The 57671-nt window shown below is 31.7% G+C and carries 54 protein-coding genes; 21 read left to right on the top strand and 33 right to left on the bottom strand.

Going from position 1 to position 57671, the window contains the following annotated elements; translation table 11 throughout:
• Positions 1 to 31 precede the first annotated feature (31 nt).
• From HXZ74_RS15305 to HXZ74_RS15290, 4 genes are read right to left on the bottom strand one after another with little or no spacing between them, the layout of a single operon-like run.
• Positions 32 to 1165, bottom strand: coding sequence for an efflux RND transporter periplasmic adaptor subunit (locus HXZ74_RS15305; protein ID WP_115001196.1), 1134 nt, complete (start codon positions 1163 to 1165; stop codon positions 32 to 34).
• 24 nt (positions 1166 to 1189) lie between these two features.
• Positions 1190 to 2446, bottom strand: a complete 1257-nt coding sequence (locus tag HXZ74_RS15300) for an ABC transporter permease (RefSeq protein WP_115001197.1) — start codon at positions 2444 to 2446, stop codon at positions 1190 to 1192.
• A complete protein-coding gene (locus HXZ74_RS15295) occupies positions 2446 to 3675 on the bottom strand; it encodes an ABC transporter permease (RefSeq protein WP_115001199.1) in 1230 nt (409 codons plus the stop codon). Before HXZ74_RS15295 ends, HXZ74_RS15300 begins: the two co-directional genes overlap by 1 nt.
• A gap of 57 nt (positions 3676 to 3732) precedes the next feature.
• Positions 3733 to 4422: an ABC transporter ATP-binding protein gene (locus tag HXZ74_RS15290; protein ID WP_135836687.1), complete on the bottom strand. Its 690-nt coding sequence runs from the start codon at positions 4420 to 4422 to the stop codon at positions 3733 to 3735.
• A gap of 173 nt (positions 4423 to 4595) precedes the next feature.
• Between HXZ74_RS15290 and HXZ74_RS15285 the strand changes: the two genes are divergently transcribed.
• From HXZ74_RS15285 to HXZ74_RS15275, 3 genes are read left to right on the top strand one after another with little or no spacing between them, the layout of a single operon-like run.
• Positions 4596 to 5096 (top strand): GbsR/MarR family transcriptional regulator, encoded by a 501-nt coding sequence (locus tag HXZ74_RS15285; RefSeq protein WP_038335692.1) that lies wholly within the window; start codon positions 4596 to 4598, stop codon positions 5094 to 5096.
• Positions 5097 to 5148: 52 nt separating this feature from the next.
• Positions 5149 to 5496 carry a hypothetical protein gene (locus tag HXZ74_RS15280; RefSeq protein ID WP_115001203.1) on the top strand — a complete coding sequence of 116 codons (348 nt, stop codon included), beginning with the start codon at positions 5149 to 5151 and terminating at the stop codon, positions 5494 to 5496.
• A 12-nt stretch (positions 5497 to 5508) separates the two neighbouring features.
• Complete coding sequence (locus HXZ74_RS15275; RefSeq protein WP_115001205.1) at positions 5509 to 5883, top strand: hypothetical protein; 375 nt, start codon at positions 5509 to 5511, stop codon at positions 5881 to 5883.
• A gap of 42 nt (positions 5884 to 5925) precedes the next feature.
• Here the strand turns inward: HXZ74_RS15275 and priA are convergent, their stop codons facing one another.
• The gene (gene priA, locus HXZ74_RS15270; RefSeq protein WP_286476204.1) at positions 5926 to 8385 is read right to left on the bottom strand and encodes a replication restart helicase PriA; all 2460 of its coding nucleotides are present in this window, start codon (positions 8383 to 8385) and stop codon (positions 5926 to 5928) included.
• A 375-nt stretch (positions 8386 to 8760) separates the two neighbouring features.
• On the opposite strand from priA, the gene HXZ74_RS15265 reads away from it, so the two are divergent.
• The 3 genes from HXZ74_RS15265 to HXZ74_RS15255 all read left to right on the top strand — a co-directional run bounded on the left by HXZ74_RS15265 (position 8761) and on the right by HXZ74_RS15255 (position 9845).
• Complete coding sequence (locus HXZ74_RS15265; RefSeq protein WP_286476202.1) at positions 8761 to 9075, top strand: hypothetical protein; 315 nt, start codon at positions 8761 to 8763, stop codon at positions 9073 to 9075.
• Between the two features lie 82 nt (positions 9076 to 9157).
• Positions 9158 to 9469, top strand: coding sequence for a cupin domain-containing protein (locus HXZ74_RS15260; protein ID WP_180906243.1), 312 nt, complete (start codon positions 9158 to 9160; stop codon positions 9467 to 9469).
• 67 nt (positions 9470 to 9536) lie between these two features.
• The gene (locus tag HXZ74_RS15255) at positions 9537 to 9845 is read left to right on the top strand and encodes a hypothetical protein (protein WP_038335687.1); all 309 of its coding nucleotides are present in this window, start codon (positions 9537 to 9539) and stop codon (positions 9843 to 9845) included.
• Positions 9846 to 9896: 51 nt separating this feature from the next.
• Here the strand turns inward: HXZ74_RS15255 and HXZ74_RS15250 are convergent, their stop codons facing one another.
• Both HXZ74_RS15250 and HXZ74_RS15245 read right to left on the bottom strand, forming a co-directional pair.
• Complete coding sequence (locus tag HXZ74_RS15250) at positions 9897 to 11069, bottom strand: proline dehydrogenase family protein (protein ID WP_115001213.1); 1173 nt, start codon at positions 11067 to 11069, stop codon at positions 9897 to 9899.
• 132 nt (positions 11070 to 11201) lie between these two features.
• Positions 11202 to 11450, bottom strand: coding sequence for a type B 50S ribosomal protein L31 (locus HXZ74_RS15245; RefSeq protein WP_180906240.1), 249 nt, complete (start codon positions 11448 to 11450; stop codon positions 11202 to 11204).
• A gap of 294 nt (positions 11451 to 11744) precedes the next feature.
• On the opposite strand from HXZ74_RS15245, the gene HXZ74_RS15240 reads away from it, so the two are divergent.
• Positions 11745 to 13133, top strand: coding sequence for a hypothetical protein (locus HXZ74_RS15240; protein ID WP_286476200.1), 1389 nt, complete (start codon positions 11745 to 11747; stop codon positions 13131 to 13133).
• A 53-nt stretch (positions 13134 to 13186) separates the two neighbouring features.
• Here HXZ74_RS15240 and HXZ74_RS15235 read toward each other — a convergent pair whose 3' ends face one another.
• The 4 genes from HXZ74_RS15235 to HXZ74_RS15220 form a co-directional block, all read right to left on the bottom strand.
• Positions 13187 to 13681 carry a hypothetical protein gene (locus tag HXZ74_RS15235; protein ID WP_280063005.1) on the bottom strand — a complete coding sequence of 165 codons (495 nt, stop codon included), beginning with the start codon at positions 13679 to 13681 and terminating at the stop codon, positions 13187 to 13189.
• Between the two features lie 56 nt (positions 13682 to 13737).
• Positions 13738 to 14196 (bottom strand): LexA family protein, encoded by a 459-nt coding sequence (locus HXZ74_RS15230; RefSeq protein WP_280063004.1) that lies wholly within the window; start codon positions 14194 to 14196, stop codon positions 13738 to 13740.
• A gap of 12 nt (positions 14197 to 14208) precedes the next feature.
• Positions 14209 to 15465 carry a Y-family DNA polymerase gene (locus HXZ74_RS15225; RefSeq protein ID WP_286476197.1) on the bottom strand — a complete coding sequence of 419 codons (1257 nt, stop codon included), beginning with the start codon at positions 15463 to 15465 and terminating at the stop codon, positions 14209 to 14211.
• Between the two features lie 95 nt (positions 15466 to 15560).
• The gene (locus tag HXZ74_RS15220; protein WP_038335681.1) at positions 15561 to 15989 is read right to left on the bottom strand and encodes a CC0125/CC1285 family lipoprotein; all 429 of its coding nucleotides are present in this window, start codon (positions 15987 to 15989) and stop codon (positions 15561 to 15563) included.
• Between the two features lie 270 nt (positions 15990 to 16259).
• Here HXZ74_RS15220 and HXZ74_RS15215 point away from each other — a divergent pair, with 270 nt between their 5' ends.
• Positions 16260 to 19550 (top strand): cytochrome c biogenesis protein, encoded by a 3291-nt coding sequence (locus HXZ74_RS15215; RefSeq protein ID WP_038335680.1) that lies wholly within the window; start codon positions 16260 to 16262, stop codon positions 19548 to 19550.
• Between the two features lie 229 nt (positions 19551 to 19779).
• Here the strand turns inward: HXZ74_RS15215 and HXZ74_RS15210 are convergent, their stop codons facing one another.
• Entirely contained in the window at positions 19780 to 21822 is a 2043-nt protein-coding gene (locus HXZ74_RS15210) for a M16 family metallopeptidase (protein ID WP_286476196.1), read from the bottom strand.
• Between the two features lie 14 nt (positions 21823 to 21836).
• Positions 21837 to 23159, bottom strand: a complete 1323-nt coding sequence (locus HXZ74_RS15205; protein ID WP_038335678.1) for a M16 family metallopeptidase — start codon at positions 23157 to 23159, stop codon at positions 21837 to 21839.
• A 221-nt stretch (positions 23160 to 23380) separates the two neighbouring features.
• Between HXZ74_RS15205 and HXZ74_RS15200 the strand changes: the two genes are divergently transcribed.
• The 4 genes from HXZ74_RS15200 to HXZ74_RS15185 all read left to right on the top strand — a co-directional run bounded on the left by HXZ74_RS15200 (position 23381) and on the right by HXZ74_RS15185 (position 26948).
• Positions 23381 to 24184, top strand: coding sequence for a sulfite exporter TauE/SafE family protein (locus HXZ74_RS15200; protein WP_038335677.1), 804 nt, complete (start codon positions 23381 to 23383; stop codon positions 24182 to 24184).
• An 8-nt stretch (positions 24185 to 24192) separates the two neighbouring features.
• Positions 24193 to 24780 carry a methyltransferase domain-containing protein gene (locus HXZ74_RS15195; RefSeq protein ID WP_038335675.1) on the top strand — a complete coding sequence of 196 codons (588 nt, stop codon included), beginning with the start codon at positions 24193 to 24195 and terminating at the stop codon, positions 24778 to 24780.
• Positions 24781 to 24917: 137 nt separating this feature from the next.
• Entirely contained in the window at positions 24918 to 26357 is a 1440-nt protein-coding gene (locus HXZ74_RS15190) for an MBL fold metallo-hydrolase (RefSeq protein ID WP_038335674.1), read from the top strand.
• Between the two features lie 78 nt (positions 26358 to 26435).
• Positions 26436 to 26948: a hypothetical protein gene (locus HXZ74_RS15185; RefSeq protein WP_286476194.1), complete on the top strand. Its 513-nt coding sequence runs from the start codon at positions 26436 to 26438 to the stop codon at positions 26946 to 26948.
• Positions 26949 to 26967: 19 nt separating this feature from the next.
• Here the strand turns inward: HXZ74_RS15185 and HXZ74_RS15180 are convergent, their stop codons facing one another.
• Positions 26968 to 28206: a glycosyltransferase gene (locus tag HXZ74_RS15180; protein WP_286476192.1), complete on the bottom strand. Its 1239-nt coding sequence runs from the start codon at positions 28204 to 28206 to the stop codon at positions 26968 to 26970.
• Positions 28207 to 28304: 98 nt separating this feature from the next.
• Here HXZ74_RS15180 and HXZ74_RS15175 point away from each other — a divergent pair, with 98 nt between their 5' ends.
• Together HXZ74_RS15175 and HXZ74_RS15170 are read left to right on the top strand one after the other, a co-directional pair.
• Positions 28305 to 28706: a hypothetical protein gene (locus tag HXZ74_RS15175; RefSeq protein ID WP_180906228.1), complete on the top strand. Its 402-nt coding sequence runs from the start codon at positions 28305 to 28307 to the stop codon at positions 28704 to 28706.
• Positions 28707 to 28776: 70 nt separating this feature from the next.
• Positions 28777 to 29358, top strand: coding sequence for a MiaE family protein (locus tag HXZ74_RS15170; RefSeq protein WP_115001228.1), 582 nt, complete (start codon positions 28777 to 28779; stop codon positions 29356 to 29358).
• 135 nt (positions 29359 to 29493) lie between these two features.
• Here the strand turns inward: HXZ74_RS15170 and HXZ74_RS15165 are convergent, their stop codons facing one another.
• Both HXZ74_RS15165 and HXZ74_RS15160 read right to left on the bottom strand, forming a co-directional pair.
• A complete protein-coding gene (locus tag HXZ74_RS15165; protein ID WP_280062994.1) occupies positions 29494 to 29784 on the bottom strand; it encodes a hypothetical protein in 291 nt (96 codons plus the stop codon).
• Between the two features lie 5 nt (positions 29785 to 29789).
• On the bottom strand, positions 29790 to 30434 hold the full coding sequence (locus tag HXZ74_RS15160) for an MgtC/SapB family protein (protein WP_280062993.1): 645 nt from the start codon (positions 30432 to 30434) through the stop codon (positions 29790 to 29792).
• Positions 30435 to 30599: 165 nt separating this feature from the next.
• On the opposite strand from HXZ74_RS15160, the gene HXZ74_RS15155 reads away from it, so the two are divergent.
• The 3 genes from HXZ74_RS15155 (at position 30600) to HXZ74_RS15145 (ending at position 32353) form a co-directional block, all read left to right on the top strand.
• Positions 30600 to 31262, top strand: a complete 663-nt coding sequence (locus HXZ74_RS15155) for a DUF2490 domain-containing protein (protein ID WP_286476190.1) — start codon at positions 30600 to 30602, stop codon at positions 31260 to 31262.
• Between the two features lie 223 nt (positions 31263 to 31485).
• On the top strand, positions 31486 to 31824 hold the full coding sequence (locus HXZ74_RS15150) for a 7(1) septoil knot domain-containing protein (RefSeq protein WP_286476188.1): 339 nt from the start codon (positions 31486 to 31488) through the stop codon (positions 31822 to 31824).
• 76 nt (positions 31825 to 31900) lie between these two features.
• Positions 31901 to 32353 carry a hypothetical protein gene (locus HXZ74_RS15145; protein WP_115001233.1) on the top strand — a complete coding sequence of 151 codons (453 nt, stop codon included), beginning with the start codon at positions 31901 to 31903 and terminating at the stop codon, positions 32351 to 32353.
• A gap of 55 nt (positions 32354 to 32408) precedes the next feature.
• On the opposite strand, the gene HXZ74_RS15140 is transcribed toward HXZ74_RS15145, so the two are convergent.
• The 7 genes from HXZ74_RS15140 to HXZ74_RS15110 form a co-directional block, all read right to left on the bottom strand.
• Positions 32409 to 34109 carry a ribonucleoside-diphosphate reductase subunit alpha gene (locus tag HXZ74_RS15140; protein WP_038335663.1) on the bottom strand — a complete coding sequence of 567 codons (1701 nt, stop codon included), beginning with the start codon at positions 34107 to 34109 and terminating at the stop codon, positions 32409 to 32411.
• 79 nt (positions 34110 to 34188) lie between these two features.
• A complete protein-coding gene (locus HXZ74_RS15135) occupies positions 34189 to 35148 on the bottom strand; it encodes a ribonucleotide-diphosphate reductase subunit beta (RefSeq protein WP_280048968.1) in 960 nt (319 codons plus the stop codon).
• 384 nt (positions 35149 to 35532) lie between these two features.
• A complete protein-coding gene (gene rny, locus HXZ74_RS15130; protein WP_407932367.1) occupies positions 35533 to 37095 on the bottom strand; it encodes a ribonuclease Y in 1563 nt (520 codons plus the stop codon).
• Between the two features lie 263 nt (positions 37096 to 37358).
• Complete coding sequence (locus HXZ74_RS15125; RefSeq protein WP_038335658.1) at positions 37359 to 37649, bottom strand: cell division protein ZapA; 291 nt, start codon at positions 37647 to 37649, stop codon at positions 37359 to 37361.
• An 8-nt stretch (positions 37650 to 37657) separates the two neighbouring features.
• On the bottom strand, positions 37658 to 38002 hold the full coding sequence (locus tag HXZ74_RS15120; protein ID WP_019975371.1) for a hypothetical protein: 345 nt from the start codon (positions 38000 to 38002) through the stop codon (positions 37658 to 37660).
• Positions 38003 to 38123: 121 nt separating this feature from the next.
• Complete coding sequence (locus HXZ74_RS15115) at positions 38124 to 38666, bottom strand: hypothetical protein (protein ID WP_286476187.1); 543 nt, start codon at positions 38664 to 38666, stop codon at positions 38124 to 38126.
• A 155-nt stretch (positions 38667 to 38821) separates the two neighbouring features.
• Positions 38822 to 39313, bottom strand: a complete 492-nt coding sequence (locus tag HXZ74_RS15110) for a thermonuclease family protein (protein ID WP_286476186.1) — start codon at positions 39311 to 39313, stop codon at positions 38822 to 38824.
• Positions 39314 to 39408: 95 nt separating this feature from the next.
• Between HXZ74_RS15110 and HXZ74_RS15105 the strand changes: the two genes are divergently transcribed.
• The 4 genes from HXZ74_RS15105 (at position 39409) to HXZ74_RS15090 (ending at position 41249) form a co-directional block, all read left to right on the top strand.
• Positions 39409 to 40212: a hypothetical protein gene (locus HXZ74_RS15105; RefSeq protein ID WP_286476185.1), complete on the top strand. Its 804-nt coding sequence runs from the start codon at positions 39409 to 39411 to the stop codon at positions 40210 to 40212.
• A gap of 71 nt (positions 40213 to 40283) precedes the next feature.
• A complete protein-coding gene (locus tag HXZ74_RS15100; protein WP_219035175.1) occupies positions 40284 to 40736 on the top strand; it encodes a DUF5675 family protein in 453 nt (150 codons plus the stop codon).
• Positions 40737 to 40747: 11 nt separating this feature from the next.
• Positions 40748 to 41014, top strand: a complete 267-nt coding sequence (locus HXZ74_RS15095) for a hypothetical protein (RefSeq protein WP_068599396.1) — start codon at positions 40748 to 40750, stop codon at positions 41012 to 41014.
• Positions 41001 to 41249: a hypothetical protein gene (locus HXZ74_RS15090; protein WP_038335651.1), complete on the top strand. Its 249-nt coding sequence runs from the start codon at positions 41001 to 41003 to the stop codon at positions 41247 to 41249. The genes HXZ74_RS15095 and HXZ74_RS15090 overlap by 14 nt, the downstream gene beginning before the upstream one ends.
• A gap of 1713 nt (positions 41250 to 42962) precedes the next feature.
• Here HXZ74_RS15090 and HXZ74_RS15085 read toward each other — a convergent pair.
• The 10 genes from HXZ74_RS15085 to HXZ74_RS15040 all read right to left on the bottom strand — a co-directional run.
• Positions 42963 to 44543, bottom strand: coding sequence for an ATP-binding protein (locus HXZ74_RS15085; RefSeq protein WP_286476183.1), 1581 nt, complete (start codon positions 44541 to 44543; stop codon positions 42963 to 42965).
• A 13-nt stretch (positions 44544 to 44556) separates the two neighbouring features.
• Positions 44557 to 46542, bottom strand: a complete 1986-nt coding sequence (locus tag HXZ74_RS15080; RefSeq protein WP_286476181.1) for an AAA family ATPase — start codon at positions 46540 to 46542, stop codon at positions 44557 to 44559.
• Positions 46543 to 46553: 11 nt separating this feature from the next.
• Positions 46554 to 46766 carry a DNA modification system-associated small protein gene (locus tag HXZ74_RS15075; protein WP_286476178.1) on the bottom strand — a complete coding sequence of 71 codons (213 nt, stop codon included), beginning with the start codon at positions 46764 to 46766 and terminating at the stop codon, positions 46554 to 46556.
• Positions 46767 to 46992: 226 nt separating this feature from the next.
• Positions 46993 to 48093, bottom strand: a complete 1101-nt coding sequence (locus tag HXZ74_RS15070; protein WP_286476177.1) for a Fic family protein — start codon at positions 48091 to 48093, stop codon at positions 46993 to 46995.
• Positions 48094 to 48096: 3 nt separating this feature from the next.
• Positions 48097 to 50439 carry a DEAD/DEAH box helicase gene (locus tag HXZ74_RS15065; protein ID WP_286476175.1) on the bottom strand — a complete coding sequence of 781 codons (2343 nt, stop codon included), beginning with the start codon at positions 50437 to 50439 and terminating at the stop codon, positions 48097 to 48099.
• A 3-nt stretch (positions 50440 to 50442) separates the two neighbouring features.
• Positions 50443 to 52338, bottom strand: a complete 1896-nt coding sequence (locus HXZ74_RS15060) for a site-specific DNA-methyltransferase (RefSeq protein WP_286476173.1) — start codon at positions 52336 to 52338, stop codon at positions 50443 to 50445.
• Positions 52339 to 52722: 384 nt separating this feature from the next.
• Positions 52723 to 53631: a COG2958 family protein gene (locus tag HXZ74_RS15055; protein WP_286476170.1), complete on the bottom strand. Its 909-nt coding sequence runs from the start codon at positions 53629 to 53631 to the stop codon at positions 52723 to 52725.
• Between the two features lie 383 nt (positions 53632 to 54014).
• Positions 54015 to 56153 (bottom strand): VapE domain-containing protein, encoded by a 2139-nt coding sequence (locus HXZ74_RS15050; RefSeq protein WP_286476168.1) that lies wholly within the window; start codon positions 56151 to 56153, stop codon positions 54015 to 54017.
• Positions 56154 to 56389: 236 nt separating this feature from the next.
• Positions 56390 to 56674 (bottom strand): helix-turn-helix domain-containing protein, encoded by a 285-nt coding sequence (locus HXZ74_RS15045; protein ID WP_230475676.1) that lies wholly within the window; start codon positions 56672 to 56674, stop codon positions 56390 to 56392.
• A 194-nt stretch (positions 56675 to 56868) separates the two neighbouring features.
• On the bottom strand, positions 56869 to 57671 hold an 803-nt coding region (locus tag HXZ74_RS15040), incomplete at its 5' end, for a hypothetical protein (protein ID WP_286476166.1).

Raw genomic sequence — 57671 nt, 5'->3', positions numbered from 1 at the left:
GGAGAACATTTAGTTCTCCTTTTTTATCTTATTAATGTGGACCGTTACCGTTTTTGTCTTTTTCTAAATCGGTATTCCAAATTTTGATTTTATCTGTTTTTTTCAAGCCAGATTTTACTTGAACATTCACACCGTCTGTAATTCCAAGGGTGATGTATTTCTTTTCGTACTTCGCATCTTGTCCTTTACCAGAAGTGAGAATCTCAACATATGGTTTTTGGTTTTCATCGTAACGAACATGCGCTGATTTTACCAACAATACATTTTTCGCTTCTTGAGTTACAACCTCAGCGTTTGCAGAATATCCCGCACGGATAAAATTATCAGAATCTAATTGAACCGGCGCTTTAATTTCGAACTGCACCACTCCATTCGTTGCAACTCCTTGAGGCGAAATAAAATCAAGAATCGCTGTAAAAGTTTTGTTCGGAATTGCACCAATCGATACATTAATTTTCATTCCTTCCTTCAATTTACCTACCTCAGCTTCATCAACTTTCCCTTGGAAAATCATTTTCTTAACATCAGCCATCGTAGCAATCGTCGTTCCTGTAGAGAAATTATTAATCTCTTGCACCATATTCCCAACCTCAACAGGAATATCTAAAATCATTCCCGAAGTAGTTGCTGTAATACGCGTTGTTGCATAAGCTTCCAAACCAGGAGCAATGCCTGTTTGCGCAACTTTGTAATCGTTTTCGGCAGCTTTTAACTGTTGTTGAGCTGATTTATATGTTGCATTTGCATTATCATAATCTGCACGAGGCAAAACACCTTGATTGTATAAAGTAGATGTTCGATTGAAATTACGACGTTCTTGATCGACTGTAATTTGTGCCGCTTGAATTGACTGACGAGCTGCATTTAACGATTGAACATTAGGAACAACTTTCAGTTCGCAAATCAACTGACCGCGCTCTACATATTGTCCTTCTGCAACATTAATCGATTTTATAACACCTGAAATATTTGGCTTAATTTCAATTGTTTCCAACGGTTTTACTTCACCAGTTGCAACAGCTTTCACCTCGATATTTCCCATAAAAGGTGTTGTCGTTTCATAAACTTCATTGTCTTGGCTATTCTTTTTACCGAAATATGCAATCACACCGATTACAGCACCGATAAAAACGACAATCATCAAAATCTTTAGAAATTTTTTCATTCTTTTATATCTGTTAAGTTTTAGTTATTCATCTCTCAAAGCATCAATAGGTTTGATTTGAATTGCGCGTTGAGCAGGAATCAATCCTGCTAAAGTTGCCATAACCACCATCACCGCTAAAGCTGTAAAAAGTGTAAACAAATCGATTGACGCATTATATAAAGGTATGTTTTTATTTGATGGAATGATGACTTCGTTGAGAACCATTAGCAAGAGTGCTGCAAAAATAATTCCGCCTAAACCTGCAATTAATGTTAAAACTACTGATTCTAACAAAATCTGTCCTCGAATTTGAGCAGGAATAGCACCTAATGCTCTTCGAATTCCAAATTCTTTTGTGCGTTCTGAAACAGTAATCAATAAAATACTTGCAATCGCAATAACGCCAGAAAACAATGTCATCCCTCCTACAACAATTGCTAAAAATTGCATTCCTTTTACGAATTTCATAATCTTCCCAAGCATTTCACCCAAGTTAAAACCTCCAATTCCTTGGTCGTCATCAGGCGAAATATTTTTAATCTGTTTCAGATATGTTTTTAATTCTTTTTCGAATGCAACAATATCATAATTATTAGGCAAACTCAAACTTAAATATTGAATCGTTTCCCCTTGATTGTATATTTTTTGAAATGTTGTAAACGGAATAAACACTTGATCTTTGCTCTCTACAGGCGAAGAAGGTGTGTCGTAAACGCCAACAATTGTATAATAACTATCACTAATTCTGATTTCTTTACCCAACGGTTTTGGTTTATCACCAAAAAATTGTTCCGCAACTTCAATTCCAATCACACAAACTTTCGATTCAGTTTTGATATCATCTTCATTGATAAAACGACCTTGAATAATATCTTTCCCAAACATTCGGTTTTGGTCTGGATAATCTCCATTGACCGTATAAAAATTATATTTTGTTCCGTAAGTTAAAATAGAATTTGGTTTCGAGTTTCGAGGTGCTAACAACGAAATTTGAGGAAAACGAGCCTGAATTTGACGAACATCACTCATTTTCAATTCAATTGTGCGATCTTTTTGAAATCCTTGATACGGCATCGATGTTGTTCCTCCCCAAACAAATAATGAATTGGTTGCGGCATCTGCTAAATTTCGGTCAAAACCATTTTGCAAACCACGTGTTACGCCTAACAATAATACAAATAAGAACATTCCCCATGCGACACCAATCATCGTCAAAATAGTGCGCAATTTATTTTTACGAATCGCCGCGTAGACTTCGCTCCAAGCATCTGGATCAAAAACAAATTTTATAAAGTTCATTATTCGTCTCTTAAAGCATCAATAGGTTTAATACGTGCTGCATTCAAAGCTGGAATTAATCCAGAAACTGTTCCTGCAACAAATAAAATAATACAAGCCATGACCAACGAATTGGTTTCTACACCTGGATTATAAATAAAATATTCTTCTAAACTATCACCAATATTTTCTACAACAAGTGCCGCTAAAGCAATTCCTATTGCTCCGAAAATAATTGTAATCATAATTGCTTCTTGTAAAATCAATCCCAAAACATTGGCTGGTGTTGCGCCTAAAGCTTTTCGAATACCAATTTCTTTGGTACGTTCTTTTACACTAAACACCATAATATTTCCAATACTTACGATTCCTGCAATCAAACTTCCTCCACCAATTACAAATACAATAATTGTCAGAATCAAGAAAAATTGATTGGTATCTTCCATTGCATCGGCTGCATTTCGCACCCAAACTCCACCATAATCAGAAGGCGCAACATTGTGTCGACCTTTTATATTATATTCGATTGCATTTGCTAGTTTAGAAATATCGGCCAAAGCCATTCCATCTTTTGGTGTTACAATAATCGATGATACTTTGTCCGTCGCATAAATCGTTCTAAACGTTGTAAAAGGCGCATACAAAGCACGTTCAGCATTATCACCACCATCTTTACTTTCGAAAACACCAACCACTTGATACATACTTGAACCTAATTGCAAATATTTACCAATTGCAATTTGATTTGGAAAAAAATCTTGCGCAACCAATCGTCCAATAACAATTGATTTAGACTGATTTTCCATATCTTTTTTATTGATAAATCGACCAAGAGTTACGTTTTCATTAATCATTGATTCATATTCTGGATAAACTCCAGTAATCGAATAACTTCCTGAATTAGCTTCATTTCGAATCGTATCACTTTTCGAAATTGTACTTACAATCGATTTTATTTCATCTGGAAAAGAATGTTTAATAAAATCAAAATCTTTTACGTCCAATTCTATTGTACGCCCTTGTTTGAAACCATTGTAAGGCTCAGTTGTCGTTCCGCCATTAACGGTAATATTTAGTGAATTTGCTTTAAAGAATTCTTGTTGAAATCCGTTCTGCAAACCATTTCCCAATCCATACAATGTAATAAACACAAAAAGCGCCAAAGCGATTGTCAAACCCGACAATGCCGTACGCAATTTATTACTTGCAATGGACGACCATATTTCGCTCCAACGGTCTGTATCAAACATATTTTATATTTACGATTCTTTGATTTATGATTGACGAAGTTTAAATTTCGAAAATCATTAAACTCTTACTTGTTCTACTTTTTCGTCACTTACAATTACACCATCTTTCAGGCGAACAATACGTTTGCACATATTAGCAATATCGTCTTCGTGCGTCACCATGACAATTGTTTTACCTTCGTCATTAATTTCTTGAATCAAGTGCATCACTTCTTGCGAAGTCTTCGTATCCAACGCTCCTGTAGGTTCATCGGCTAATAACAATTTTGGTTTTGCAGCCAACGCGCGCGCAATTGCAACACGCTGTTTTTGTCCTCCCGAAAGTTCGTTTGGCATATGAGTAGCCCAAGGCTCCAACCCTACTCTTTCCAGATAACTAAGCGCGATTTTATTTCGATCCGAACGTTTTACTTTTTGATAATACAACGGCAAGGCAACATTTTCTAAGACATTTTTGAAACCAATCAAATTATACGATTGAAAAATAAATCCTAAAAATTTGTTTCGATAATTAGCGGCTTTAGTTTCGTTTAATTTCTCGATTCTAACGCCATCCAATTCATAAATACCTGTATCATGCTCGTCCAACATCCCAATGATATTCAATAAAGTTGATTTCCCCGAACCCGAAGATCCCATAATCGCAACAAATTCACCTTCTGCAATCTCAAGGTTAATTCCTTTGAGTACGTGAAGTTTATTTTTTCCCATTATGTAGGATTTATTTAAATCTCGAATAGATATCATAGATTGTTGTAAATTTCAATAAAGATAACAGATAAGTCGAAATTATCAGAAAAATGTTACAAGCAAGTTTAAGATTTATCTTATAAATAGCGCTAAAATATTTTTCAAAATTAATTTTCAATAATTTTTGAAAGTATAGAAATTTATATATATTTGTGTAAATAATAATTGCAATGAAATTAGAAGAATCAAAAGAAAAATTTGTTCAAACTTGGGGAACTTTCGCTGTTAACTGGGGAATAAATCGTACTATGGCACAAGTTCATGCATTATTATTAACGTATAATGAACCTATTTCTACAGATCAAATTATGGAGGAATTACAAATTTCTCGCGGAAATGCAAATATGAATTTGCGTGCTTTGATGGATTGGGGAATTGTAAGAAAAGAATTGATAAAAGGAGAACGTAAAGAATATTTTGTTGCCGATAAAGATGTTTGGTATTTATTCAAACAAATTACAAAAGAACGCAGAAAGCGTGAAATAGAGCCGGTAATTGATTTTTTAGAATCATTAAAAAACATCGACGATCAATCTGATGATGCAAAAGAATTTGCAAAATTATTACAAGATTTATCTTCTGTTTCGACAAAAATCAATAATATAATGGACCTTGCTATCAAATCTGATGAGCATTGGTTGGTAGGAAAAATCACGAATTTGATAAAATAATCAATTCGTATTTTTTTGAATCACAAATTTCAAAAATTATTGAAAATTCAATATGTATAATATTATTTCGTATATCATTTATCTGATTATTACTTTCTACATCACCATTTTTATTGGTTGGAAAGTGTATAAAATTGGTTTTGTGTACTTGACAAACTTAATCGATAATCATTCTGTTTGTCAATCGATTAATAATCTTTTATTGATTGGATACTATTTGGTCAATTTAGGTTTTTCGGCAATAAGTTTACAAAACTGGGAACAAGTTGACTCCATTACCATCATGTTTTCTTCATTGTCCTACAAAATTGGATTTATATTATTAATCCTCGGAATATTACATTTTATTAATTTATCAATTATTTATATCGCAAGAAAAAGCAAAAAAATAAACACTTAAACACAGCAAATTATGACAAATTACAATCTAATTGCATATTTGGTTTACTTACCAGTGGCAATATTAATGACAATCGCAGTTTCTAACGTTTTATTCAAAAATGGAAAAATATTTATGTACGATATTTTCCATCAAAAAGAAGATATTGCAAGCGCAACAAATTCATTGTTCAAAATTGGTTTTTATCTTTTGAATATCGGTTTCGCCATGCTAATTGTTTACATGACTTCTATCGCTACAACCGAAGATTTAATTGTAAAATTAAGTACAAAAATTGGTGGTTTCGCCATTTATTTAGGAATAATGTTGATGCTAAACCTTTTCTTATTTATGAAAGGCAGACGACGATCTTTACAACAACAATATTTAAGAAGTTTAGAATCTTAACAAGAAAACCTCCCAAAAGTTAACTTTTGGGAGGTTTTTATTTTAAACTGGATCAACATCAACATCAATTCGTACCGAACGAAAAGCTGCAATTGTATGCAATTGATCTATTTTTGCTTGAATTAAATCTTTTACTTTTTGAGGTGATTGATTTGGTCTAATTTTAATCATCACATCTGTAATATACAAATTATTGATTCTTCCAATCGAAGGCGTTTCTGGACCAAGTAAACATTTTGCATCAAAACTTGGTTTAAGCAAAACGACTAATTGAGCCGCCGTTTTATCCAAACGCTCTTTATTTTTATGCTTGAAACGCAACTTGATTAACCGTGAATAAGGAGGATACAAGAATTCTTTTCGCTCATACAAAATATCTTTCATCGTTGGTGCATAACTGTAGGTTGTGACATTTTGCAAAATCTGATGTTCTGGCTGAAAAGATTGAATCAATACTTTTCCTTGTTCTTGACGACGACCTGCACGACCAGAAACTTGCGTTAACAATTGAAACGCTTTTTCGTGCGCTCTAAAATCAGGAAAATTTAACAAAGAATCTGCTCGAATAACACCAACAAAATTAACATTTCCAAAATCAAAACCTTTTGTAATCATTTGTGTTCCAATTAAAATATCAATTTCTTTGTTCTCGAAATCTTCAATCAATTTTTCGTAAGCAAATTTCCCGCGCATCGAATCGACATCCATTCTTCGAACTTTTGCATCAGGAAAAATCGTTTGAACTTGCTGTTCTATCTGCTCCGTTCCCAAACCTTTTGTATTCAATTCGTGCGAACCACAACTTGGACAACGCAAAGGTTTCGCTTGCGCATAACCACAATAATGACATTTGAGTTGATTAGAGAATTTATGATACGTTAAACTGACATCGCAATTTGGACATTCAGGCGTATGTCCACACGTATTACATTCCATAATCGGTGCATATCCACGGCGATTCTGAAACAAAATGACTTGCTTTTTTTGATGCAATTGATTGAAAATTTCATCACGAAGTGTATGCGAAATATCTTCTGTAATTTCTTTTTCCTTTTGCGCTTTTTTGAGGTCAATCAAATTAATTTCGGGCAGCTTTATATTTCCAAAACGCTCCGTTAATTCGACATAACCATATTTTTTATTTTTCGCATTATAATAACTTTCAGCCGAAGGCGTCGCCGAACCTAACAAAACTTTCGCATTCATCATTCCTCCAAGCAACATCGCCATATCGCGTGCATGAAAAAATGGTTTTACATCCATTTGTTTATAAGACGATTCGTGCTCTTCATCGACGATAATCATTCCCAAATTATCAAAAGGCAAATACAACGCTGTTCGAGGACCAATGATAATATCGAAATCCCCATTCAAGGTTTTTTGCCACAACTCGACACGTTCATTTTGATTGAATTTCGAATGATAAACTCCTACTCTTTCTCCAAAATGCTTTTTTATACGATGAACAATTTGCGTAGTCACAGAAATTTCTGGCAATAAATACAACACTTTATTTCCTTTCGCAATTATTTGCTCCATCAATTTCAGATAAATTTCTGTCTTTCCACTTGATGTTACACCATGCAACAAAACAGTCGATTTATCTTTAAAATCTTCTTTAATTTGATTTAGAGCAGCAGTTTGTTTCAAGGTTAATTCTGAAATTTCAGTTACATCTTTCTCCTGTTCTTCTACACGAGAAGTTTGATGCTGATAAATTTCGACCGCTCCTTTTTCTGCTAACGATTTAAGTACTGCATTTGTCGCACCTTGTTTTACAAAATCTGCCACTTTTAGCGGTTTTTCTTGTAATTGTGTTTCTAATGTAATCAATTGCAACAAAGTTTCGCGCTGTTTTGGTGCTTTATTTAATTGATTTAAAATTTCGATAAAAGCAACTTCATTTCCTTTTAAATCGGGATGTAACCTGACATAATTATCAATTTTTGGCGTATATTTTTCGTTGAGTTTTTCATCTAATCGAATAATTCCTTTATCAATTAATAATTTAAGTGTTGGAATTGCTGATTTTTCATCCACAATTAAAGCTGCTTCTTCAACCGAAATGATTTCTCTTAATTTCAATGCTTCAAAAACTAAAAATTCATAATCATTTAGTTCTTCAATTGTTTCATAATTTGGATTAATTAATCGAACAAAAGTTTGAGATTCTAATTTTAATGCAGAAGGAAAAGCATTTCTGAAAACATCGCCCAACGAACACATATAATAATTCGCCATCCATTCCCAAAAATTAATTTGCGTTTGCGTTACCAAAGGTTCGTCATCCAAAAAAGCATGAATCGCCTTTGTTTTGTATAATTCTGGTGCATTTTGATGAATAGAATGTACAATTCCTGTATATAATTTTTGCGTTCCGAAAGGCACGGAAACACGCTGACCGACTTTAATTTGCTGTAAATCAATTTCAGAAAGATGATACATAAACGTTCCATTTAATGAAAGTGGTAAAATAATTTCGGCAAAATAATTCGTTGTCATTCTGTAATTTTAAAACAGCAAGTTAGGAAGATTTTTAGAAGAAATAAAAAGCAAGTTTTGAAAATATTTTTGCATTTATTAGCTATAATTGGGGATTTTATATTATTAATAAAAATCTTTAATTTAATTAAAAATTAAATCATGAACTCTTCTACTATATATAGTATCGAAAATAAATCGAAAACAAGAAGGAATGAAACTATAACACAGTTAATCATTATAGCATTGATTATTTCTCTGATACTCATTATTTTTTCTACTTTCAGTCTTAAAATTTCAGGAATCATTGTTTTGTTTGTATGTTTATTATTTTGTGTTGCTATTTGTTTAATTGGAATCCCTTTTTATTTTTTACGTAAGAAATATGCAACTTTTATGATGGTAAATGAACTTGGGATTTTTACTTACAATAATAAAAATGAACCTGTTGAAACAATTTTGTACGAAAATATTCTAATAATACAATTATATGATGCGAGCGGAAGAGATAATCCTAACCCAAATCTTCGTATAAAAGTAAATAATAATGGAACTGCAATATGGAAAACTTTTCCAAAACTATACTACGTTGGATTAACAAATAAAAATGAGTTACACTTGCATTTCTTATTACAAGCGAAATCATCTCAAAAGAAAATAGAAATTGATCCAACTGCAATTATCCATTATCAATCATTATTTAAAAAATAAAATTTCACAAATTATTAATATTTCATTTTCAGATAGTTTGAAGAATTAATACTAATTTTAAGAGAATTCAAAAACTATCATTATGTTACATGCCATTTTAGATCAGATTTCGGAATCGGAAAAACCAATTATAAAAATCATTTTCAGAAATGATGATACACGTGTTGTTGCTTTTGGACTGAAAAAAGGTTTGAAATTAATCGATCATCAATTACCTGTAAATGCAAAAATTTTGATGTTGAAAGGTGAAATAGAAATTGACTCGAAAATTGAGATTGTCAATCTAAAAGAATTTGACGAATATATTCTTCCTCCAAAAGTTATTCATCAAGTGACTTCTTTACAAGATTCGATGATGTTGGTTATTCTAAATTTTAATGAAAAAAGTTTTTAAAATAGTTAAGCTCTGTTTATTTACTCTATAAAAAACTTTATATTTATGATTATTAATTTATTAAAATATGAAACTACTTTTCACATTAACTACTCTCTTTACCTTAGCCCTATCTTCTTGTAGTACAAATATCAAACACGATCGATTATTTACAGGAACAATTGTGAGAGATTGTACAGGAACTTACATTCGTGTTGATGATAAAGAGGATTATTTGGTTTGTAATAATGAAATGCTTTCGGACAAAAAAGAAGGTGAAACAGTAAGTGTTATTTATGATTTCGAAAAAACATGCAAAGAGTTAGAAAATAAAGCAACTTGTATGATGTATCACGAACATAAAGGCAAGATTAAAATCAAGAAAAATAATAATTAATTAAAAAATCCACTCAAATTGAGTGGATTTTTGCTAGATATAAAAATACGATTATTTCGATTTTTTACGACGCTCTAATTCTTTTTCGATCAGCATCAATTCACGTCCAGTTTGTCCTGCAACAGACGTATTTTCTTGTGCACGACGAACCAAATAAGGCATTACTTCTTTGATTGGTCCATAAGGTAAATATTTTGCAATATTGTATCCTAAATGCGCCAAGTTGAACGAAATATTATCACTCATTCCGAATAATTGTCCAAACCAGAAATTTGGATTATTTTTCTCGATTCCGTTTTCGTTCATCAATTTGATTAACAATTCACAACTTTCTTCGTTGTGCGAACCTGCGAATAAACCAAAACGCTCGTGATGAGAAGCAATAAATTCTAACGCTAAGTTATAATCTCTATCCGAAGCTTCTTTGTTTGGTTGAATTGGAGATGGATAACCTTCAGCTTGCGCACGTGCACGCTCTTTCTCCATATATGCTCCACGCACAATTTTGAATCCTAAGAAATATCCTTCGCGTTCTGCTTTTGCATGCATTTCTTTCAAATAAGCCAAACGATCATGACGATACATTTGCAACGTATTCCAAACTAATGCACGTTTTGTGTTATATTTCACCATCATTTCGTCAGTCAAATCATCTGCAGAACCTTGCATCCAAGTTTCTTCTGCATCTACCATGATATTAACATCCAAATCATATCCTTTTTGACATACAGCCTCGAAACGTTGACGAATATTTGCCCAAGATTTTTCTTCTTCTGCAGTTAACGTTTGTTTCTTTCCTACTTTTTCAAATAATTCGATTCGACCAAATGCAGTTGGTTTAAAAACTACAAATGGAATTGATTGATTAGATTTTGCTAAATCAACCAAGTGTAACATAACGTCACGAACTTCGTCAAATTGTTTTTCTTCTGTTAATCCTTCGATAGAATAATCTAAAATAGAACTTACGTGATATTTAAATAATTCATTTGCGACAACCACACCTTGTTCTGCCGTTTCTCCTCCTACAAATTGTTTGTAGATTGTTTCACGAATTACAGGTTTTACGAATGGGATATCTACCGCAAATGGTAAATTAAAAAACTTAGTTCCAAAACTTGTCAATGCGGGGCTTCCGATTAACTTGTATAAGTAATACGCTTTCTTTAAATCTTTATCTGATTTCGATTCGAAAGCAAACTGTGTATTGTCGAATAATGACATGTGAGTTAACTATTTTTTGTGTTAATATAACGTTACAAATTTATAATTAAAACCTGATTAAACTAAAAAAACCTACAAGAAATTCTTGTAGGTTTTTGATATATTTTAAAGATTGCAAATAGTTGCCTATTCTTATCCTTTTTTAGCGTATTTGCTTCTGAATTTGTCGATACGTCCTGCAGTATCAACCAATTTAGATTTACCTGTGTAAAATGGGTGAGATGTAGAAGAAATCTCCATTTTGATTAATGGGTACTCTACTCCGTCAACAACTAATGTATCTTTAGTATCAGCACAAGATTTTGTGATGAATACATCTTCGTTAGACATATCTTTGAATGCTACCAAACGGTAATTTGTTGGGTGGATATCTTTTTTCATTTTTTTAATCTTCTTTGTTAACTTTATTGGAGTGCAAAGATAATATTATTTACAGAATGTTACAATCAATTTTATTAAAAAAACATTTAAAACAATACGTTAAGCAAATTTAATTTCGAGTGTAATGGGCTTCTTAAAATTAAACCTGCACTTCTTGTACACATTTTTCGTGGTGCAAATATAAACATTTTAGTAATTCGTACAACTATTTTTTCAGAATCTATTCATAAAAATCTATTTTTTATCTTTGTCCATCTACAATAAAACCTATTATTTGCTGTTTAAACTTATATAATGAATGATAACTTTATGAACGTAAAAACATTAATCGCCGGACTTGGTATTGCTTCTTTGATTGGTTTTCAATCTTGTCGCGATGATTTTGACTATGATCCAATTAGTTCTGAATTGCGTTTTAGCAAAGATACCGTTTCCGTAGATACCGTATATAATTTTTCTAAATCTGAAACTTATCTTCTTAAAATTTATAATCCTGAGAATGATGATCGCGTAATTCCAAAAATATATTTGACACGTGGAAATAATTCATTTTTCAATATAAATGTAGACGGAAAAGCAGGAACAAGTTTCGAAAATGTGCCGATTCGCAAAAAAGATAGTTTATTTATTTTTGTTGAAGTAAATGCACAAGAAGCGCCTCTTAATCCACTTTACGATGACGAAATTAATTTCGAAACAACCAATTCTTCTAAAAAAATTAAGTTACTTTCTTGGATAGAAAAAGCTAAAATTCATGCAAAAGATGCTACAATTTCTTCTGCAAATTGGAATGTAAACGAAGCCCAAGTAATTGATGGAAATTTAACGGTTACAAGTGATTTAACAATTGATAAAGGTGCAAAAGTTTATTTCAAAAAAGGAGCAAGTTTAACGATTGGAAACAATGCAAAACTTACGGTAAATGGAGCTTTGAATGAAGAAGTGAAATTTCGTTCGGCGCGTCATGATAACAAATATGATTCGATTCCTGATCAATGGAACAAAATCGAATTAGCTCCAAATAGTACATCGAAAATCAATTATGCAAAAATTATTGGTGCTGACACTGGTTTACACGTAAATAATGCTAAATTAGATATTAGTAACGCTAAAATTGTCAATAATCAATCGTATGGAATTTTAGCTACAAACGCTACAATTACAGGTTACAATTTGGTGATGAATAATAGTAATTTGGCAACTTTAGCAATAGAATATGGAGGTTTGTACGAATTTTATCATTCTACTTTTGCCAATTATTACCATTTTGCGACAGGTGCTGGACCTGCTTATTCACTTTTCTTGAGTAATGAAAACAATGATAAAAATGTTTCGGCTTTAACTAAAGCAACATTCGGGAATTGTATTTTTTATAATGATAATACGCCAAATGCTATTTTATTGGATAAAAAAGATGGTGCGGCTTTCAATTATTTATTTGATACCAATATTATTCATAATGTAGATACATCAACGTTAAATGTAACAACTGCGCCAAATTTCTTGGCAAGTATTACATTAGATCCAATGTTTGAAAATACAGCGTATTTTGCAAATAAATTAGCGGTGAAAAACGAATCACCTGCAAAAGGAAAAGGAAAAATATCTTTTGCGCAACAATATCCGTTAGATTATAATGGACAACCACGAGGCACAACTCCTACAATTGGAGCATTTCAATAAAAAATAAAAGCGCTAAAAATTAATTTTTAGCGCTTCTTTTTTTTTTATAAATCTTACTCAATTCTATTCAGTAAAATATTAATTTTTCCTCTATAATTTTCTTCAGAATTAAACTTCAAATAATAATCTCCGGCTTTATCAAAATCTATAATTTCTATTCTATTATTATGACGATTCCCATTTGATTTTAAGCTAAAAAATTCTTTTTTATCCTTATCAACAATTGAAGCTTCTATCGCGCTACTACTATTTTTAACACCCAATTCAAAACGAACTTTCATCGGCTCTTTAACTGTTATCACATAATAAAAACCTCCCGAAGAATTCTCTATTTTAATTTTCAATTCATTTCTGCCTACATATTGTTTTTTTGTAGCAATTCTAGAGTTTTTATTCATTCTCATATTCGAAATACTTAACCCAGAAATTGAAGATTTTTCATAACTCTGATTATTATATTTCTGATAATAAGGATCTTTATTCACATCAATTGTCACACAAGATTGTACCAACATCACTGCAAAACACAATAAAATAAATTTTCTCATAACATCATATCTTTACTATTAAGATGCATGTTTTATAAAAAAGTTACAACAAAGGTTTAAATTCTATTCGTTTTTTCTCTCACCAACACACCCACAACACCTAAAATAACCACCTCATCATTTTCGTGTATTTGCACACAATCTTTGTAATTTGGATTTATCGCAATTAATTTATTGTTTATTTTATCAAAGCGTTTCAACGTATAATCCTCATTATTAACGGAAACAATAATATCATCGTGATGCAATGGAATAAGATCAGTCCGAATCACCAAAATATCATTTTTTTGATAAACAGGATACATCGAATCTCCACCAACGACAATCAAAAAAGTAGATTCGGGATGCGTTAAATAACGTTCGTCCAAACTTATTTTATCATCTACAAAATCTTCCGCAGGTGAAGGAAATCCAGCATTTACATGACCAAAATTCGGAATATATTTTTTCTCACCATCTGTATTTATCACAAAAAGATTGAGTTCTTTGTCTAACATTTTTATCTCTCCATTCATTTTTTCTATCATTTAATACACCACCAACAAATCTTTCCACTTCGTCGTATAACAAGGCGATAAATTATTTTGACGCATTTTCCACGTTTTATTCAAATCTTGCGAAGCTAATTTTATTTTTGCCGCACCAAATTTTTTGTTCAACAAATCGATGACTTTCATCAAATCTGGGTGATGTTGATTTTCTTCCTCGAAAAGCGATAATTGTTTTTGATCTGACGAAACAATTCCAGACACCACTACTCCAGCTTTTTTATACTCATAACCTTCCTTATAAATTTGCTCAAACGCTTTGATTGCAAATTTGGACAACGTAATACTTGAATTCGATTCGTAAGGTAAATGGACCGAAATTGTACGGTAATATTGCGGTTTATTTCTATCAAAATTATTGGTCTGAATAAAAACTGTAATCAAATTGCAAGACGAATTCTGTTTCCGAAGTTTCTCTGCACACGAAACCGCAAAAGTAGCAACACGCTCTTTTACATATTCAAAATCGTTGGTATATTCTTCAAAACTACGCGTCGTTGCTATACTTTTCTTTGCCGAAATAGCTTCTAAATCTAACACCGCTTCACCTAACAAATCTTTTTTCAAACGCAAACCTACTATCGAAAATTCTTTCCGAAGAAAATCATCTTTTAATTGTACAAAGTCCAACGCTTTATTGACACCGATCATTCTCAGACGTCGTGACATTCGTCGACCAATCCCCCAAACATCTTCGATATTTAGCCATTTTAACGCTTTATGGATTTGTTCTTGCGTCTGAATAACATAAACTCCTTGATGAACTTCTGGAAATTTTTTCGCAATATGATTCGCTAATTTCGCCAAGGATTTAGTTGGTGCAATTCCGACACAAACTGGCAATTTTGTAAACTGATAAATTTTAGATTTGATTTCTAATCCGTAATTTTTCAAATCAAAACGATCAAATCCATTCAATTTTAAGAAACATTCGTCTATCGAATAAATTTCTTGATCAGGCGAATACAACGATAAAATCGACATTACACGATTGCTCATATCCGCATATAATTGATAATTTGACGAAAAAACTTTGATTTTTTTCTGTTCAAAAATACGTTGAAATTGATGCGCAGGCGCACCCATTGGAATTCCAGCTAACTTCGCTTCCGCAGAACGCGAAATTACACAACCATCATTATTAGACAATACTACAATTGGCTGATGAAGAAGCTTCGGTTGAAAAACACGATGGCAACTGGCGTAAAAATTATTACAATCTATCAATGCGAACATAGTACAAAGTTGAGAAGTTAAAACGCCACATTGTGTCATCGAAAATGTTAATTTATTCCAAAACAAAAAACCACTCAAATGAGTGGTTTGTATCCTTATTTAATTTTATATTTTTTATGCAAATCTTTTATTACAACAGCTGGTTCATAAACCGTTTGAAATTTTATTGGTTTACTGTTTTTGAAATATTGTACTTTCAGCCACGTATCATTACTATCTAATTTTGTGTAGCTGTTACTTTTTTCCAAGACTTTATCGTTCACTGTACTTAAAATTGCAAAATAATCAAAATTATTACGCTGACCTATTTCCGCTGCTCTCAACAAAGCATAGTCAAACGTTTTGTCTTTTTTATTGTATTCGTTTCCATCAAAACTAACAATATAGGTATCATTGTTCACCTTTTCTTCGGTATAACCGCCTGTACCATTATCTTTTTGGTATGCAACAGCCTTGCTGTTATGACAACTTGCTAAAGCAAAAATGAAAGCTCCAGCACATAAAATTTGAGTTAATTTTTTCATATCATTATAATTGGTTATTGTGCTTTAACAAAAGTTGTTCCTTTTAAGATATGTTTTTGATATTTCTAAATATTTTCTTAACAAATTATTTTTGAAGAAAATACTTTTTTATAAAAATTCCTGATTAACAGTGTATTTTTCAAACATTTAAAATCAATTTCGGTACAACATATTTAACATTCTATTAACTCATTGATTCTAATAAAAATCATTTAAGTTTTAATGCTTTATCTGATAAACTCACCTATTTTTGTAAATCAATTATAAGTAATGAGTAAATTAGAAAAATATCTATTTTCTACCAGAACCATGACGGTCTTGCTATTCATCTACGCAATCGCCATGGGTTATGCCACTTTCATTGAAAATGACTACGATACGGCTACTGCAAAAGCTGTTATTTACGAGGCAAAGTGGTTTGAGGTATTAATGATTTGGTTGATCGTTTTGTTCTTAATGAATATCAAACGATACCGATTATGGTCAAAGGAAAAATTGCCTTTATTGGTTTTCCACTTAGCATTTTTGTTTATTTTTATTGGAGGAGGAATTACTCGTTACATCAGTTTCGAGGGTGAAATGCCTATTCCAGAAGGAGGAACAAGTAACGAAATTACATCGTACAAATCTTATTTCAAGATGATGGTTGATGATGGTACACAACGTTTGGCGTACGACAATCATCAATACAACATGACGTATTTTGACAGAAAAGATAGTACAAGTTCTCTGTTCCGTAGACACTTTGAAGGTGAATATCAGTTCAAAGATAAAGTCATTAAATTAAAAACTTTTGATTACGTACCTCACGCTTTAGATACAGTTGTAAGAAAAAAAGAAGGAATTAATGTTTTAGAAATTGTGACAGTTGGACAAACTGGACGTAATTCTGTTTTCATCAGAAATGGTGAAATCAAAAGTGTTAATGGAACTTTAGTTTCGTACAATAGACCGCAAGATGGTGCTGTACAAATTACTGGAGAAGGAGAAAATTTGGTTATCAAATCGCCTTTCGAAGGAGAATATGTGCAAATGGCTGGACAACAAGTTGGACAAATTACAGACATGCAGAAATTGCAAGAAGGTGCTGGAAAAGTTGAATTTAATGTTCCAGCTCCATTAAAATTACGTTCGTTATATACAATCAACGGAGCGCAATTTGTAGTTCCAAATCCGGCTTTCAAAGGTGAAGTTTTATATAGACAAGGTTCTAAATTTAAAGCAGAAGAAAAAAATCTACCTGGTGCAATTAGAGCCGAAGTTATTGTTGGTGATAAACGTGATACAGTGACGATTGTTGGTGGAAAAGGTGTCACAAATTATTCTGCTGATGTACAAATTGACGGAATGAATATTTCGTTAGGTTACGGTTCTAAGTTAGTGAAAGTTCCATTTAGTATTCGTTTAGATGACTTTATTTTAGATCGTTATCCTGGTTCTACAAATCCTTCTTCTTTCGAATCTAACATTACAGTTATCGACGAGGGAAAAGAAACAAAACATCACATTTATATGAACAATGTAATGGATTATAAAGGTTACCGTTTCTTCCAATCGAGTTATTTCCCAACAGAAGACGGAACTATTTTACAAGTTAACCAAGACTGGTGGGGAACTAACATTACCTATTTAGGATACTTCTTATTATTTGGGGGAATGTTTGTTTCATTATTCTGGAAAGGAACTCGTTTTACACAATTAAACTCTTTATTAAAAAGTTTACATACCAAAAAAGTAAATATTTTACTTCCATTATTTTTACTTTCTGGATTAGCATTTGCTCAAAATCCAAGTACTACTGATGGAGGAAAAAATGGACATCAAAAAATTCAGACTGATTCGGAAAAAGGTAATGTTCATTCATCAGAACATATTGGTAGTTTTTCTACAAAAATGGCTGATGGTGATGAATTAGCGAAGAACGTAAAAATTCCGGACGAGCACGCTGATAAATTTGGTCATTTACTTACACAAGATATCGAAGGACGTATAAAACCTGTTAATACGCAAGCTTTAGAAATCCTTAGAAAAGTTTACAAAAAAGATAAATTCCACGGATTATCTGCCAATAAATGGTTTATTTCTTTGCAATTAGATCCTGCTTATTGGGTAAATGCTCCGATGATTGAAGTTGGTGATAAAGGTGGTGATCGTTTAAAGAAAATTACAAGCGCAAATGAAGATGGTTACACATCTTTAATGAATTTGATTGATCCAAAAACAACTCGTTTCAAATTAGACAAAGCCTATAACGAAGCATTCTCAAGAAAACCTTCAGAGCGTTCTAAATTTGATGAGGAAGTAATTAAAGTTACAGAGCGTTTCAATATTTTAGATCAAACTGCAAAAGGTTATCAATTAAAAATAATTCCAGTTCAGAATGATCCTTCAGAGCGTTGGACTTCTTGGATTTATCAAACACAAGAAAATCCTGTAGAAATCGATACAATGGCACTTGGAATGATTAGTGTTTATTTTAACATGGTTTCGAAAGGATTAGAAAATGGTAATTGGACGCCTGCAGATAATGCGGTAGATTATATCGATAAATACCAACAAAAATGGGGTAAAAATGTTGTGCCTTCTCCAACAAAAGTTGAGATTGAGGTTTTATACAACAAATACAACGTTTTCTTTTGGGTGATGATTGCTTATTGTATGGTTGGTGGAGTTTTAATGATTTTATCATTCATTCAGTTATTTTCAGAAAGCAAAGCACTGCATCGAATTATCAATGTTTGTTTGGGATTAATATTTATTGTCTTTATCATACAAGCCGCAGGACTTGGTGTTCGTTGGTATTTAACGGGACACGCACCTTGGTCTAACGGTTACGAAGCCATTGTATTTATTTCATGGATTAGTGTTTTAGCTGGATTGTTATTATACAAAAACCGAAACGCATTTATTCCTACAACAGGAGCTATGGTTGCTGTAATTATGATGGGATTTGCGCATGGAGGTTCTATGTTAGATCCACAAATTACACCATTAGTACCAGTTCTAAAATCATATTGGTTAATTGTACACGTTGCGATTATCGTTTCATCTTATGGTTTCTTTGGATTAAGTGCTATTTTAGGGGTTTTCTCATTAATTATCATGATGATTAAACCAAATAAAAAGATTGAAATTTCTCTAAAAGAAATGACTTACGTTTCAGAAATGTCGTTAACAATCGGTATTTATTTGCTTACTGTCGGTACATTCTTAGGCGGTATGTGGGCAAACGAATCTTGGGGACGTTACTGGTCTTGGGATCCAAAAGAAACTTGGGCATTCGTTTCAGTAATTGTTTATGCAGTTGTTTTACACATGCGTTTAGTTCCAGGTTTAAGAGGAAAATTTGCATTCAACGTTGCTGCAATGTGGGCAGTTTGGACAGTAATTATGACGTATTTTGGCGTTAACTATTACTTATCTGGATTACACTCTTACGCAGCCGGAGATCCAATTCCAATCCCATTCTGGGTTCCTGCAACAGCAGTAGCAATGTTAGCCTTAACATTAGCGGCTTGGTATTTACAAAACAAAGTTTACCATGTAAAATCAAAAGATTAATTTCTTTGAATATTATAAATGTTAAAAGCTCATCGAAAGGTGAGCTTTTTTTATTTTGGTTTTAATAATCATTAAATATAATTTTTAAAACCTAGACGTTAGAGAAATCTATATTATTAATGATACAAAATAGATTCTTAGAAGAAGCTTATATTTTATAAAACTAAAAAAAGGTAATCCAAAAACTCGGATTACCTTTTTAATTTGAAAAATATTTAAAAGAATTGTTTTATTTAAAATCAGCTTCAGTTACATTTTTGTTAATCTCTCCAGAATCGATAACAATTTTGATCGTTTGCGGACCTGTTTCAGTAATTAACTCTGAAGGAAACAATATTCCATCAAAAGCTTTGTAATTTTTAATTTTTGTATTAACAATTACATCCCCTTGAGGTGTTTTCTGAACTTCATCTGTCTTTTTTAATAGACCTGTTTTCACATCATAATAATCTGTACGAGAGATTTCCGGTGCAGAAACTTTATAATACTCAACTCCATCTTCGCTAACAATACCTTCGACTTTTGCCGTTTTATACCCTTCTGATAAAGGAAAGAATAATGGATTTGTTTTCTTTAAAGGCGTTGTCATTTCAACTGGTAAATCCATTTTTTGACCTGCTTGTGACATATAACCATTTTGCCCATCAAAAACTTGTTTAAACGTCATTCCCATAATCGTAAATGAAGTTGCAATTTTATTTGAAGTTGCTTTTACAATATAATCTCCACTCTGTCCCATTGTCTCTATTTTTCCTTTCTGAACAATAGATTTTACAGCTTTTACTTTATCCGCACCACCAATTGCTTTTAAATAATTATCTGTAATTTGAGCAACTGAAACTGTTGTAGTTTTTACACCAGAAGCTGGTTTATCTATTTTATTTCCGAAAGAATCGTAGTAATTAACTGGGTAACCTAACTTTTCTAAAGCTGGAGCAATTTGCTCTAATTTCCCTGTTACATTGATTTTTGCTTGATCTGGACGGAAATATTTTTTCGAAACGCGTAATACATCATCAATTGTTACAGCATTAATATTTTTGATATAATCTGCATAAAAACTATCTGATAATTGATTTGTCTTTTTCGTTAATGCTTGACTCGCAACCGTAGAAGGACTTTCTAAAGTCAAAATAAAGTTTCCTAAGAATTTCGCTTTTACATCATTCAACGTTTGTTGATCGATTTTGTTTAACGTCATTCCTTTGATTTCTTTCATCGTCTCAACGATTGCAGAATCTGTCACTTCATTACGAACTGTCGCATTTGTATTGAAACGCCCAACGTAACGAGAATCAGAAACTCCACCACGTGCTCCATATGTCCAACCATGCGCTTCACGAAGATTCATATTCAATTTTGAATTGAAATCTCCTCCTAAAATAGATGACGCAATTAACGCTGCATAATAATCTGGATCTTTCTTCGTCAACTGAACTGGATACGAAACCGAAACCACAGATTGCACTGCGTTAGGCATATTAATCGCATTTAATTCCGTTTTTGTAACTTCTTCTACTTTTGGAAATGCTGGAATATTTAATTTTCCTGTTTGCCAAGAATTAAAGTTTTTCTCCGCCAATGCTTTTACATCTTTTGTCGAAATATCTCCAACAACAATCAAATAAGCATTATTCGGTTTGTAGTAAGTGTTGTAGTAATCCTTCACATCTTGCAATGTAATTTTCTCAATTTGGGCTGGTGTATCAAATTCTGAGAAAGGATTATTTTTTCCGTAAACTAATATATTCGAAACGCGAGATGCTGCTGCTTCTACAGATTTTTCATCAGCTTTTAAACCTTCGATGTAACGTTTTTTAACATCAGCAAATTCACTTTCAGTAAAGTTTGGATTCATAGCTCCATCTGCCATATAACCAAAAATCTCGTTAAAGTATTTAGTCAAAGAACTTGCAGAAGCTCCTTCTTCCCAAAAATTAACGCGAGCTCCTAAAAACTCAATACGCTTATTGAAATCATCTTTCGATTTTGTTTTTGTTCCTGTTCCCAACATTTCGCTTAACAACGACTCTGCTCCTTTTTTTGCACCTAATGCAAATGGTGGATTATCGATAGTTAATGTCGCAGAAACTCTTGGTAATTTATGATTTTCAACAACGATAACTGTTAAACCATTTTTTAATTTAAATTCGTTCGATTTCCCTAAATTAACTGTTGGTGCTGGACCTGGTTTTGGCATTGGAATCGCCACTTGCGCATTTAAGCTAACTGCCATAAAAGCGATTGCAAGAGATAATATTTTTGTTTTCATAATTCGGTTGTTTTTTATTTTGCAGCTTTTTTAGATTCTGGTAAATAATGAATAATTACACGTTGGTTTTTGTTTAGATACTTTTTAGCAACATTGCGAATATCCTCTCTTGTTACAGATTGATAAATTTTCAATTCTTCGTTGATTTTATTTGTATCTCCGCCCAACATATAAGCATCCGCTAAAGCATGTGCAATGTTTTGAACACCCGATTTTGAAGCCACAAAACTATTTTCAATTCCATTTAAGATTTTTTGGTAATCCTCTTCAGAAATCAAATTTGTTTGAACTTTTTCTATATCTTGTTGTAAATCTCCTTCTAATTTATCCAAAGAAACTTCTCCTTGAGGTAAAATTCCGATTGAATAAATTCCGTAATCTTCCATTTGACGATTGAAAGCAAAAATTTGTAATGCTTCTTTTTTCTCGTCAACATATTTTTTATATAAAACTGATGATTTTCCACCGGTTAAATAGTTTGATAACATTTCTAATGCATAAGCATCTTTTGATTTGTTGTCTGGCGTACGATAATTAATCGCTAATAAAGGAATCTGAATATTTGCATCATATTCTGTTGCACGAATTTCTGATGTAATTGGATCTTCCTTCACAACAGTTTTCACAACATCTTTTCCTCTTGGAATTACACCAAAATATTTCTCAATTAATTTCTTTGCTTCGTCTTTATTAAAATCACCCGCAACAACTAATACAGCATTATTTGGTACATAAAAAGTTTGACTAAAGTGTTTGAAATCGTCTAATTTAGCATTACTCAAATCCTCAAAAGAACCAATTACACTCCAACGGTAAGGATGTTTTTTGAAAACATGAGGATTAACTGCTTCTCCGTACGAAAATTTACCATAAGGTTGATTGTCCAAACGAGAACGTTTTTCTTCTTTTACAACTTCTTTTTGTGTATCGACACCAATTTGATTAATAATTGGCTGACGCAAACGATCAGATTCCATCCATAATCCTAATTCTAAATTATTTGATGGAAAAGTTTCGTAATAATATGTTCTGTCCGTTGTTGTATTCGCATTGTTAGAACCTCCGTGAGAAGAAACAATTTTGAACCATTCTCCTCTCTTAATATTCTCTGTTCCTTCAAATAATAAATGCTCAAAAAAGTGTGCAAAACCTGTTTTACCAACTTGCTCATCTTTCGAACCTACGTGATACATCACACCTGTTGTAATAACTGGAGCAGAATTATCTTGATGAAGGATAACATGCAATCCGTTTGGTAGAGTATACTCATCAAATTTTATTTGCTGACCAAATAACGCTGATCCTGCAAATAAGATAGACATAAAAATTTTCTTCATTTAGTAGTTTTTAAGTTTTTTATCTATTATGCTTATGTAACATTAGTAGCAGTTTTTTTGAAAATGTTACACCAAATTTGCATAATAATTAAAAAAAGTAAAATAATACACGTCTATTGATTTAGTAGGCATTTGTATTAATTTACAACAATATTTCATAATATACCTATAGTAATTGTTATTGTATTTGCTATAGATTTGTAAAAATCGAGAGAAAAAAAATGGATTTTATAGAGTTTTTTGGTTTTGTAGGCGCCTTCTTCATCGGACTAATTATGGGAGTTCTTGGTGGTGGTGGATCTATTTTAGCCGTTCCTATTTTAGCGTATATTTTTCATTTCGACGAAAAAATTGCTACTGCTTATTCATTATGTATCGTTGGATCCACAGGATTGATTGGAGGAATAAAGCAAGCTTCGCAAAAAATGGTTGATTGGAAAGTCGTTTTTCAATTTGGTTTACCAGCTGTTGTTGGAATTACACTGGTTCGTGCATTTTTAATTCCTGCTTTACCAAGTAATTTATTTGCTATAGGCGATTTTATCGTCACACGCCGAATGGCAATGTTTGGTTTATTCGCTATTCTGATGGTTTTCGCAGCTATGTCAATGCTCAAAGGCAAAAAAGATGTAGAAGTTGATCAGAAAAATGATAAGCTAAATCCTGTTTTATTAATTCAAGGATTTTTAATCGGAGGATTAACAGGAATGGTTGGTGCTGGCGGTGGTTTTTTGATTGTTCCGGCATTGATGATGGTTGCAAAATTAGATATGAAAAGAGCTTCGGCAACTTCATTGGTAATTATTGCCATCAATTCACTTATCGGATTTTTTATTGGTGATGCTTTACACATCAAAATTGATTGGAGCTTCTTGAGTGTTTTCATTGGAATTTCTATGGTTGGAATTCTTGTCGGAACCTACATCAACAAATTTTTACCAGTACAATTTCTAAAGCGAACATTTGCTATCTTTATTATTTTAATGGCAATTTTTATGTTCATCGAAGAATTTATAATTCAATAATTTAAAGTATGGAACTGAACGAAAATTTTTGGAACGATAAATACACCACAAATCAAACTGGTTGGGATTTAAAAGCTCCTTCTACTCCGCTAAAAGGGTATATCGATCAATTAGAAGATAAAAATATCCGTATTTTGATTCCTGGTTGTGGAAATGCTTACGAAGCAGAATACCTTTTGGAACAAGGTTTTACAAATATTACATTGATTGACATTTCGGAAATTGTAGTCGAAAAAATTAAAGAAAAATTTAAACATATTCCCAATATCAAAGTTCTTCATCAAGACTTTTTTGAGTTAGATGGTGAATTTGATTTGATTTTAGAACAAACTTTTTTCTGTGCATTAGATCCAAAATTACGTCAAAGTTATAGTATCAAAATGAACGAACTATTAGCCGAAAACGGAAAATTAGTTGGTGTATTATTCAACAGAGAATTCGGAAATGACACGCCGCCTTTTGGAGGTGATAAAACTGAATATCAGACGTATTTCAACGATTATTTTGATTTCAAAGTCATGGAAAATTGTTACAATTCTATTCCGCCAAGAGCAAAAACTGAATTATTTATTAATCTAAAAAAGATTGCCAAATAACCTATGATTTCATTCATAAATTTTAGGCTAACTATCAATCTTATTTGAGTTTAAATAGAAGAAAAGTATCAGAATTCATCCATCAGAGGAAAATTCTAAATTTAAATATTTGTATTTTTACACACTAAATCATTCTTATGAAAATTGAACAAATTTACACCGGATGTCTTGCGCAAGGTGCTTATTATATAGAAAGCAATGGTGAAGTTGCAATTATTGATCCGTTAAGAGAAACACAATCTTATATCGATCAAGCGACAAAAGACAATGCTAAAATCAAATACATTTTCGAGACGCATTTTCATGCAGATTTCGTTTCTGGACATCTAGATTTAGCTCAAAAAACTGGTGCTACAATTATTTATGGTCCAACTGCAGAGCCAAATTTTGATGCACATATCGCAACAGATGGCGAAGTTTTTTCTTTAGGAAATATCACCATTACAGCTTTGCACACGCCAGGTCATACGATGGAAAGTACAACGTATTTATTGAAAGATGAAAACGGTAAAGATTATGCAATTTTTACAGGAGATACTTTATTTATTGGTGATGTTGGTCGTCCAGATTTAGCTCAAAAATTAAATACAGATTTAACGCAAGAAAAATTAGCAGGTTATTTATTTGATTCGTTACGAAACAAAATAATGCCTTTGGCTGATGATATTATCGTATATCCTGCACATGGAGCGGGTTCTGCTTGTGGAAAAAACATGAGTAAAGAAACTTTTGACACATTAGGAAATCAAAAACAAGTAAATTATGCTTTGAATCCTACTATGACAAAAGAGGAATTTATTACTGAATTAACGTCAGGATTAATGCCTCCTCCATTCTATTTTCCAGAAAATGTAATGATGAATAAATTGGGTGTCGAATCTTTGGATGTTGTAAAAGAACGTGCAAATAAAGCTTTATCTCCAGACGAATTTATTCAAGTTGCGGAAGACACAAATGCCTTAATTTTAGATGTTCGCGATCCACAAACTTTTGCCGCAGGATTTATTCCAAATTCTATCAATATCGGAATTAAAGGAAATTTTGCACCTTGGGTTGGAACATTAATTACAGATATCAAACAGCCTATTTTGTTGATTGCAGAAGTTGGTCAAGAAGAGGAAACGGTAACGCGTTTGGCTCGTGTTGGATACGACAATGTAATCGGATTTTTGAACAATGGTTTCCAAGCTTGGGTTGAAGCAGAGAAAGATTTTGATGAAATTGTTTCGGTTTCTCCAGAAGAATTTGCAGAGTTAGTTGACGAAACTGAATTAAAAGTTTTGGACGTTCGTAAACCAGGTGAATACGAAACTTCTCACGTTGAAGGTGCGATTACAGCTCCATTAGATTTCATCAACGAATCAATGAAATTAATCGATCCAGAGGAAACCTATTTAGTACATTGTGCAGGAGGATATCGTTCGATGATTTTCACTTCAATTTTACGCGCTCGTGGTTACGAAAATTTGATTGACGTTGCTGGAGGTTTTGGTAAAATAAAAGAAGTTGAAGGTGTAAAAATTGTAGAAGGAACTTCGCCTTGTCAATCAGGAAATAATTCTTGTTCAACGAAATAAACAATTTATTTTAAAAAATAACGTTATAGCCTTGTGATAAACAAGGCTTTTTTTATATTCGTCATCTAAATTCATCCAATGAAAAAATTGTTATTCATCGCCACTCTTTTTACATGTATTACCGCTTTTGCTCAACAGAAAATACATGGAGCTGAATCGTTTGCATTAACTATTCCGAAAGATTTTCAGCGTACAGTTGGGTTAAATGATTATGCAACTATTCAATTTGAAAGTCTTGCTCCAAAGCCAAATTCGTATGGTTTTGTGATTTTTGAGCACAAAGATGAATTAAAATTGGCAGATTCTAATTTGGATATGATTGATTATACGCTAAATTCTATCGAGCCTTACACAACACAAAAAGGGTTTAAATACATCAAAAAACCATATGTAGCTTACGAAAAAAGATTCAATTATGCTTATGCCGAATTTGAAACAAATGAACCAGAATCTGGGCATATTTATTTCCTACAAACTGTAATCGAAACGAAAGAATTTGTCTATCAGATTTTACAATATTGCAGTTTCGAAAATCAAGAAATAATGAAAAGCGATTTTGTAAAAATTGTAAATAGCTTCAAAGTAGAATAATCATAAAAAAACCTTCTTATTACGGAAGGTTTTTATTTTTTTGTTCAATCCAAAGTGACATATATTTTGTACTTTGATGATGATGATGTTGCAAAATTTGACCAATAAAATTTTGATTTCGATGTTGGATTAAATTTTCTTCAATCGATATAATTTTCTCTAAAAAATCAGCTTCAAATTTAGTTTTATTGTAATTTTCGTTCAGAATTTTGATTCCATTTTGTTGAGCAATTTTCCACTCATTCTCATTATTGTAAAGCAAAACAGCTTTCTCTACAAACGCCTCAAAATCATCTTCTACAAAACCATTCCAATCGAAATTATCTTTCATTGCTTCTGCTCCAATCGTTGTCGTAACCGAAGGCGTTCCAGTTTGCATTGCATCTACAAACTTTCCTTTTACACCAGCACCAAAATTAATTGGCGCCAACAAAACTTTGTAATCTGACATCGTTTCTTGTGCATTTTTAGCTCTATTTTTGATAAAAAATCGTTCGGAAGGATTATTCAATTGCAAAACTTTTTGCGTTGCATAAGCACCGTAAATATGTAATTCAGCTTTCGGAAGTTTCTTTCTCAAAATTGGCCAAATTTCCTTTTTTAAGGTTTGAACACAATTAAAATTAGGTTCGTGAATAAAATTTCCGATAAACATAAAATGTTCTCTTTCTTCAAAATTTTTCCAAGAATTGATTTTTTTATTTGTAATTTCATCTTCTAAAAAAGGTAAATAATACAAGATTTTTTTATCAATTTTAAATTGATTTTGTAGAATTTCTATTTCCTTTTTCGAAATCATCAACGATAAATCACAACGTAAAATAGAAGCTATTTCTCGTTTTGCCAAATCTGAAAACAATAAATCTTCTGTAAATTCTATTCCTTTTTTGGTTGCTTCTTGTCGCGCATTTCGTAGAAAATGTAAATCTTCTGTATCCAAAATTTTCAATGCATTTGGACATTCTTTCGAAACGCGCCAACCATATTGTTCTTCAATCATAAAACGATCAAAAAGAACAATTTCAGGATTTAATTCTTTAACAAGATCATCAAAACTTTCATCATTTAACTGAATTTCAACTTCTTTTACTCCTTTCGAAATCAAATCAAAACTATAATCAGATTTTGAAGCAGCACACGCAAAAGTTATCTCAAACTCAGCTTTTTTGAAACAATCAATTAACTGAATCATTCGAGTTCCTGCGGCAGAAGAAGTTGGTTCTGGCCAAACTTGACCAATGATTAATAGTTTTTTCATTCAACAAAATTACGCTTTCTGTTTGTTAATCGGAAGATTAAATATAATGCACCCAATTGGCTTATTTTAATGTAAATTTGCAGCTAAAATTATATAAAATGTCTTATCAAACTGTTTTTGAAGAATTTTTCGAGCAAGTAAAATCAAGTATCAAAGAAGGAACTTTTGCAAAATTGACAATGGCCAAAACTATTGGAGATACTGATCTTAAAAATATTTTTGTTCGTTTACATCTTTTAGAAAATAATGAGTACAATTTTGCCTTCACTTTTCGTTATAAAACCGAAGAAGTTGAGCAATTTCATAGTGTTGACCAGACTTTTTTAATTTTGAGTTCTTACATCAAAAATCCATTTACAAACGCTTTATTATTTACAACTGAAAAAGATTTGATTTTTAAAGTGAATAAAAAAAATGCAGCAAGTTTAACAGAACAAGCACCAACTTTCAAACACGCATCGGATGTGATGTTAGAAATGATTGAAAAGAAAATCATTTAATAGACGATTTTTCACATTCAATCTTTAAACAATATAATTTCGTAAATTTGGACTTAATATTTTTCGAAAAATGCTTGGATTAAAACTTTTGACAGACCCACGTTGGGCTGATATTGCGGAAAGAAATTTAGAGGAAATTTTAACAGATCATGCGTGGTGTGAGCAAAAAGCGGCAACAAATGCGATTACAATGATTGCGTATAATTCTGAACATGACGAATTTATTCAGGAAATGTCAGATATTGCCATCGAAGAAATGCAACATTTCAAAATGGTCGTAGAAATTATTGAGCGTCGTGGATACAAATTAGGTCGCGAGCGCAAAGATGATTACGTTGGTCAGTTGATGAAATTTTGTAAAAAAGATGGTTCTCGTAATATGGCTTTCGTAGATCGTTTGTTATTCGCAGCGATGATTGAAGCTAGAAGTTGTGAACGTTTCAGAACATTATCGCAAAATATTAATGACGAAGAATTAGCAAAATTCTACTATGATTTGATGGTTTCGGAAGCAAATCATTACACAACTTTTTTAAATTTTGCTCGAAAACTTTCCACTGATGTTGATGTGGACAAACGTTGGAAAGAATGGTTGGATTTTGAAGGAAATTTGATTCAATCTTACGGAAATAAAGAAGCGATACACGGATAGAATTTAGATTATAGAAAAAGTGAAATCAAGGTTTGATTTCACTTTTTTATTCAACATAAATCAATCGACAAGGAACGTCTAAATCTTCCGTCAAATAATAACTGCAACACAAGCGGTGATAACCATCTGCAATGATTAATTCGTTTCAGATCGCACCAATAAAATTGGAGAAAGCTTTTTATTTGCTTTTATTTTTTTGAAATTCTCTTGAACATGTCTATTTTCCAAAGGAAGCAAACTCAATTTACTCGCTCTGAAAATGTCTTTGGATTTCTTGATGATTGTTTCGGCTTCCGATAATTTATTTGCAAGCGAAACAGCTATTTCAGGTTTAAAAATTAATTCCAAATAATCTTGCGCAGCAGGAAAATCGTGATCTTCTGGTTCATCTAACCAGATATTTTTGTCTTCTGTTAGGTTTTTCATTCTAATTAAAATTGAAAGGTTTTTATAATTTTATCATCTAATAATTGTTTCATCAACATTTTATGCTGTTTACTTTTACCTCTAACCAACCAAGTTGTAGAAACATTTCCATCTGTAGCATGTTGTTTAGCAACTGAAAATTTTAAATCAAATTTTTTAAACAATGTTTGGCTATATTCATATTCCTCTTTCGACTTTGTGAGAATTGTATAGTTTTTAATTTTATGGTAATCATCAATATAATTTTGAAGATAGGTTAGACCAACCAAAATAATCAAAACGATAACACTTCCCAATAAACCTAAATAAACATAACCCGCTCCAATACACATTCCCAACGACGCGGTCGCCCAAATAGTAGTTGCGGTCGTAATTCCTGCAACTTTATTATCGTCCTTAAAAATTACTCCAGCTCCTAAAAATCCAATTCCCGTGATGATATTTGCTGCCAATCGATCTGGATTTTCTACTCCAATTCGGATCGAAAGAATTGTGAACAAACAAGATCCAAAACTAACTAAAATGAATGTTCTTAATCCGGCAGATTTGTTGCGATATTCTCTTTCCGTACCGATCAAAACGCCAATTATAATCGATATACAAATTAAAATCAAATCATTTTGAATCGATTTTGCTAAAAATTCTTCCATAATCACAGAAATTACAACTTAAATATACAACTTTGATGAATTTTTCACTCTCCAATTTCAAGATAATTGTTTAAATAAAAGCGAAAAAAAACTTAATCATTGAGAAAATGATAAATGACACGAATCATTTTCAAAGCTTTTTATATTTTCGTTAAAATTGAATGAATGAAGAAAATATTAGCCAGTTTTATTGTTTTAGCTAGCTTCGGGGTACAAGCGCAAGAAAGTAATTTCAGGACTTGGAATGCCTTAAATATCAATCAAAAAATCAATAAAGATTTTAATTTTCAGTCGGATATACAATATCGCTCATACGAAGATTTAGATCAATTGAATCAACTTTTGATTCGAGGAGGAATAGGATACAATTTAACCGAAAATAATAATACAATTTTAGCTGGTTACGCCTACATTCAAAACAGAACTCCTACTGCTACAGATGATTATGCTCATAGTCACGAGCATCGTTTGTATCAACAATTTAATACAAAACATGCGTTACAACGTTTTAATTTCGCGCATCGATTTCGTGTTGAAGAACGCTTTTTAGAAAATGATACACAATTTAGATTTCGTTATCAATTGACTGCAACTGTTCCGCTAAATAATGCAAAATTGATCGAAAATACGTGGTATTTGAAAGCATATGACGAGATTTTTCTGCAAGCTGTAAAAGATAAAACGTTTGATAGAAATCGACTTGGTTTAAGCTTTGGTTACGTTATTTCGCCAACTTTCAGTTTGGAAGCTGGTTACATGCTTCAAAGTCTGAAAACATCTCATACCGATCATTTGATGATTGGATTGACGATTAATAATCCGTTTTAGATTTTAGATTTTAGATTTTAGATTTTAGATTTTAGATTTTAGATTTTAGATTTTAGATTTTACATTTTAGATTTTAGATTTTAGATTTTAGATTTTAGATTTTAGATTTTAGATTTTAAGAAATAACGAAAATTTATGTAATCGATTTTCTATTTAATGGTAATTCTTTTTAATTTTTGTTTTGAAATAGTTTATCTTAGAAACATGATTTACATTTGATTATATGAAAATTTCACTAAGTCTTTTAATAATATTTCTACTTTTTTCTGCACAAACAAATGCACAAACCTTCTTCAGTGTAAATCTAAAAAGTAAGGCTGACGTAAAAGTATTTGTGGTAAAGACAGAAGCGCAAGCAGATTTGAAGGTTTTCAAATTAAATTCTTCTTCCAAATCAGACAGTAACAACGGAAAATGGTTTTTCGCAAAATATGAAAGTCAAGCAAAATTTAACATCTACTTTGTAGATTTAGCTAGCCAGGCAGATGTAAAAGTGTTCTTTGTGAAAAACGAAAGTCAAGCTGGTTGGAGAAACAAAAGTAAAATGCATTATTTTTATTGATGAATCGATCTTGTAAAACATGACTACTTTCATTATTAATTCAAATTACTAATTCTATCTTTGGCGAAATTTTAGAATGAAATATTTATTTACTTTTTTACTCTTTAACACAATTTGTTTCGCACAAGAAAATAAAACTGAAACAATGCTGATTTACCCAAAATGCGAAAAACTTGTAAAAAAAGGAAATGAGAGTTTACAAAATTGCTTTTTAGAGAAGTTAGTGAATGAATTGGCAGAATCTGCAACTTATATTCTAAGTAGAGACAAAATTCTTTATGCAGACTTGAAAGTTGAAATCAGATTTATAGTTGATGAAAAAGGAAAGTTTATTTCTTTAGAATATTTTGGTAGTCCAGAAAATCAAAGAATAACCAAAGAAGCTTTTGAACGATATCTTACGAGTTTAGAAAAAAAGAAAAAGACTATTATTCCTACGAAAGACGAAAACGGAGAATTTATCGCAAAATCTTTTAGAATTCCATTTCAATTCAAATACAATAAACAATATATAAATTCTTTAAATTAAAAAATCCGCTCAATGAGCGGATTTTCTGTTTGTAATAAAAATATATCATTTCCTATTATGCCTCACAAGAAGAACAAGAAACTAAGTTTGCAACTAATTCCTTAGAAACTGATTGTGAACGCTGATAGTACAATGTTTTAACACCTAATTGCCAAGCTTCGATCATCAAACGGTTAACTTCCTTCACAGGTAAATCTGGCGGAATATTTAAGTTTAATGATTGTGACTGATCTACATATTTTTGACGAATTGCTGCTTGTTGAACAATTTCTAATTGAGAAATTTCTTTGAATGTTTTGAACACATCTTTTTCCTCTTTTGTCAATTGCTCTAAATGTTGCACAGAACCTCCATTCAACATGATTTCGCGCCAAATATCCTCGTTATCGATTCCTTTTTCACGTAATAATCTTGTCAAATATTTGTTCTTACGCATAAAATTTCCTTTCGATAAACCTGCTTTGTAATAATTAGAAGCAAACGGCTCAATTCCTGGAGAAGTTTGTCCTAAAATTGCAGAAGAAGACGTAGTTGGTGCAATTGCACAAGTTGTCGTATTACGACGACCATAACCTTTTAAAACTTCTGGTTCTCCATAAATACGTGCTAATTCTTCTGAAGCTTTGTCTGCTTTAGATTGAATATGTTTGAAAATTTCTGTTGTGCGTAATTTCGCTTCCATCCCTTCGAAAGGAATCATGTTGCGTTGTAAATAAGAGTGCCATCCTAATACTCCTAAACCTAATGCGCGGTGACGTTTTGCAAAACGATTAGCTGATGCTAAATAATGATTTCCTTCTGTTTTTTCGATGAATTCTTGTAAAACTGCATCTAAGAAGAAAATTGCTAAACGTACAGCTTCTGTATCTTTCCATTCGTCGTATAACTCCAAATTCATAGAAGATAAACAACAAATAAATGATTCATCAGCAGATGAAGGCAACATAATTTCTGAACAAAGATTAGAAGCGTTGATTGACATTCCTAAATCTTTGTAAACCTGTGGTTTATTTTTATTTACGTTATCTGTAAAGAATAAATATGGTAATCCTTTTTCTTGACGTGATTCTAAAACTTTCGCCCAAATTTGACGTTTATCCGCATCTCCATCAATCATTTCTTGCATCCAATAATCTGGTACACAAACACCATAAAATAAATTCTGAATTGAACTTCCGATCGATTTAATTTTCAAAAATTCTTCGATATCATCATGGTCAATATCCAAATAAGCTGCGAAAGCTCCACGACGTGTAGAACCTTGAGAAACCACATTCATCGCAGAATTGAACAATTCCATAAACGAAACAGCACCACTACTCTTTCCGTTATCTGTAATTGCTGCTCCACGCTCACGCAATTCACCAAAATAACCAGAAGTACCACCACCAATTTTAGTTTGCATGATAACTTCTCCTAATTTATGCGTAATTCCTTCAATACTATCTGGAATATGAACATTGAAACAAGAAATTGGTAAACCACGCTCTGTTCCCATATTAGCCCAAATTGGAGATGATAAACTCATCCAACCTCTTTCTATCATTTCTTTGAAAGATTCTTGCAATTCTGGTTTGTATAAACGCTTTGCAGCCGCAGCTGTAATACGATCTATAGCTCCTTCAACTGTTTCTCCTTTCAATAAATAACCTCTATTCAAAATTTGTTCTGATTCAGAGTTTTTCCACCATAATTTTGGTGCTTCACCGTCAAAAAATATGTTTTGAATGTCGTCGTGTGGTATTGGATTGTCCATAGTTTTAGAATTTATAATGATGTGATTTTGTTAAATAATTTTATTTATAGTTGTGTTTTTGATAAAAAGTTTCGACGGTTTAAAATAAATCGTCTGCCGAAATACTTTTGTCGTGTTTAGTATAATCTACTGGTCTTTTTGCGAAGAAATCGTCTAAGCTACTTGCAAAAACTTCTTCTTCAAACCAAGCCATTGGCTTATATTGTTCTTGTGAAATATGAAATATTTTTTTGTAACCAATTTTAGCAATCGCTTCATCAATACGGTATTTCATATAGTTTAATAAATCTGCTTTTGAGTAATAACCAAATTCTCCTTTCTCGAAAATCCAATCTAACATCATTTCTTCTTGATCGATATATCCACGAACAGCAGTTTCTACCCAATTTTGATCTAATTCGTCTGGTAATAATCCTTCTTCACGAATTTTATTAATCAAATAAATTCCAGCATTTGCGTGAATTTGCTCATCTGTAGATGTCCAAGCAATGATATTTGCAGTATTTTTCATTAAACCATCAAAACGTGTAAATGCCAAAATATTTGCAAATTTCGAGAACAACGAACTATCTTCAATAACCAATGCAAAGAACAATAATTTCTCTACAATTGATTTGCTCTCGTCGCGCATAATTTCGCCAACAAATGTATTATAGCTTTTGAAAATTGGATTTTGTAAGGCTACATTAAATTCATCCAAATATCCATTTACCTCCAAAATACGCGAATACGCTTCACTGTGTCTAAACTCACATTCTGCAAAAGTAGCACCTAATCCATTCAATTCTGGTTTTGGAAAATAGTGATATAAATCTCCCCAAAATCCTTTTACCGTTACCTCAACTTGCGCAATTGATAAAATAGAACGTTTGTGAATTTCGCGTTTCGCATCATCTAAATTTGCATGATAATCTTGGATATCCGAAGTAAAATCTACTTCTCCATGTACCCAATATGCTTTTTGGATTGCTTCTGTAAAGGTTAAAATTTCAGGATATTCAAATGGTTTATAATTTACCCTTTTATCAAAAATAGACATAGTTTTTTGGACTTTTTAGATTAATAAACTTTGGTAAAAACGATTTTTTCTTCCAAATAAATTAAAGTTGGTTCTTTTATTTTATTTAGAAATTTGAACCTCAATAGGGTTACATTTTCGTTTCAATTACTCATCGATTCTTTCAAAATTAAGATAAGATTTTACAATTAAAAATTTTGTAATCTTAAAAATTAAAAAGGTTATCAACAAGTTGTTAATTATTTGATTATTAATTAATTATTTTTAAATTTTTATTCGTTATAATTTAATAATTTTTATCAAAATAACAACTATAACTTGGATTAATTTTCTATAATTTAACACAAAAAAAATAGGCAAGCCTTGTTGTAGACTTGCCTAAAGAATATGATTAAATTCTAAATTTTATCTCGCAATATTCACTGCACGCGTTTCACGAATTACAGTTACACGAACTTGACCTGGATAAGTCATTTCGTTTTGAATTTTATCTGAAATTAAGAACGATAATTCAGCTGCTTTTGTATCATCAACTTTATCACTTTCTACAATCACACGCAACTCACGACCAGCTTGGATTGCATATGCTTTTTCTACACCATCAAAGTTAAGAGCCGTAGCTTCTAAATCTTTTAAACGTTGCATATACGATTCCACAACTTGACGACGAGCACCTGGACGAGCACCAGAAATGGCATCGGCAACTTGTACAAGTGGTGAAATTAAAGAAGTCATCTCAATTTCGTCGTGGTGAGCTCCAATTGCATTAACTACATCTGGATGTTCTCCATATTTCTCCGCCCATTGCATACCCAAAATTGCGTGAGGCAATTCAGATTCCTGCTCCGGCACTTTACCAATATCGTGTAATAAACCTGCACGTTTCGCTAACTTAGGATTCAATCCTAATTCCGCAGCCAACGTTCCTGCTAAGTTTGCCACCTCGCGAGAGTGTTGTAACAAGTTTTGACCGTAAGAAGAACGGTATTTCATACGTCCAACGATACGAACCAAATCTTTGTGTAAACCGTGGATTCCTAAATCTAAAATTGTTTTCTTACCAACTTCGATGATTTCGTCTTCGATTTGTTTTGTTGTTTTAGCCACAACTTCCTCAATACGTGCCGGGTGAATACGTCCGTCTGTTACTAAGCGATGTAAAGACAAACGAGCAATTTCACGACGAACAGGATCGAAACAAGAAAGGATAATCGCTTCTGGCGTATCATCAACGATCACCTCAACTCCAGTCGCAGCCTCAATTGCACGAATGTTACGTCCTTCACGACCAATGATACGTCCTTTGATTTCGTCAGACTCAATGTTAAATACAGAAACTGCATTCTCAATAGCTTGCTCTGTACCAATACGTTGAATAGAAGAAATCACAATTTTACGCGCTTCATTTTTCGCATCTAATTCCGCCTCTTCCATAATTTCTTGGATATGAGCTTGTGCTTTAGTTCTTGCTTCGTCTTTTAAGACTTCTATCAATTCAGCACGTGCTTCATCAGCAGAATAATTCGAAATTTTCTCAAGGATTTCTACTTGTTTTTTGTGCATCGTATCCACTTCTTTTTGCTTAATATTAAGCTTTTCTGTACGTGCTTGTATATTTCCTTTCTCAGATTTAATCTGATCTTTTTGTTTCTGAATTTCTGCTAAGTCCGTTTTGATTCTCTCTTCACGTTCTTTTACTTTAAGCTCAGCATCAGCTACTTTTCTTTCACGTTGATTAACAACTTCTTCGTGTTTAGATTTTAATTCTAAAAATTTCTCTTTGGCTTGAAAAATTTTCTCTTTTTTAATGGCTTCACCATCTTTCTCAGCATCATTAATCAAATTTTGTGCTTTGCGAGTTGCTTCGTCAATCAGTTCTTGATTCTGTTTATCAACTGATTTTTTTGATAAGAAATATCCCACCGCTGCACCTATGATTAATGTAACAATTGCAATAATTATTGTCATAATTGGGTCCATAGATTATGTAATGTTTATATATAAAAAAACCTACATTAGTAAAGTATGTTTTGAGTTAACTCCTGTAAACAGGATTTGAGTTAGTCCGTCAGTCAAGTATCCGCTGTCAAATAAATGAACCTAAAAGGTTGCGGCCCGCTTTCCGAACGGTGTTCACTCGGTAACAAAACTAGTGTTGAGTTAACCAAAATAGCTAGAACTAATGTAGGAATATTGTTTAGTGGACAGTTTCACAACTGTCAGAACTTCTCTTATTTTGCGATTGACTGATCAATCAATTCTAATAACTTCGAAATGCGCTCTGTTGTCATTTCTTCATTATCTTTCACCTGCTTTTTCAACTTTGCTTCACGTAAAGCTAACTGAATTGTCACCATTGCAAGTGCGTCTTGTTTGTCAGAAACAGCGTACTTTTGTTCAAATTGTTTCAAAATACCATTTATTTCTTCTGCACAAGAAAGTAACATTTCTTCCTCGTCAGAATTAATCGTCATTGGGTAATGACGTGAAGCAATTTTTATCTCAATTCGTTGAGTTGACATTCTTTTTATTAATTATTAGTTTTAATTTGAGCGATGCACGTATCGACTTCTTTTATTAATTTGTTCATTCTTTGCTTCATCATTTGTTTGTACTCCTGATTTCCGCTCATTGCATTAACGACTTTTAATCGTTTTACCTCCTCATTTAAATTTAAGTTATTCGCTTGCGAATCTCTCAATTTATTTTTCAATCGGGCATTTTCTTCTTTTAGAGAATTGATTTCATTTTGCAATTTTTCCAATTCTTGTATCGAGTTTTCAGCGCCCTTCAATATATCTTTATAATTCCCAAGTTGGCCTAAAACACTTAAAACTTTGTTTTCAAGTTCATTAAATTTTACCATTTTTTCCATCTCCTGAGAATTTCAATTATTCTAGCTTCTATTGCAAAAATAGTATTTTTTTACTTCTAATCAATACAAAAACCTAAATATTATCAGTTTTTTCTTATTCATTTGACAAATAGAGATTTACTTATATTTTTTGTTTCGTTTCTCTATTCTTCACTACTTTCACAACATACTTGATACTAAAAAACAAAAACAATACCGAAAGAATAGTTGGCAGAAATTGACAGAAAACAATCAAAATTGATTTGAAATAATACATTCCATCTTTCCAACTTTGTTTTAACTCATATCCTAAGTTGATTTCTCTATAAGCTTTCAGATCAGTTTGTGGTAAAATATTCGTTACAACTCGTGGTTCTTCTGATAATTGATACGCAATAGTCGCATAAGAAGTCGCATCATTTATCAACGCTTTGTTGACTTTATTTTCGATTTGTTGCGAAATTTTAACTGCTTTATTGTTTTCATTTTTCAACTCATTTTCATATTTCTCAAAGGTCATTTCTTCATTATTAATTAAAATATGATCGATAATAATTCCTTTTTCTACTGCAAATTTGACATGTTCGCGCAATTTATTTGACGGAACTTTTAATTCAATCAAATAAGAGCGTTGAATTTTATCTATTTTCTTCACGCTTTCTTCAGATAATTCAACTATATCCAAAGTTTCTTTGCAAAGCCTTTATTTTAGTGGGTTGGTTACTCATTTCATAGCATTTAGTACAACATAAGTACAACAATTGAAAAAGTATGTTTTAAGTCTTTGTTGAGCATAGATTTTAAGCCATAAAAAACGAAACTTTAACATTTGATCTGGGTTTAAAAATGGGATATTCGAGCATATAAACCGACTTTATTTAACTGAGCAGTACGATTCATCAACTGATATTCTGCTAATTTGGAACAATAATAATCCCTTGATACTTTTGCATATCCATTTTGAAGCAACAATTCATTTAAACATTCGCCTGATTCCAGGATAACATAACCTAATTGCCTATGATAAAAATCGTAGGCATTTTTTATTTCTGTAAGTATGGTTATTCTATCTCCAATACTCAAAACGTTAGTTAGGTAATTTCTTGCCTCCCATCCTAACTCGATCAACAAACTAGCAGGAAGATGCGTTTTTTCTTCATCTATTTTTAATTTTCTATTCTTTCGGATTTCTGGTGCGTCTATTCCGTATAATCGAATTTCTTTTTCTTCTTTCGAAAAAGCGTGTTTCACAACCTTAGTATCTGCATCTTTGATTTCCAATACATTATAAAATGTTTCCAGGTAACAAGGTTCTTTAGCACTGTATTTCATTGTATTGCAATTAGTTACATATTGTCTATACAAATTTAATTATTCAACTTTGTAATAGTATTATTCTCAAATGTTTAACTAATAAATTTAAAGTTATGGCAAGACAAAAAGGACTAATGAAGTACATCGGAACCATTGGAGATGTACGTCATTTTAAAATTAAAGGACAACCTGGCTTTTATGCTGGTATGGTTGGTGGTCCAACTGCTCAGCAGGTGAAATCTGCACCTGAGTTTGAACGTACTCGTGAAAATATGAATGAGTTTGGTGGTTGTGCAAGAACTGGAAAATCGTTGCGTACCGCTCTTTCTCAAGTCATGAGTAAAATGGCAGATAGTCAAGTTACAGGTCGATTGACTTCAGTTATGAAGAAAATCAACTTAGAAGATGGTACAGAAGCCAGAGGTTATCGTAAAGTTGAAGTTTCTACTCAACGCCAATATTTAATTGGTTTTGAGTTTGACAAAAAGCTTTCGATTAATGGTGTTTTTAATGCGCCTTATGATGTGGAACACAACGTTGATAGAAACGAAGCGGAATTTATTGTTGCAGCATTTAATCCTGCTGAATTGGTTTCTGCTCCTGCTGGTACTACACACTTTCGTTTAATTAATGCATTGGCTGTTTTATCGGATTTCTCGTTCAATCCTACAACTGGAAATTATGAGCCTGACGATGCAATTAATAACGAATTAAATGTTGTTGAATACTCGGCTTATATTCCGTTAAATGCTCCGTATACCGGAAGTACGATTTCGGCAGCTTTACCAGGTGCTCCAACTTTAGCAAATAATGTAACGGTTGTTCAGTGTATTGGTATTGAGTTTTTCCAAGAAGTCAACGGAAATTATTATCCTTTCGCCTCTGGAAACTGTCTGAAAATCGAAGATGCTTTTTAAGCGGTTAGGTTGGTTAAGGAGTCTTTTCGATTTGAAAAGGCTCTTTTTTGTTTGATTTAAAATGATTGATTATGCGTGTTAAAATTGTTCGTGTGGCACAAGGAAAACAAAGTACGTTGAGCCATTTATATATTGATGGAATCTTTCAATGTTATTTGTTAGAAGATAAAATACGAGCCGATAAAATACCTAAGCAAACTGCAATACCTACGGGTGATTTTAAATTGATTGTCAATTCTTGGGGAGGTATGAATACCAAGTATAAAAATCTAATGGGTAAAGTTCACGAAGGTATGATTGAAATTGATCAGCTTCCGAATTTTGATTATGTATATATCCATATCGGAAATACGTATTTACAAACTGCAGGATGTCCGTTGACTGGGTTTGGTTTTGAATTGATCAATGGTGATTATCAAGTTACCCATAGTCGTAAAGCTTATGATATGGTATATCCTAAACTTTTGAAGATTGCCAAAAGCAAAGAAAATCAAATTCGAATCGAGAATAATTTTCAATTCTAAAATCAGAAGCTATGGAAAATGAATTGGTTTTAAATGTCCTTTTCGGTTCAGTTTCAAGTTTATTATTGGCAGTGGTTGCTTACTTCATTAAGCAATTACACTCTGATTTTAAAAAAATGGAAAAGGATATTACAGAAGTAAAAACGATGGCTTTATTGATCAAAACTGAATTTAAAAACAGTTATGATTTACTCAGCCAACGTGTCGAATATTTAGAATCAAGAATTACAACTCTTGAAATGTTAAATCTTAAAAATAAACGTGATGAAAAAGGATAGTTTAAATTTAGTTGAGCGTGTAACCAATGAAACACCAAAATGGTTTAAAATCGTTCGTAATGTTGGATTAGCTTTAACTGCGATTAGCGGTACTATCTTAGCTGCTCCGGTTGTTCTTCCGGCAACGGTTATTACAGTTGCAGGATATTTGGCTTTAGGTGGTGCAATCGCCAGTGCTGTTGCTCAAACTGCTGTAAAGATTGATGAAGCAGATAATGATCCAAATAAAAAATAGTCTAAAAAGACCTTATCAGGACTTTCAGGACTTTTTGAAATCTCATCGTAATGGTGAGATTTTTTTATGCGTGATAACTGCACCCAATTATCTATAGAGGTGGAATATGTACGCTTTATCTCCGAAACGAAGTCGGAATGTTGTCGAAAAAGATGAATCAAAATTATAAAATCGAGGAAGTGGTTTTGGTTCAAATTCAATGTTTTTTGAAAAGAAAAGAAAAAAAAAAAAAGAAAGTCATTCTTTCAGGATTGGGGGTTTTAAAGGCAAGGTTTTCGAGCAAAATACTACCCGAATGGGTGGAGATTTTGTGAGAAACCCGAAGGGCTTGACCTTGACGTAAAACGACCACTAACTAACTTTGCTATCTTTTTTGTGAATTTTGGTGTGTCTATTCCGGAAAGAACGCACTGGGGCAATATGCGCAGTGAAGAAAAGCAATCCAATATCAAAATAAGGTGACGAGGGATTGTAGCTGAACATCCGACAGGATGTTTTGCTACACCGAGCCAATTGGTGTGGGCTAATAAGCTATCAAGCAGCACAAAAGTGAGGGGTTACGAATTGCTTTGCAATGGAGTACCGAACGATGTGATGCGACTAGCGGTTTAGCGCAATACACAAATGTACCTTACTAAAAAACTTTTGCTTTTTCTGAACCTGTAACCGCTTTCTTGGGTGGCGGGGTGCGTGGAATAATTAGAAATTATGAATGATGAATTATTGGAAATGCGTTGTGGTAAATGGAATAGCGTTCGGCACTTATGATACACATCTATTCATTATCACTTTTTTGCTTGATCAAAAAAGTAATCAAAAAAATCAAGACTTAGATTTTCGTCGGTCAATCATCATCTCTCGCCACTAAAATGCTCGATCATTCGCTATCGCTCAGCGATCATTTTTACGCTGTGTTCAATGGATTGACACTCGTCTGCAAATCTCATGTCTTTTTAAGCGCAAAGCGCTAGGGGAAAAATTATGAATGATGAATTATTGTAAATGCGTTGTGGTAAATGGAATAGCGTTCGAGATTTAATTTGCTAATCGAGCATTTTTGTGTGTAACGAAAAGCCGTTCAAAAATGGGCTTGACTGAAAGGAAAGCTTATTTTAGGCTTGGTTTTGCGGAGTTGGGTGAATAAAGCGGAACGCAGTGAAATGAAAGTAAATTTTTTGCTTACTGAAATGTAACGAAGTGAAGCGAAATGAACCTAACGGAGTAAATCGTTGCATAAAAATGATTGTGGCAATACTGCTACTTCAACAAGGGCAAAAAACGACATGAGATGCGATTGGTTTCGGACAGGTAAAGGAAGGGGCTATTTTACATAATATGATTATAGTGGGCTTGTCCCCGAAGCCCGTCAGGCGACTATAATGCCATGTTATGTAACTTAGCTTTGGTAGGGCGGCTGGGTTCGAGTTGTGAGTTTTGAGTGATAAGTTTTGAGTTTTTTTGCTTTTGTTGGCAGATGAGTTTGATTGTAAAAAGTAAATGCAGTGATTGGGTATAAAAAAAGCCCCAAATAGTTTATCACTTTTTGGGGCATATCCGTTGAGTTTATTATGTAATAAGCAATGCTAGAATTAACCGCAGTAGCTTTTTTGTTGTTGCCTTATACACTTACCAACTTTGCAAATAGGCGTTTATATATTACTGACCATCAAATACTACTTGATGTCGTATTTTGGGTTTTGATAACCTATTATTTTAAATTAAGTGTCTTACTTTAAATTTTTTGAATTTTTTACCAAAACCTAACATGATTGCTTCATTGTTTTTGATAATTAATTCACCTTTACCTAAAGAAACAATCGCTTGTTTTATTTCTTGAAGTTCAGTTGCATTAGCACCGTATAAATCTTTTAAAACACCATCATTGATTGATTGTTGTTTCATTATTAAAGGATATTGAGCATTTGCATAAAAATCAAAATGTTTAGATTTGAAATGCTCCATATTTTGTGTAGCTAACACCACACTCATTCCTTTATTACGCCCAACAGCAATTAAATTTCGTAATGGCTTATTATCAAAATCAAGCATATAATGTGCCTCATCAATTATCGTAAAATGACGTAATTGAACTCTTTTACCATCATTAGCTTGTTGTGGTAGATTTTCATAAATTGAATTTAATTTCGAAATAATAAAATAAACAATTGCTTTACCTACAGGACCATCACTTGCATATTTATCCATTTTGACAATAAAGCTATTATTTATTAAATCGATATGATCTTCAGAGGAAAAAATATTAGCTCTTATCAATTGACTTAATACAGATTTAACGCTATCAACTTTTTCCTTATCATTCTTAGGCTGAAGCTCTGTATAACAATCAAGCATTAAATCAAACGTTATAGGCATACCCTTTGTATGCTTGTATGCGTTAATAATTGCTTCAGATAAACGATTACTCATGTTTGCACTAATTGTTGCTTTATCAATTGAACAAAGTGCATTAGCCATTTCTGTTGAATAAATATTTATCTCATTTTGATTTGCTTGAACAAAATTTTTAAACGGTGTAAAAGGTAATGGCTCAACAATTGGATCCAAAATAGCTTTTCGATCCACTGCAAAATGATTTAACCAATCGTTATTTGCAACATCAGAAAATTCTCCTTTATAATCAAAAAATAAAAAATTTACTGGGTAATTTGTTTCAACTGATAACGCTCTGATTTCATTCATTAAAACTGCCAATAAATTCGATTTACCTGATCCTGTTGTTCCTGCAATAAGTATTTGAGTATTCGTTATTGCAGTACTATTCATATCTAAATATGCAGGTATATCATCTGCATATTCTCCAATATTTAAATTTAAATGTGGAATTTCGTTAGCGTTTCCATTATTTGATTTTGTAAATGACAACCATTCTTCTAAATTATTACCTTGAATCAAATATTCAGCACCTTTCAAAATTTCAAAACATATTACTTTGCTCTTTTTACTATTATCTTCCCAATCAATATTTAAGTGATTATATCTTAAATGAATTAACGTATTGATTGTATTTGCTAGCCCATGAACTGTAAATAAAGTTGGTTGAATACTATTATTTGTCATAGTCAGCTTTAAGAAATCATCTGTTCTTTTGTAATTTTGTGAAAGACCTACAAGTAAAGCGATACGCATAAATTTTGCATTCCCTTTTACAGAAAAAGGGAAAACATCGAATTCATATTTACTTAAATTAACAATAGTTTCATATTTTAAGCGTAACTCATCCATTTTAGGTTGAACCGCTTCTGCTATTCTTAAGCCTGTTTGTAATGTTAACATATAATGGATTTGTTTAATTGTTAAAATAACCTTCGCTAATTGTCGTTAATTGCAATTCTTTATCTCTAATAAGTGTATATTTTTTAGAAATAAATTCTTCAATTTTCATTAAATCTTTATCGGTTCTAACTTCGCTATCTGTACTTAATAGGATCGTTTGATGTGAAAGTTTTGGAAAATAATTTTCTAACAATGAAGCTCTACTATCTTCATCTAAATATCCCATTACTGTATCGATCATTACTGGAGGATTATAATCTCCAAATTGATGTAATGCTTTTAATAAAACTTGAACTATAATTTGTTTAGAAGCAGCATTTAATTCCTCTAAATAAATTTCATTACCAGCTTTGTGATAAATTTTGAACGTTAAATCTGCTAAGTTTTCAGATAATTCAACACGACCTATTTGATTTTCATAGACAACAAGAGTAGAATTTAAATCTTCCAACATTGTCTGTTCAATCTGTTGTTTTTTAGCATTTAATAATGCTGTAGCAATTTGACCGAAAATAGGTTCAATTTTCTTACATAACTCTAATTTAGGATTAGGAACTTCATCATCGGGTATATCAAATCTGTTGATTTTAGTTTCTAATTTTTCAATTTCCGTTTTATAATTTTTAATTGATTCTTTAATCTCAGTTAATCTCGATTCATTGGATTCATAAGTTTGAATAATTGAATTATCGTCTGCTGTCAAATGACTTTTAGCTTCATCTAATTGAGCTCTTAATGTAGGCAACTGTAAAAACTCATTTTCTAAATTATCTTTTGATTGCATCAAAAAATTAAACGCATTAATTGATGTTAAATTTAACATCGCACCTATTGTTTCTAATTCTTCAGCTGACAAATAATTGTATGGATTAGCGTCGTCTTGATCTTGAGTTGAGGATTTTAAATAATAAACAAAACCATTAGAGAAATCATTTGCATCTAAATTTTTATATTCTTTAGTAAGAATAAAACTGTCTAATTTATCTGTAATAAAATCTAATTGAACTTTAGTAAAATGATTCGCATTATCAGATTCACTCTTCGAAATGATTAACTGTAATTCTTCACGAATACTATCAATTAACTTGGGTAAGAAAACTTGAATTTCGACATCATTGGTATATTTAGTAACATTCGCTAAATAAATTGCTTGTTTATCTTTTAGCTCTTCAATTTTCTTTTGAAGAAATTGAATACGTTCTTGGTATTCTTTCTGAAGATTTACACCTTGTTTAGCTTTACCATACAACTCTTTATTACTTATAGAATATCCCAATTTATTTTGATATTCTTCATTCAATTTTTTAATATTGTTTTCATAAGATTCTTTCGCATCAACTAAGGCTTTATACTCCTCACGTTCAGCTTCAATACCTATTGATTCTTCAATATATTTTTGCTTTACTTTACTCGTTGCGTTTAATAAATAAGTGTATTTATTAAAACCCATCACGTTTTCAATATTTTCTTTGATTACACGAGAAAGATAATCTTCTTTTAGAATATTACCAGACTCCATTGCATCAAAAAGAAAATACTTACTTAATTCTTTAGGAAGATTAGCCTTAATAATTTTATTTACTTCTGCCTCAGCAATAGCTTTTTGATTTATAGGTGTAGCTGATCCGTAAGTAAAAATTTCTCCATTAAAATTTAAACTCACGGATTCGACAGGCTTATTTTGTGTATTTAAAGCGTAAATACGCTTTATTTTATAAAAATATTCTTGATGTAATACCTTTCCTTTAAAATCAATTTCTAATTCTATCTTTAGATCATTGTTAAAAGGAACAGCAGCACTAATTAGTCTTTTAAAATGATCTTCATCTTTCACATCTAAACCATACAGTGCAGCATAAATCGCTTGAAATAAAGTTGTTTTACCACCTCCATTTTGACCACCAATTAATACAATAGGTTTGTCTGGTTTCACACTAAGATCTAAATCTAAATCTTTATAGGTTTTATAGTTTTTTGCAGCAATTCTAGTTATTAGCATAAGGTTTGTATTTACTTATTTTTTAATGCTTTTTCTATAATTTTTTGTATTGTAATCTCTTCAGTTTCTTGATTTTTCATTTTTATTTCATGATACTCCTTAAGAATTTCATCTTTAAACCAATCAAAATCAATATCGTTCGTCTCACAAATTTTTTTTATAATAGCCATGTCTTCTCTACGAATACCGTAGTGTATAAACATTGCGTCTAATCCTTTATCCATAGTTATTTAGCTAAGTGTTATTTAAATTATTTATACCTATATTCTAAATGTACGTTTTTTTTAATTTTTGTAACACGATATTTACACGTGTTACAATTCTGTAATTATTATAACATGAATGTTGAACATGTTACAATTTTGTAATTTTTGTAACATGAAAATTAAACGTGTTACAATTTTGTGTTTTTTATAACATGATAATTATACGAAGCTTAATCCTAATTATTTACAAATCTTTTAAATTATGAATTTGTGGCGCTTCATATAAAAATTCATATAACGCTTTATTGATATAAAAATTTTCTTTGCCTATTCTTTGTTTATGTACAAGATCTAAATCTATTAATTTATCTAAATGTCTAGAAGCTGTTTGTCGAGCTATATTCAAATCATCCACTAAAAATTCAATTTTAGTATAAGGATGTTTGAACAAATTGTTTATTAAATCTTGAGAATAAATTTTAGGTTCATTTTCCCTAATAATTACTTTATAATTTTGCATTAATTGTTTAATCCCTTTAATTATTGTGGTTGTCTGCATAGAAGTTTTTTCAATAGCTTCTAAGATAAACATAATCCAATCTTCCCACTCACCAGTATCTCTAGTCTGTTGTAGTAATTGATAATATTGCGCTTTATTTTGGTTGATATAACGGCTCAAATATAAAATAGGCAAGTTCAATAAATCTTCTTTTACTAAATATAGGATATTAATAATACGTCCAGTTCTTCCATTACCATCATAGAAAGGATGTATACTCTCAAATTGATGGTGAATAATTGCCATTTTAACCAAAGGATCTAAATCTGTTAAATCAGGAACATTAATAAATGCTTCAAGATTATTCATATGTTTCACAATATCTTGATGGTTTTGAGGAGGAGTATATATCACTTCACCAGTTTGATCATTTTTAAGTGTAGTTCCAGGAACTTTTCTAAAACCAGAGCGGTATTCTTCTAAAACACCTTGAATATCAATAATATTATTAGCAGTAAGAAGACCATGTTTTCTTACTAAGCTAAATCCATATTTAAGAGATGCAGCATAATTAAATACTTCTTTAGCCGCAGGACTAGCAAACTGTTTTGTTAACTCGTCACTACTAAATAATTCATCATGTGTGGTAATAATATTTTCAATAGCCGAACTATCCTTAGCTTCTTGTAAAGATAAAGTGTTAAGGATAATCTCTTGATTAGGAATTGTTTCTGAAACACCATTTAACTCAGCTAAAGCTTTATGAGCTAAAGCTAACTTTTTCAAGACCTTTTTAGATTCCACATCTTCATCTAAAGGTAAGTTAGGTATGCTATAATTATTCATCGATTAAAATCTTAAATCAGTAAACCCTGTAATTGATTCAATGTACTTATTTTCCTCTAAATCAAATTCAGAGTAATAGAACTTCCATACATCTGCCTGTTCTACCGGGATTAATACACCACCAAAATATTCGGTACCATTTTCATTCATCCAACGGCGTAATGCATTGTGTTTATTCGCATCTGCAATATCTGATTTCAGTGATTTGGTATCAAATAATCCGATACGGCCATCTTTTGTTCGAATAATAAAATCTACAAAAAACAAACGTTTTACGCCTGCTATATCTGTATAATCGACTGCAAAATGTTCACGCCCACTATCACCATTCTTGTACCAATACTCAATTTTATCTTCATTCTGAATTAGGAAGTCTTTGAATAACTTTTCAGGATTTGAAGCTCCATTTAATTCATAGAAAGGTGCTAAAGCATGAGAAGAAATTTCTTCTCTTGTATGTTTTTCTGAATAAAAACGTTCTTTTGGAATTGACCAATCTGAATATTCTACACGACGATTCACTACTTCTTGTTCGTGTTGGTATTTATTAAATTCTTCTAATGCCACACGGATATCATCCAGTATCAATGCTTTATTATTTGGGAATAAATAAATTTTTCGCGCATCAAATTCAAAAGCTTGTAAATAATACTCTGCAAAATTGATTAACGTTTCACGCATTTTACGCCATGATTTTTCTTTAATTAATAAAGTAATACTATCGTAGCAGAAACGATCAAAATATTGTCTAAACTCTTCGCTTGTAATGGCAAAATCTTTTGAGTTTTGTGAATTGATTGCAATTGCATTCACTTGATACGGATCTACCTTTATATCAGTTGGTATAGTAATTTGGTGCGAACTTATATCAAATTCCCATCCCTTTTCACGCATCAAATTTGTATTCTTTTCTTTTAAAGCAATAACATCTGCATCATCACTTTCACGAGGTGTGAATAAATCCAACTCAGGTAATTGTTTTACCCCATACTTTGCCTCCATGATATTAAAGAAAATGGTTTGAAAAGCAGAAGTTAACGTAGCCGACGTTTTACGGTCATTAATCATCTGAGCTGTTTTCAAATTGGTATATACCCAACCTTTATCATCTTGTCTTGTGGCTAATAATTTATCAAAATAATCAGCATCTGAAGGCACAAATTTTATTTGATTGGTTTGGATGTTGGTGTACACATAGCCATGGTTTAAATCATCGTTTGTGTAATGCTTACGATGTGGCATACGCAAAATACGACCGACTGTTTGAATCCCAAAATCAGGTGATTGAACATTTCGGTAACTTACTAAAATAGCAGCACGAGGACAGTCCCAACCTTGAGCAATAGCTTGCTTAAAGATTAAAACATCTTGTAAACCATTCATTTCTTCTAAACCGTCTTTGTCTTTTTCGCCAGATAACCAGATGGCTAAACGACCGTTAGCTGTAGAAATGTTGTATTCCATGTTTAACAATCCTTCTATCACTTCACGGATTGTCTTATCCTCATCTGATAAGGTTGATTTATCTGAAGGCAATTGAATTAGGATTAAAGGGTTAACAACACCTTCACCTAACTCTTCGTTATATAATTTTTGTAACTCTGCTTTTTTCTCAAAAGCTTTACGTAATAAATGAATGTGAACATTTTCACCATTCTGTTCGTCAGGATTTAATCCAATGTTTAATCGAACCGATTTTTTAATTAATTCTTGTTCTATTACTTCTTTGCGTGGTACATTTACAAAAAAATCTCCAGCCTTAAGTGTTTGTTCATCTTTTGGCGTAGCTGTAATTAAAATTTCTACATCTGCTGCAATTAGTTCACGTACTGCTTTTGCTTGAGCACCAGTGAATGCACTTAAATGAGCTTCGTCAATAATTAATAAAATTTTTGTATCGTTTTGTCGTGTATTTTCTATTAAGGATTCTAAATTTGTATTGGATTCATTTTCTTTACGCCATATATTTTTATCTGAACTTAAACTGCTCCAATTGGCGAACAACAAATCACCAGGATTGAGAACCGGATTTGCAGAAAGCTCGTTCAGATTTAAACAATTTAAGCGTCTTTGTTCTTCGTACAATTGATTTAAAGAATCATAACTTTGTACGTGTAACGTATTTGGTGCAAACCATATAAACGCCATACTGTTATCTAAACCAGGGTGTAAATGTGCTTGGTCTACAATACGTTCTAATAAAGCAGCAGCCATTACCGTTTTACCTGCTCCTGTAGGGGCTTTTAATAATACAGGTGTTTGTGGCGTAGCAATTTCTAAGGCTTCTATTACATGATTTTGTAATGCATTTACTGCTTTTTCTTGAAAATCTAATAAAGTGTACATGAATTAAGCTTCTTGGTTAGTAGTTGATGAAACAGCCTCTTTTTTGTCTAATTTTAAGGTACAGAATGTTGCACGATAGGCATTGTAAATACTATCTGGCAAAGGAACCGCAGTGATTTTATCGGCAACTCTGTAAAAGTCATCTTCTATGATTTCTTTTTCAGGACTAAACGCATATACTTTTACTTTTTCAGACGTTTCTAAACCACTAATAACGTTTGATAATTGCTCGATCACTTCCTCTTGGTTGCGGGTATGGTAAACCACTACCATGTATTTACCTAACCCATTAGAGAATATTTTGGCTTGTTTCTCATTGATACCAAAATCTTTGGTTTTGTCGATGAAACAATTTTCTTTGATGCATAACAATTCGGTAGAACGAGCTGTTAGTAAACGACGATTCATTTCGGTACGTTCACTCGGTACAAAATCGGCTTGGTAATAACGCAGATTATTATTTGTTAAACCTTCTACCTGCTCTCCTTTGGCGTTGATATAGCCTTGGATGACACGTTTGTTACGTTCGTAGGTTACTTCTTCTGCAATTTTATTCTCGTTATTGGTTACTAAAATGCATTGGCGATTTCCACCATCTTCAGCATTTAACTCCATTGTTGCGTGCAGTGTTGTTCCTGAACCAGCAAAGAAGTCTAGGATAATTGAGTTATTATCTTTCAATCCTAAAAAGTATTTTATCATATCAATATTTTTAGGATTATTGAAGATTATATCATAACCCAAAATAGAATTCAATATTTCAGACCCATTATTTGTTGAGTACTGAATAATACTTCTTGAATTTGATATTTTATTCTCTGAAAAATAAAATTTTGAATCTCTCTCTTCAACATATTTTTCATCGACGTATTCAATTTTTTTTACTTGATATCTATTATTAGATCCAGTTACGATTAAACATTTTTTTTCTGAATTTATCTTATCTAATGACCATGTCCAAACACCTAATTCACCTCTAACTTTAGGCGGTCTAATAGGTACATAACCCTTACTAATTAAATTATCATCATCTATATATATATCTTCTAATTCAATATTTTTTTTTATCAAATCAATATTATAATCACATACAGCTATTTTATCTTTTGTTATAGGATTGTAATAAATCGTATTACCTAAATTTTTACGTTTAATTAGAGTCCCCCCATCTCCTCTAGTTGTTATTGAGTCTTTAATTTTAAAATATCCATATTCATTTTTAAAGACTTCACTTCTATTTAATTCTACTTGTTTTAAAATTACTGTATCAGAATTTAAACTATTCTTATAAACGTGAATATATTCATGATTTTTTTGAATATTTTTTGAATCATTTTTAGCATTTTGTTTATCTTGAATAATACTTCCTAAAAAATTATTTGAACCCAAAATTTCATCACATAATAATTTCAATTGCGCTTGTTCATTATCATCAATTGAAATAAAAATCACACCCTTTTCAGATAATAATTTCTTTGCTAAACGTAAACGTTTATCCATAAACGATAACCATTTGCTGTGGCGGTAGGTATCTTCTTTGTCTACGTAAGCATCGTTGTAAATAAAGTCTTTGTTTCCTGTATTGTAAGGTGGATCGATATAGATGACATCTACTTTCCCTTCGTGTGTATATGAAAGAGCAGTTAATGCATGTAAGTTATCGCCTTCTATTAAGATATGGTTGGGTGCATTTTCTTCATCAGAAATGATTGCACGTTCTTTTACCTCTTTAAAAACAGGTAACATGCTACGCAATTGCTCTTCTACATCTTCTGGTTTGTCTTCCCATACTAAACCGTATTTCTTTTTGGTGTTAACCAATTCAATTAAATACGCTTTTTCGTCGTTGGATATATCTGTTAAATCTTTGATTTTCTTTATTAAGTCTTGTTTATTCATGCTGTATGGATAAGTTTTTAAAGATAACAAAAAGTAAGTGTAAAGTCAATTCGTTTACTATACTGTATAAAAGTAAATAATTTAAAGAATTAAAAAGAAATAAAGTGAGAATATAATGTAAAAATGAGCATGATGCATTTACTTGGCTGCCTTATACTATAACTTGAAGAAATACCTGAAAATCTATTTATAAGAAATCGAAATTATCAGTTAAAAACTTAACCTAATTGAATGTAAATAATACTGTATTTATACAATTTATATTTTAATAAAAAACCTCGCTTAAAAAGTTTAAACGAGGTTAAATTAAACTTTCACGAATAGTTTATAATAAATATATTTTATTGTATCATTATATAGATAGCTGATATATAAATTCAAAAATTATTTTGATTTTAATTTTTCAACACTTTCAACTATATCATACTCTTTTTTATGAATTTTCTTACTTGATAAATCAATTTTTACAGTCTCAAGAAATTCTTTAAAATCATTATTCATAGAAAGTTTATTAATGGTTTCAAAATCTAAATCTTGCTTATATTTTGCATGAATGATAATTTCAGATGAGTCTGGATCTTCGATATTTAATTCAATAACTCCAATACCAAATGAAGTTGCCAAGCGTGATAATTCTTCCATAAAATCATCATTTTCTGATATTCTTGCAGCTACTAAATATGATTCATTAGCCCAAGACGAATTTGACACACATTGAAAGAAACTTTCTCTTAAATTTGAGAATGAAAGTTCACGTTTCAATTCGAAGGAGTATATAACAATACCTCGAACACCAATGGAATTACTAAAGTCGTAAACTTCCTTTTTCCAATCATCCATTCTAAAGTAACAACCAACCATATCAGGATGTACCCATTCACCAAATTCTTTTTTACTAGATATACTATGATTGATTGTTTTTGTATAACAGTTTAAATGATAATAAGCAAAATATGATAAATACTTATGTAAATCTTTTTCAAGAAAATTAAATTTTTTCTTTTTGTCATCTATAATATCTTCTGGTAAAGTGTAATCTTCTAAGTTTATTGTTGAAACCATCGATTTTAAATAAAACTTTTTGGGTCTTGAATCAGTTTTTCCAAATTTTGTTTTTTTATCATCTTTCGAGTTCACATATATTTGAGCTCCTAATGTAGCCCAAGGTGTTTTACCTTCTGAATTGAGTTGTTTATCGTATCCTTTTTGGGTTCCAATGTTCCAAATTTCAATGGCAGTGAGCGGCTTTTTTTCTTCTTTCAGAACTCTTTCGGCTAATTCTAAGAATGTCATATATGTAAGTGTTTTTTTTTAAATAGATCTTTATTAACGAATATAAAAATAATATTAATATGCAATATTGAATTAAAGACAAATAATATAGAATATTAAAACCCTGCGTAAGTAACGTAAGTAAAAATGAGCAAAAACATTTTTTTGTTTTTTTGTGTTTATGAAAAACTGTTTTAAACGAAGAATAGAATGCAAAAAGGAGAACCATTGGTTCTCCTTTACTTTGATTATAGCTTATGTTGCCAGTATTTTAATTTGATGATTTTACAATTTTCTTTTTTGGTAAAAATAGCTTACGCATCTTACTCACTATAAATTGATGTAAAATAATGTAATCCAATGAATATTTACTGTATGATTATACAACACTGCGTAAGTATATTTTACTCTATTATTTTTGATTCTTGTTGTACTTGTTCATAATCTTTTTCTTTTACTGCATACACATAATTTCTATTCTTCACGATGCGAAGAAAGCCTAATTTCTTCAACGCTTTTCCTAATTGGATGACGGTTGAATTGTTGATGTTGATATTCCCAAAATAAGCTAACCTTGTAGCAATTTGTGTGGTGTTGAGAAAAGCTGTTGCAGTTTCTTTATCTGCTTTCTCAAACCACGTTAGTAGCAATTCTTCTTCTGGGGATTTGATTTGGTATTGCTCGTTGTTTTGGTTGATATTTTTAATTTCTTCGTTGTTGAACCAATACCTGAATCCTTCATCAATTAGATGTAATGCTTGTTTATAGCAATTATCTAAATTTACGTTGTGATGGTATTCGATGTGTTCAACTTCAAAACATAGGAAACGACGAGAACCCGTAGTATCATTTAAAAATTGGGCTGTATTTACCGAACCTGCAAATGATGCTCTACGTGGTAAGGTTTCATTATTATGTCCGTATGCTTTTCTCATTCTGATATGGGATTTGGTAATGATTTCTTTTAAGGAGCCAATTTCTGTTTTGTTTAAGTTTTCTAATTCGTCCAAGTTGATTAACATACATTCTGCCAAATGAATTAATGTGTCTTTGTTGTTCGGATTAATTGTGCCTGAAAACAAATAATCCTTTAATGGTTTTGGTACTAACTTTTCCATCCAAGTAGTTTTACCTATTCCTTGTTTTCCACTGAACACAATAACTGTTTGATTGACAACTTTTTCGTTTGTTACACAAGCTACCATTGCCACAAACCATTTTTTGAAACACTCTAACCATAATTCTTGATTGGTTGTTGTGATGGTATTGGCTAATTCGGTGATGTAATCGACTTCTTGATTTATCTCTGGCAACGTCGAAAAATAATCTTTGAATGGATCAAATTGTTCGACATAATCGGACATCAACAAATAACGTAATCCTTGGATGCTGCATTTTACTTTGGCTTTAAGTACTTCTCTAAGAATTGAGTTTTCTACAAAATCGGTAATTGGTTTATACATTTGGTTACGAACCTTCTTATATTCCAACTTTCCTGTTACGATGTTGTACCTAAAGTTGTACCTTTTATTCAGGAACATTTCCAATCGTTCTATGGCAGCAGGTTTTTCTTCGTCGTCATCGATTTCTTCCTCGTTTGTTGAACTACTTTTCGGATTTGTCTTTTCCTTTGTTTTCGGTGTTTTATACTCCTTATCAGTACCAAATTCGTGTGTATTGTTGTACGCACTTTTTACTGCATTCATTACTTCGATTTCGTTGTAGTTGTAATCGGATAAAATGAAGCCTAATGCTTCTGCATACCTGATTCCTTTTCGGTTTAGGTTACACGCTAATTGATGTACAAAGTTATTTCTGTTTCCTTCAACGTAATCCATTTTCTGTTTTGTGAATCGGACGCAATGTTCAATGAGCGTATTCGTATCTGGTGTAAATGGGGTTTGATACGTTTCTGTAAAACTATTCTGTGTATGGTTTCGATGTGTTTCATTTAAGCTATGATTATTATTTATTTGGTGAGATCCTGAAACAAGTTCAGGATAACAATAAAAAATTTCAGCGTTTGGGTTGAAATAGATTTCTGGATCAAAGGAGTAAAAACATAAACGTGTAATGTCTTTTCCGGATTTATCGATTTCTATTTCTAACTCTTTTTCGTAAAATTCTTTGATAATGTTGTACGTGTTTTTGTGTTCGTCTTGATTGGTTGAAACCTTGATGAATAGCTTTAATCCGTTGTTTGATGGACTGATAAATGCCATAAATGTTGTACTTAATTCAATGGCTTTTTGTTTGATTTCTGCTAACTTATTTTTCTCTACTTTATCAATATCCAGTACAATGACTTGGTTGTAATGTTGGAGGTAGTCTAATTTTCTACCTCCTTTGAATGTTGCACTTGGTGTAAAAGCTAGTAATGATTTCTTTGCTTTTTCGTATGGTTCCATTTTTCCTTGTTCTAAGGATTTTCTTAAATACAAAATTTGACTTTTGTATGTTCCTTCTTTGATTTCTGTTACGATTTGCTCAATTGGAACAGTGTTGATGACTTCGTTGAAGTTTTGGAATAGGGTGAATTTCATATTTTGTTGTATTATGTATTATGTAAAAAGTAAAATGAATTGTTCTTTACTTTCATTTTTGTCTTGACACAAAAACGAAACAAAAAAGTCAAGGCTATAAATCCGTTTAGGCTAAAAATCCTTTTCACTTCGGGAATGAATTAAATCATTCCCGATGGTCGGTAATTCCTTCTAATCCTTCGTAAAGATGATTTTCTTAACGCCAACGATTTAGATGCCATTTCTTCGTTTCACTCTTAGCGTTTGTTAGTGAATGATTTGTTGTAATGTTCGTTCAATAACTTTTCGACATCAGACATTTTGTAGTAGATTTTGTTGCCTACTTGACAGAATGAAACCTTTCCTTCATCTCTCCACGTTTGAGCTGTACGTTTTGAAATTTTCATTAGCATTAGAAACTCTTGGTTATCCATAAATGTTTCTTGTTTAGCTGCTAATGCTTTGTTTAATTTTTTAGTGATTTCCTCTAATTGGAATACGATCGCATCGTATTGTTCCTTTGTTAAAATGATTGCTTCCATTTTCTGAATTGTTTAAGATTATGGAACAAATGAAGTATAGAAAAAAAAGTCGCCAGGTCTTAAGTTGGTCTTATAAGACCAAAATAATTTTGAAACTAACTGTTTATCTATGATTGGTTGAAGACTTGCTATTTTTTGAATAAGACCTTTTTGAGCAAAAAAAATCCTAACTGAGTAAGTTAGGATTGAATGCTTTAAAGCAATTTATCTATATCTATTCGCTTATTTATGTTTGGTCGTTTATCTTCTCGTGATGGAGTTAAAATTGTTCGAACGGTTTTTAGGCTTAATTCGTTTCCATCTTTATCAACAAAATTGGACACAATTACTTTTGCGATATCATTGAGATTTCCATCTAAAAATGGTTTTCCATCTACAAAAAGTTCTCTAGACATTTGATAAAATATATCAACCAGTTGATTTACGTTTCCATTGAATTGTAATTTGTTGTAATTGCATTTTTCTTCTTTAACTACTTGTAATTCTTCCTGTAATCTTCTGATGTGTTGTAAATGTTCAATTTTCTTGTTGCATTGCTCTGAATATTCTGGAAGCTTTGGATTGATAAAATGAATGTTAGCTTGTTCGTATTCGTATTTCTCATTGGTTAAGAAAAAGATTTGATCGCAATAATCTTCCATCTGTTCCAAATTTTTCTGCGTTTTATAAAAAGAAAAATATCGTTCTTCTGAATCTGCATTGATGTATCTCGGTGCAGGTCTTTCTTCGTCTTTAATCTCTATTGGTTTATATAAACCTAATCGAATTATTTCTGTTGAAGTATAAATTTTCATTAAACGAGTTTTATTTCTTCCTTTTTCAAACAGAAATTCATTTACTGAAACTAACTTTTCAAACTTATTAATCCAATGTAGCTTATCTTTTGCATATAAAAGTTGATGTTTGATAAAATCAGCAATTTCCTTTAGATTTGAAAATCTTAAATTGTAGTATAAAAAGAAGAGAAAAGAGTTTGAGTACACTATAACGAGTTCAG

The organism is Empedobacter sp. R750 (assembly GCF_030324345.1).
GTDB classification, from domain to species: Bacteria; Bacteroidota; Bacteroidia; order Flavobacteriales; family Weeksellaceae; genus Empedobacter; species Empedobacter falsenii_C.
Note: the sequence above shows the minus strand (reverse complement) of the source record. Positions and strands in the feature narration are given on the sequence as shown.

Coding starts and splice junctions, on each gene's coding strand:
- HXZ74_RS15305 (WP_115001196.1), bottom strand. CDS start 1,165: ATGAAAAAATTTCTAAAGATTTTGATGATTGTCGTTTTTATCGGTGCT.
- HXZ74_RS15300 (WP_115001197.1), bottom strand. CDS start 2,446: ATGAACTTTATAAAATTTGTTTTTGATCCAGATGCTTGGAGCGAAGTC.
- HXZ74_RS15295 (WP_115001199.1), bottom strand. CDS start 3,675: ATGTTTGATACAGACCGTTGGAGCGAAATATGGTCGTCCATTGCAAGT.
- HXZ74_RS15290 (WP_135836687.1), bottom strand. CDS start 4,422: ATGATATCTATTCGAGATTTAAATAAATCCTACATAATGGGAAAAAAT.
- HXZ74_RS15285 (WP_038335692.1), top strand. CDS start 4,596: ATGAAATTAGAAGAATCAAAAGAAAAATTTGTTCAAACTTGGGGAACT.
- HXZ74_RS15280 (WP_115001203.1), top strand. CDS start 5,149: ATGTATAATATTATTTCGTATATCATTTATCTGATTATTACTTTCTAC.
- HXZ74_RS15275 (WP_115001205.1), top strand. CDS start 5,509: ATGACAAATTACAATCTAATTGCATATTTGGTTTACTTACCAGTGGCA.
- priA (WP_286476204.1), bottom strand. CDS start 8,385: ATGACAACGAATTATTTTGCCGAAATTATTTTACCACTTTCATTAAAT.
- HXZ74_RS15265 (WP_286476202.1), top strand. CDS start 8,761: ATGATGGTAAATGAACTTGGGATTTTTACTTACAATAATAAAAATGAA.
- HXZ74_RS15260 (WP_180906243.1), top strand. CDS start 9,158: ATGTTACATGCCATTTTAGATCAGATTTCGGAATCGGAAAAACCAATT.
- HXZ74_RS15255 (WP_038335687.1), top strand. CDS start 9,537: ATGAAACTACTTTTCACATTAACTACTCTCTTTACCTTAGCCCTATCT.
- HXZ74_RS15250 (WP_115001213.1), bottom strand. CDS start 11,069: ATGTCATTATTCGACAATACACAGTTTGCTTTCGAATCGAAATCAGAT.
- HXZ74_RS15245 (WP_180906240.1), bottom strand. CDS start 11,450: ATGAAAAAAGATATCCACCCAACAAATTACCGTTTGGTAGCATTCAAA.
- HXZ74_RS15240 (WP_286476200.1), top strand. CDS start 11,745: ATGAATGATAACTTTATGAACGTAAAAACATTAATCGCCGGACTTGGT.
- HXZ74_RS15235 (WP_280063005.1), bottom strand. CDS start 13,681: ATGAGAAAATTTATTTTATTGTGTTTTGCAGTGATGTTGGTACAATCT.
- HXZ74_RS15230 (WP_280063004.1), bottom strand. CDS start 14,196: ATGAATGGAGAGATAAAAATGTTAGACAAAGAACTCAATCTTTTTGTG.
- HXZ74_RS15225 (WP_286476197.1), bottom strand. CDS start 15,465: ATGTTCGCATTGATAGATTGTAATAATTTTTACGCCAGTTGCCATCGT.
- HXZ74_RS15220 (WP_038335681.1), bottom strand. CDS start 15,989: ATGAAAAAATTAACTCAAATTTTATGTGCTGGAGCTTTCATTTTTGCT.
- HXZ74_RS15215 (WP_038335680.1), top strand. CDS start 16,260: ATGAGTAAATTAGAAAAATATCTATTTTCTACCAGAACCATGACGGTC.
- HXZ74_RS15210 (WP_286476196.1), bottom strand. CDS start 21,822: ATGAAAACAAAAATATTATCTCTTGCAATCGCTTTTATGGCAGTTAGC.
- HXZ74_RS15205 (WP_038335678.1), bottom strand. CDS start 23,159: ATGAAGAAAATTTTTATGTCTATCTTATTTGCAGGATCAGCGTTATTT.
- HXZ74_RS15200 (WP_038335677.1), top strand. CDS start 23,381: ATGGATTTTATAGAGTTTTTTGGTTTTGTAGGCGCCTTCTTCATCGGA.
- HXZ74_RS15195 (WP_038335675.1), top strand. CDS start 24,193: ATGGAACTGAACGAAAATTTTTGGAACGATAAATACACCACAAATCAA.
- HXZ74_RS15190 (WP_038335674.1), top strand. CDS start 24,918: ATGAAAATTGAACAAATTTACACCGGATGTCTTGCGCAAGGTGCTTAT.
- HXZ74_RS15185 (WP_286476194.1), top strand. CDS start 26,436: ATGAAAAAATTGTTATTCATCGCCACTCTTTTTACATGTATTACCGCT.
- HXZ74_RS15180 (WP_286476192.1), bottom strand. CDS start 28,206: ATGAAAAAACTATTAATCATTGGTCAAGTTTGGCCAGAACCAACTTCT.
- HXZ74_RS15175 (WP_180906228.1), top strand. CDS start 28,305: ATGTCTTATCAAACTGTTTTTGAAGAATTTTTCGAGCAAGTAAAATCA.
- HXZ74_RS15170 (WP_115001228.1), top strand. CDS start 28,777: ATGCTTGGATTAAAACTTTTGACAGACCCACGTTGGGCTGATATTGCG.
- HXZ74_RS15165 (WP_280062994.1), bottom strand. CDS start 29,784: ATGAAAAACCTAACAGAAGACAAAAATATCTGGTTAGATGAACCAGAA.
- HXZ74_RS15160 (WP_280062993.1), bottom strand. CDS start 30,434: ATGGAAGAATTTTTAGCAAAATCGATTCAAAATGATTTGATTTTAATT.
- HXZ74_RS15155 (WP_286476190.1), top strand. CDS start 30,600: ATGAAGAAAATATTAGCCAGTTTTATTGTTTTAGCTAGCTTCGGGGTA.
- HXZ74_RS15150 (WP_286476188.1), top strand. CDS start 31,486: ATGAAAATTTCACTAAGTCTTTTAATAATATTTCTACTTTTTTCTGCA.
- HXZ74_RS15145 (WP_115001233.1), top strand. CDS start 31,901: ATGAAATATTTATTTACTTTTTTACTCTTTAACACAATTTGTTTCGCA.
- HXZ74_RS15140 (WP_038335663.1), bottom strand. CDS start 34,109: ATGGACAATCCAATACCACACGACGACATTCAAAACATATTTTTTGAC.
- HXZ74_RS15135 (WP_280048968.1), bottom strand. CDS start 35,148: ATGTCTATTTTTGATAAAAGGGTAAATTATAAACCATTTGAATATCCT.
- rny (WP_407932367.1), bottom strand. CDS start 37,095: ATGACAATAATTATTGCAATTGTTACATTAATCATAGGTGCAGCGGTG.
- HXZ74_RS15125 (WP_038335658.1), bottom strand. CDS start 37,649: ATGTCAACTCAACGAATTGAGATAAAAATTGCTTCACGTCATTACCCA.
- HXZ74_RS15120 (WP_019975371.1), bottom strand. CDS start 38,002: ATGGAAAAAATGGTAAAATTTAATGAACTTGAAAACAAAGTTTTAAGT.
- HXZ74_RS15110 (WP_286476186.1), bottom strand. CDS start 39,313: ATGAAATACAGTGCTAAAGAACCTTGTTACCTGGAAACATTTTATAAT.
- HXZ74_RS15105 (WP_286476185.1), top strand. CDS start 39,409: ATGGCAAGACAAAAAGGACTAATGAAGTACATCGGAACCATTGGAGAT.
- HXZ74_RS15100 (WP_219035175.1), top strand. CDS start 40,284: ATGCGTGTTAAAATTGTTCGTGTGGCACAAGGAAAACAAAGTACGTTG.
- HXZ74_RS15095 (WP_068599396.1), top strand. CDS start 40,748: ATGGAAAATGAATTGGTTTTAAATGTCCTTTTCGGTTCAGTTTCAAGT.
- HXZ74_RS15090 (WP_038335651.1), top strand. CDS start 41,001: ATGAAAAAGGATAGTTTAAATTTAGTTGAGCGTGTAACCAATGAAACA.
- HXZ74_RS15085 (WP_286476183.1), bottom strand. CDS start 44,543: ATGTTAACATTACAAACAGGCTTAAGAATAGCAGAAGCGGTTCAACCT.
- HXZ74_RS15080 (WP_286476181.1), bottom strand. CDS start 46,542: ATGCTAATAACTAGAATTGCTGCAAAAAACTATAAAACCTATAAAGAT.
- HXZ74_RS15075 (WP_286476178.1), bottom strand. CDS start 46,766: ATGGATAAAGGATTAGACGCAATGTTTATACACTACGGTATTCGTAGA.
- HXZ74_RS15070 (WP_286476177.1), bottom strand. CDS start 48,093: ATGAATAATTATAGCATACCTAACTTACCTTTAGATGAAGATGTGGAA.
- HXZ74_RS15065 (WP_286476175.1), bottom strand. CDS start 50,439: ATGTACACTTTATTAGATTTTCAAGAAAAAGCAGTAAATGCATTACAA.
- HXZ74_RS15060 (WP_286476173.1), bottom strand. CDS start 52,338: ATGAATAAACAAGACTTAATAAAGAAAATCAAAGATTTAACAGATATA.
- HXZ74_RS15055 (WP_286476170.1), bottom strand. CDS start 53,631: ATGACATTCTTAGAATTAGCCGAAAGAGTTCTGAAAGAAGAAAAAAAG.
- HXZ74_RS15050 (WP_286476168.1), bottom strand. CDS start 56,153: ATGAAATTCACCCTATTCCAAAACTTCAACGAAGTCATCAACACTGTT.
- HXZ74_RS15045 (WP_230475676.1), bottom strand. CDS start 56,674: ATGGAAGCAATCATTTTAACAAAGGAACAATACGATGCGATCGTATTC.